The organism is Komagataeibacter medellinensis NBRC 3288, assembly GCF_000182745.2.
Lineage (GTDB): Bacteria > Pseudomonadota > Alphaproteobacteria > Acetobacterales > Acetobacteraceae > Komagataeibacter > Komagataeibacter medellinensis.
This window is the reverse complement of the sequence record NC_016027.1, coordinates 2743358-2801028: the sequence shown is the minus strand read 5'-3', so window position 1 is coordinate 2801028 and position 57671 is coordinate 2743358. Positions and strand designations below refer to the sequence as shown.

The window sequence follows — 57671 nt, the reverse complement described above, 5'->3', positions numbered from 1 at the left end:
ACCGCGCGCCCGACAGGCGGGATGCGGTTTCAAAATCCATCATGCCCAGCGCTTCGCCCAGTTCGAAATGCTCACGCGCGGCAAAGGCGAATTCGCGCGGCGTGCCATGCTGGTGCACTTGCACGTTACCGCTTTCATCTGCCCCTGCGGGTACGCTTTCGTCCAGCCGGTTGGGCAGGCGTTCCAGCGTGCCACGGATCTGGCCATCCAGATCCCCCACTCGGGCCTGTAGTTCTTCCATCCGGGCCTTGGCGCTGGTCACTTCGGCTTCCAGGGCCGCACTGTCCGCGCCGGATTTGCGCATGACCCCGATTTCCTTGGAAATCTGCTTCCGGCGTGCCTGCAGTTCCTGCAATGCGGTTTCAGCAGCACGACGGTCATGGTCCAGCAGCACCACGGCCTGCGCCACGGCAGGTTCGCCCCGCCGCTTCAGGTCAGCATCAAAACCGTCGGGATCGGCGCGAAGGGCGCGCAGGTCGTGCATCAGGGAGTCTCCTCGGTGTCTTCAGGCGGGGTGCGCGGCTCAACAAGGCGGGCACAGATGATGGAAATCTCGTACAGCCCGATCAGCGGCACGGCCAGACCGGTCTGGGTAATCACGTCGGGCGGGGTCAGGATGGCGGCAGCCACGAACGCGCCGACATAGGCGTAGCGCCGCACGCGCGCCAGTCCCTTCGATGTGACCAGCCCCACGCGCGCCATGAGTGTCAGCACGACCGGCAGTTCGAACGCCATGCCGAATGCCAGGATCAGCTTCATCACCAGCGAAAGGTATTCCGATACCTTGGCCTGCAGTTCGATCTGTAGCCCGTCCTGCCCGTCCGCTGTCTGGAAGGACAGGAAGAACTTCCACGCGGCGGGGAAGATGAAATAGTACGCCAGCGCAGCCCCAATGGCGAACATGATGGGGGTGGCCACCAGAAACGGCGCGAAGGCCCGCTTCTCGCTACGGTACAGCCCCGGTGCGATGAAGATCCACGCCTGCACCGCCACCATGGGGAACGACAGGCAGGCCGCGCCAAAGAAGGCAACCTTCATATAGGTAAAGAAGGCTTCGTACAGCGCGGTATAGATCAGGTGCGGCTGTTCCCCCTTCTGGCGCATGATGTCGCCCAGCGGCTTGGCCAGGAAGAAGTAGATCTGTTCCGAATAATAGTAACAGACGGCAAAGCACACCACGAACGATGCCATGGACCACAGTAGCCTGCGCCGCAGTTCGACCAGATGCTCGAGCAGCGGCATAGGCTGGTCATTGATCATGTCATCGCGCTTCAGGGTCTCGTCTCCTGCATCCATCGTGCTTTTATCCCTGCGCGCCATCGGTCACGCTGACGCGCTGCCCGCGATGGATAACACGCACCGGCGGCAGGAAGGCGGGCGGGATCAGGCTAGGCAGTTCAGCAGCAATGCGGCGTGCCGCGCGTGGCGGCAGGAAGGGCGGGGCGTCAACTGGTGCCGCTCCCCCATCCAGCGGGACCGGATCAACCAGCGGCGGGATGTAATGCCGTGAGGGCACACGCTGTTCGGGGAGTGCCTCAACTGGCGGGGGTCGTGTTACAGGGGGCGAGAGCGCGGTGCTGGCGACATGCTGCGTATCATCAAGCGAGCGCCGCAATGCGCCATCACCATCAATCGCGTCCATGATCTTGTCGCGCACGTTCATGCGTTTGAGCTTGCCCAACTGATCACGGGCTTCGCCCAGATCGGCCTCGCGCACCATTTCATCCACATGGGACTGGAATTCGGTCGCCAGTCCGCGTGCCTTCTTGATCAGCCCCGTTACCGTGCGGATGGCGACAGGCATGTCCTTGGGGCCGATCAGGAGCAGGCCCACCACCCCGATCAGGGCAAATTCAGACCACGCAAAATCGAACATGACCAGTTTCCTTCCCCACCGCGCGGGCGGCCACCATGCCCGCAGAACCGCATATCACCATATCGCCCCGCACACCTATCACGACGCGGGCGGGTCAGGAACCTCGCCGTGTGCATCCTCGTCCGGCATATCGAAGTCCAGCATACCAGGGCCGTCCGGTGCCTCGGCGGCCCGCGTGTCCGCCTCCGGCATGCCGACGGGTGCCGGACTGTCGGGCACATCCACCAGCAGTTCCTCGCGCCGGGGCAGGTCACCCAGGTCTTTCAGCCCGAAATGCCGCAAAAAGCCCGCTGACGTGCCCCACAGGATCGGTCGCCCCGGCACTTCCTTGCGCCCCAGCGGCAGGATCAGTTCTGCTTCCAGCAGGGTGTCCAGCACCTGCTGGCTCAGGCTCACACCACGGATTTCCTCGATCTCGGCGCGGGTACAGGGCTGGTGATAGGCAATGATGGCCAGCGTTTCCATGGTCGAGCGCGCAAGCCTGCGCGGGCGCGGCATGACGCGGGTCAGGCGCGGCGCAAGGTCGGGCGCGGTGCGGAACTGCCAGCCGCCCGCCACCTCCACCAGCACCACGCCGCCCCCTTCATACTGCGCGCCCAGGGCGGCAAGGGTCGCGGCAACATATGCATCGCGGTCCATGACATCATGCGGTATGCCCCCCTGCGCGGTCAGTACCTCGGCTATGGCGCGCGTGCTCAGCGGGTCGGCGCGGGCAAAGACCAGGGCTTCGACCAGCCGCAGGGAAAAGGCGCGCACCGTTATGGGGGCGGGCATATCATCGGGTAGCAGGTCGGGCTGCCGCTCATCTGTCATCAGGCCATATCCTCTTCGGGTTGTGCTTCGTCACCGACGTCCCGGTCCGTCCGTTCACGCAGCAGGATACGGCCGAACTGCTCGGCCTGCCGCAGTTCGATCGCGCCGTTGCGCGCCATCTCCAGACTGGCCAGCAGCGTGCCTGCCACGGCGGCGCGACGTCCGGTTTCGGCCATGGTATCCGTCATATCGGCCCGGGGGGGCAGTTCAGGCAGGAAATGCTCCAGCCCGCACCACTGTACCCGCGTATCATGCCCCCCCAGCATCCGCCGCAGGCGGCCCAGGGCGTCCTGCACCGTCCAGAAATGCAGCACGCGCGGCTGGTAGACGGATTTGCGCACCCGCCTGCGCATGGCCGCCATATAGCCGCGCATGAGTTGCGGCACTTCAACCGCCAGACCCGAACGGTCTACTTCCACCAGACTTTCCGCCTGACCACGCTCGAACACCTCAAGACCCAACTGGTCGCGTGCGCCCAGCCAGCGGCCAAGCTGGACCATGCGCTCAAGTTCCAGCAACCGCTCATGCAGCAGGGCGGCGGCTTCCTCCGCATCAGTGGCTTCTTCATCATCCTCGGGCAGGAGCAGGCGGGATTTGAGCCAGGCCAGCCATGCCGCCATGACCAGCCAGTCCGCTGCCTGTTCCAGCCGGACCATGCCCTGTGCCGCCCGTACCACGGCCAAATACTGCTCCACCAGTTGCAGGATGGAAATACGCCACAGGTCAACCTTCTGCGCGCGTGCGAGTTCCAGCAGCAGGTCCATCGGCCCATCGAACCCCTCAAGGTGCACGATGGGTGCCGAGGACGGCGCAACCATGGTGGTACCGGGTCCATCCCCCCCGCCCACCGGCCCCTGCCGTGGCGGGTGAACCTCCGTCATGGGGTCATCAGGAATGGACCAGATCGCATGGCAGGCTCTTTGCCTTCGCTTTCTCGCACAATGCCGTGGCCTGGGCCTTGCCCAGGCCCTTTACCCGCAGGCGATAGAGCGTTTTGCCCCCCTTCTGTACCTCTATCACGCTTGGCTGATAGCTCCCGAACAGGTCAGGGTACCGGCTGGCAAGATGGCTCCAGCTTTTCTGGGCCGCCTCATGCGTATCAAGCGCGGCAAGCTGCACTCCATAGCTGCCTGTCCCCTGGCTGGCACCACTGGTCGCACGCGGCGTAGGAGCAGGCAGGTGACGGGGAGCAGGAGGGGGCGCCGCGGGCGATTCGTCCTGCACGTCGTCCTGCGTACCTTCCTCCTGCGCGGCAGGCTGGGCCGGAGAAGGCTGGGGCGGAGCTGGCTGGGCCGGAGCAGCAGCCATGTCCGCCGGGGGCTGGGCGGGAACTGGCTGCTGGCCGGATGGCGCACTGCCCACCGGGGCGGTCGCCCCCGTATCATCACCCGTGGCCGTCTGGCCATACTGGCGGGCCATGGCATCGGGCTGGGGCTGCTCGGGCGGGGGGGAAAGGCGCATCACACCGCCATCGGCCGGCATGCCATCAGCGGCCCCCAGTATCTGCATGCCACCCGGATCGGCGGGCTTGACCCGCACTGGCCCCGGCGGCGGCCCCAGGACGGGAATGCCACCCTGGTGGTGGCCGAACAGCGACCAGCCACCAATGGCCACCACCAGCACGCCACCCAGCCCTGCCGCGCCATAAACCAGCCTGCGCGTAAGCGGGTCATCGCCAAGCAGGCTGCTGCCCGCCATGCGCGCCATCAGGGCCTTGATATCAAACCCACCCTTGCCGCGTGGGGGCCTGCTGGCGGGCCTTTCATCCGCTGGCTCCATGGGCGTGCGCGTTTCGTGGTCGGGGTCCGAATCCGCCCCCATGCGCTCACGGGCCGCCATGGTGCGTTCAGTATAGGGATCGGGGGCGACCGGGTTGTCCGGCCTGCCGTTACGGGTGCCGCCGGGGGGCGGCGTTTCGTCAGGACTCATCGCATCTCCTCGACCGGCTGCACGCCGAGCACGCTCAGACCCGAACGCAGCACGGTTGCCGTCGCTTCGACAAGGGCGAGCTTTGTGCGGGTGGTGGCGACATCATCTTCCTGCAGGAAGCGCAGGGTCGTGTCATCACGCCCCCGGTTCCACAGCGCGTGGAAATCCGATGCCAGTTCATTCAGATAAAAGGCAATGCGATGCGGCTCATGCGCGCTGGCGGCTGCCTCCACCATGCGGGGCCACTGCGCCATGCGCCGCAGCAGGGCAAGCTCCGCATCCGATGTCAGGCCCGACAGGTCGGCCTCACACAGGCTGGCCGGGGTGAAAGGAGCCGGGAATACACCCTTTTCCACCATCTCGGCAGCGCCACGCAGCACCGAGCGGCAGCGCGCATGGGCGTACTGCACGTAAAAGACCGGGTTGTCGCGGCTCTGCGCCACCACCTGATCCAGATCGAACTCCATCTGGGCATCGGCCTTGCGGGTCAGCATGGTAAAGCGCACGGCATCAAGCCCCACCTCGTCAATCAGGTCGCGCAGGGTAACGAACGTGCCCGCGCGCTTGGACATGCGCACCGGCTGCCCGTCACGCACAATGCGCACGATCTGGCACAAAAGCACGTCCAGCACCGGCTTGCCATCCGTTGCAAGGGCCGCCACCGCCGCCTTCATGCGCGTGACATAGCCACCATGGTCGGCACCCCACACATCCACCAGCACATCAGCACCCCGGCGGATCTTGTCGGCGTGGTAGCCGATATCATTGGCGAAATAGGTGTTCGACCCGTCGGACTTGCGCAGCGGGCGATCCACGTCATCACCAAATTCGGTGGAGCGGAACAGGGTCTGGGGCCGGGCTTCCCAGTCATCGGGCAGCTTGCCCTTGGGGGGCTCGAGCACGCCTTCGTAAATCAGGCCCCTGGCATTGAGTGCTGCGATGGCGCGGTCGGTCTCGCCATCGGCCAGGATTTTCGCCTCGCTGGTGAAAACATCATGGTGCACGCCAAGAGCTGCAAGATCCGCGCGGATCATGCCCATCATGGTATCAACCGCTTCCTTCTTCACGGTTTCGAGCCACAAGGCAGGACTGGCGGGGCGCAGGTCGGGGGCTGCCAGCGTGTCACCATGTTTTTCAGCCAGCGCCCGGCCTACAGGCACAAGGTAGTCGCCGCCATACTGCACCTTGCCACCGGGCACGGACTGCGCGAATTCGTCCTCGCTCAGGGCGGTGCCCAGCGCCTGCAGATAGCGCCAGTAGGTAGCCCATGCCAGCGCGATCACCTGCGCGCCAGCATCGTTGATGTAGTATTCCTTGGTGACCGCGTAGCCAGCCTTGGCCAGCAGGTTGGCCAGCACATCACCCACCACGGCACCCCGGCAGTGACCCACATGCATCGGTCCCGTGGGGTTGGCGGACACATATTCCACGTTCACCTTCACCCCGTTACCGGCAGTGGAGGTGCCATAGCCCTCGCCCGCCGCCAGCACGGCATGGGCCACGCCCTGCCACACGGTAGGCGTCAGCCGCATGTTGACAAAGCCGGGACCCGCCACCTCCGCCTGCGCAATGCCGGGCACGGTGGCAAGGGCCGTGACCAGTTCGCCCGCAATATCCGCCGGACGGCGGCGGGCAGCTTTGGAAATGACAAGGGCCGCATTGGTCGCCAGGTCACCATGAGCGGGATCACGGGTCGGCGTGACCTCAACCCGCGCCAGCGCATCATCAGGCAGATCGGGCATGATCGTGCGCAACGCATCGCGCACATGCGTAAGGTAACGGGCGAACAGACAGTCTGACATGCGGTTTGGTTTCCCGACAAAATACAGTAACGGACCCTGTGGCCCGGCGTGGATTGCCCGCAGCGTCCCACCCGCAAGGGGGGCCGCCGCACAGGCGTGCTGCGGGTGTTTCACCCCGGCGAGGACAGGTCCGTCAACCGTCGATATTCCTCCATCGCGCAGCGATCGGTCATACCGGCCACATAATCCGCCACCTCGCGGCACGCACGCGCCATATCGCCAGCCTCCTGCGCTGCAAGGGCGGCCTCGCGCCAGCCATCGGGCAGCAGGGTCATGTTACCGGACAGGATGGAAAAGATCGATTCGACCGTAAGCCTTGCCTTCCGCGCCATGCGGTTGACGCGCCAGTGACGGTAAAGCCGCGCATACAGGAACTTGCGAATTTCCAGATTCGCCGCCCCGATTTCCGGGCTGTAAGCCACAACCGGGCGGGCGGCGTGACGGATGTCATCCGCACTGCGGGGAGCAAGCTGTTCAAGATTGCGCTGGGTCTGGCGGATCAGGTCCATGGCCAGCGTGTTGATGACACGGCGGATTGTCTCGTGGCGCAGGCGAGGGTCATTATTGCCGCCTGCATGGGTCGCCTCATGCTGGGCGTGGCGGGCCTCGGCCAGCGCCTCGCGCACGACGGGCAGGGCCTCGAGTTCCTCGATATGTAAAAGCCCCGCGCGCAGACCGTCATCAAGGTCATGGGCATGGTATGCGATATCATCGGACAGGGCGGCAACCTGCGCCTCGGCGGAGGCATAGCTTTCCAGTTCCAGCCGGTGGCGGGCGGCGTAACGGGCCACATAGGGGGTGGGATGGTCTACGGGGCCATTATGCTTGGCCAGCCCCTCCAGCATCTCCCATGTCAGGTTCAGCCCGTCAAAGGCAAAATACCGCCGCTCCAGCAAGGTGACCAGCCGCAGGGACTGGGTGTTGTGGTCAAACCCGCCCCACGGCTTCATGGCGCTCGCCAGAGCTTCCTCGCCCGCATGGCCAAAGGGGGTATGACCAAGGTCGTGCGCCAGAGCCAGGCCCTCGGTCAGGTCTTCCTCCAGTTGCAGCCTGCGCGCGATGGAGCGGGCAACCTGGGCCACTTCCAGCGAATGGGTCAGGCGCGTGCGGAAAAAATCACCTTCGTGGTTGAGGAACACCTGCGTCTTGTACTGCAGCGTGCGAAAGCCTGCCGAATGCAGTATCCGGTCCCGGTCGCGCTGCCATGGGCTGCGGGTCGGGGCCTCGGCCTCGGGGTAAAGCCTGCCACGGGCAGTGGCGGGCTGGACAGCATAGGGTGCAGTACTCATATAAGATCAGTATCCAGCCATGGATGGGACGGCATATGATGCAGCCGCTTTCCATCCATAACCCGCGCGCGCGCCGTGGCCAACATGATCCAGCCCCACGCGCCGCATTGACCATGGTGAAGCCTGATGTCCCAGCCCCCCGCCCCCGCCACCGATGGCTTCCGTGTATCGGAATCGGCCGCGCGCCGCCTGCGCGAGATCCTGGATGAACAGCCCCAAACCCCCGAAGGTGAACCCGCGCTACGGGTCGCGGTTGAAGCAGGGGGGTGCAATGGCTTCCAGTACAAATTCGCGCTCGATAACACTGTTGCCGCCGATGACGTCATCATCCCCGCCGGCACCGCGCGCGTGCTGGTGGACCCGGCCAGCCTTGACCTGCTGGCGGGTGCAGAACTGGACTTCAATGACAGTCTGATGGGCGCGCATTTTACCGTGCGCAACCCCAATGCCGCGTCATCATGCGGGTGTGGCACCAGCTTCTCGGTTGCATGATGAAACTCGTTACCTGGAACGTCAATTCCATCCGCCAGCGCTGTGACCATGTGCTGGACTACCTGACCCGCGAACAGCCCGACGTGCTGGCGCTACAGGAAATCAAGTGCGCTACCGACATCTTTCCCGCCGATACGTTCACGCAGGCGGGGTATGACTGCACCGTGGTCGGGCAGAAAAGCTACAATGGCGTAGCCATCCTGTCGCGCCAGCCGTTTGAAGTCACGCATACCGGCCTGCCCGGCTGGGAAACCGACCCACCACAGGCCCGCTATGTGGAGATCCGCACGGGCCGCCTGGTAGTGGGTAACCTGTACCTGCCCAACGGCAATTCCGGCGGGAGTGCAGGATACGACTCCAAGCTCGCCTTCATGGAAGCGCTGGCCCTCCATGCCCGTAGCATGCTGGAGGCGGGGCAGGATTTCGTGCTGATGGGCGACTACAATGTCTGCCCCACCGATGAAGATTACGCTGCAGGTGCCCTGCCCCCCACCGATGCGCTGGTCCGCCCTGAAAGCCGGGCCGCCTTCCGCCGACTGCTCTGGCTGGGGCTGACCGATGCGCTGCGCGCACTCCACCCCACCGGGCGGTTCTATACGTTCTGGGATTATCAGGCCGCCGCGTGGCAGCGCAACAGCGGGCTGCGGATCGACCATGCCCTGCTTTCCCCCCGCGTTGCGGAGCGGCTGCTGACCGCCCTCCCCGCGCGTGATGAACGTGGCAAGGCACAGCCATCGGACCATGTGCCGCTGGCCATTACGCTGGCGGCGGGTGCTGCGGCCTGAGCGTGGGCGCGGCAGGTGCACTGACCGGAGCAGGACAGTGCACCGACATGGGCAGCAGCCGAAACTCGCGCAGCGTGCCCGCCATACGGAACTGGCCGAAATCCATGTCCACCCGGTCAGCCACGCCATTGGTGAAGTAGCGCATACCGGTCTCGAATAGCGGCGTCATGTCGCGTGTGGCGGGGTTGTAGTAGGCTACATGCACCCGCTGTGCTGACAGGTTGGCCAATGCGGGGAAGGTGGTGGCAACAGGCGGTGCCTCATGGCCCAGTAGCAACACATAGGTGCCCAGTGCGCCGGTCTCCACCGTACCATCAAACAGGGTGGGCGAAATTTCCCCCTGCCCCGCCTGCCCCGCCGCGATAATGGCGGCGGTATGCCCCACGGGGAACAGCGTGCCCGCAGGCAACACCACATCATGCGGCGCGGGGGCCGTGTAATGCACGGAACCGCCCCTGCGGCCCATATGGGCCTCCCCCGCTATACGGGGGGCGGGATGGCCGTTTTCCGTCTGGTCGGCGCGGAAGACAAGGGATGATCCGTCCTTGTCTTCCAGCACCGCATAATCCGAATCGCTGAGCGATTCGGCCCCCTCCCGGTTCACCGTGCGCAGGTGTAGCTGCTGCTGGGTGGACCATGCCGAACACATATCCGACAGCACGAAGGTCAACTGGCCTTCCGCCGTAACCACATCCCCGCCGCTTACGGCCGCCAGCGTCAGGTCATAGACCGCGCGGTGGGCCGCCATGGCGGGGGCTGCATCGGCAGGACCAGCCCACAGCCATGCAGCCGAAACCCCCACAGCCACCCAGCCATGGACCAGCCACCCGGCACGGGCGGCGGGCTGGAAGGGCGGCATGCCGGGCATGCAGGTCAGTTCTTGGCCTGTCCGGGCTTAGGGCGCGGCAGGTCAAGGGCAAGGGAGAGTTCCTTGAGCCGCTGCGGCTCGACCGGTGCAGGCGCGCCCATCATCAGGTCCTCGCCCTGCTGGTTAAGCGGGAACAGGATCACTTCGCGGATGTTCGGCTCATCGGCCAGCAGCATCACGATGCGGTCTACGCCCGGCGCCGAGCCACCATGCGGCGGCGCGCCGTAGCGGAAGGCGTTGAGCATGCCGCCAAAGCGGGCCTCGACCTCGCTGGCCGGATAGCCTGCGATCTCAAAGGCGCGGATCATCACATCAGGCTGGTGGTTACGGATCGCGCCAGAGGACAGTTCGATGCCGTTGCACACGATATCGTACTGGAATGCCTTGATGGTCAGCGGGTCCTGATTGAGCAGCGCGTCCATGCCACCCTGCGGCATGGAGAACGGGTTGTGAGAGAAATCGATCTCGCCCGTTTCCTCGTTGCGCTCATACATCGGGAAATCCGTGATCCAGCAGAAGCGGAAGGCATTCTGTTCGATCAGGTCCAGTTCGGTTGCAACGCGCGTGCGCACGGCACCGGAGAACTTGACCATCTCATCGCCCTTGCCCGCGACGAAGAACACGGCGTCGCCCGCCTTCAGGCCGGTCTTGGCACGAATGGCCTCAATCCGGTCGGTCTCAAGGTTCTTGGCGATCGGGCCCTTGCCGCCATCTTCGGCAAAAATGATGTAGCCAAGGCCGCCGGCACCGGATTCGCGCGCCCAGTTGTTCAGCTTGTCAAAGAACGCACGCGGGCGGTCACCCGCGCCGGGGGCCGGGATGGCGCGGATCTGGCCGCCATCGGCCGCGATGCGCGCAAACAGGCCAAAGCCGGACCCGGCGAAGGCTTCGGTCACGTCCGAGAGTTTGAGCGGGTTGCGCAGGTCAGGCTTGTCGCTGCCATAGACTGCCATGGCCGTGGCATAGGGAATACGCTCGAACGGGCCTTCACTTACGATGCGGCCGCCACCGAATTCGCGAAACACGCCTTCCATAACCGGCTCAAGGGTTGCGAACACATCTTCCTGTGTGGCGAACGCCATTTCAAAATCAAGCTGGTAGAACTCACCGGGCGAGCGGTCGGCGCGGGCGGCTTCGTCACGGAAGCAGGGCGCGATCTGGAAATAGCGGTCAAAGCCCGCCACCATCGCCAACTGCTTGAACTGCTGCGGGGCCTGCGGCAGGGCATAGAACTTGCCTGGATGCATGCGCGCGGGCACCAGGAAGTCGCGCGCGCCTTCGGGCGAAGACGCGGTCAGGATCGGGGTCTGGAATTCCACAAAGCCCAGATCCGTCATCCGCCTGCGCAGGCTGGCGATCACCTGCGCGCGCAGCATGATGTTGCGATGCACCTTGTCACGCCGCAGGTCGATGTAGCGGTAGGTCAGGCGCAGGTCCTCGGGGTAGTGCTCGTTGCCCGCCACCTGTAGCGGCAGCACGTCGGCGCTGGACTGGACCGCGATCTCACGCGCACGCAGTTCAATCTCGCCCGTGGGCAGGTTCGGGTTCTTGGTCGCACCATCACGCAGCACGACTTCTCCAGTAACCGTCAGCACGCTTTCCACGCGCACGCGCTCCGCCGTTTCCAGCACGGGGGAGCCTGCGGGGATCACGATCTGCGTCATGCCGAAATGGTCGCGCAGATCAATGAACAGCAGGCCGCCATGATCGCGCTTGGAATGTACCCATCCAGAAAGGCGGGCCGTCTGCCCGGCGTCGGCAGCCCGCAGGGCCGCACAGCTATGGGTACGATAGGGATGCATGATCTTGTCCTGATTCTACCAGATTTGGGGGAGTGCGCCCCATGGGGCCACACCCGGTTGCAGGCGCGACAAAGCCAATCCCACCCGCGCCTGTCAAGGTTATAGGTGGCAGCCCCGGCCTGCGGGGCCGTACCTTACACGTATTCGGGGAACAGGTCGCACAGCCCGTCCGCAGTAGCGGGGCAGCGGCCGCGTTCGGTAATCAGCCCGGTCACAAGGCGCGCGGGGGTCACGTCAAACGCCGGATTGGCGGCCGCACTGCCATCGGGCACAAGCTGTACGCTGGTCACATGACCTGCTTGATCCCGGCCCTGTATGTGGGTGACTTCCCGCCCGCTGCGTTCCTCGATCGGGATTTCCTTCACGCCATCACTGATGGTCCAGTCGATGGTGGTAGATGGCAGCGCCACCCAGAAGGGCACGCCATTGTCATGCGCCGCCAGCGCCTTGAGATAGGTGCCGATCTTGTTGGCCACATCTCCCGTGCGGGTCACGCGGTCGGTACCCACAATCACCATGTCCACCTGGCCATGCTGCATCAGGTGGCCGCCAGCGTTATCGGCAATGACCGTGTGCTTAACCCCGTGGCGCCCCAGTTCCCATGCCGTCAGCGAGGCCCCCTGGTTGCGCGGGCGGGTTTCATCCACCCACACATGCACGTCAATACCCCGGTCATGCGCCATGTAGATCGGGGCAAGGGCGGTGCCCCAATCCACGGTTGCAATCCAGCCAGCGTTACAGTGGGTCATAATATTGACCGGGCCGGGACGGCGGGCAGCGATTTCCACGATCAGTTCAAGGCCCTGCCGACCAATGGCCTCGTTCTGGATCACGTCTTCATCACAGATGCGCCCGGCTTCGTCATACGCTGCCGCAGCACGGTCCGCGACGGCCGTGGTGCGCAGGCGGGTCAGCATGCGTCGGATCGCCCAGCCAAGGTTGACCGCCGTGGGCCGCGTGGCCGCAAGCAGGGCCGCGTCACGTTCCATGGCTGCATCGCTGCTGTCATGTCGCAGCGCCAGCGCCAGCCCGTAGGCCGCAACAGCCCCGATCAGCGGTGCGCCACGCACCTGCATAGTGCGGATGGCGTGCGCCACCTGGTCACGCCCGGTCAGGCGCAGGATATCAAGCGACCACGGCAGACGGGTCTGGTCAAAGATATGGACCGACCAGCCATCATCCGTGTCCACCCATACGCTGCGATAAGAGACGTTATCAATTTTCATATAATACTTGCCGCCATTGAAAAGCCAGAACACACAAAAGGGAGCGTAGGGAAACATTCGGCAGGCTGTTATTCAAGCCCTGATCTACCATGCGCCTTTAATTCCGGCAGATCTGGTCCCTTGCAGCGTCCCTTTATCATACAACCGGATCATGGATGTCTCCACAGGCTTGCTGCCATTGCAGCACTCCCCTTATTGTGGGTGCCAGTGTTCTCAGGGCGGGGTGGAAGTCCCTACCGGCGGTAACAGGCGCACGGCCTGAAGCCCGCGAGCGCCCGGCATGCCCTGCGTGCCGGAGTCAGCAGATCTGGTGGGAAACCAGAGCCGACGGTTACAGTCCGGATAGAAGAGAACTGGCGGCTGCACGGCCCATGCGGGCGATCGGTGCGCGCCCGTGATCGCCCTGGATGACGACCGAGTCCACCAGGGGAGACATGACACATGACGACTTCACACGAAAACCATAACACGGCGCCCGCCCCATCACCGCAGAACATTTATGATGATCCGCGTTTTTTTGAAGGGTACCGCACCCTTCGTGAACAGGACACGGGGCTGAACGGCGCACTGGAGATCCCGGCCATGCGCGGCCTGCTGCCCGACCTGCGCGGCAGGGCCGTACTCGATCTGGGATGCGGGTTTGGCGACTTTGCCCGCCATGCCCGCGCACAGGGCGCAGACCGGGTTACCGCGCTGGATGTATCGGCAAACATGATCGAGGCCGCACGCGCGCTGACCCATGATCCGGCCATTACCTACCTGCACGCCTCCATCGAGGACTGCGTGACGGCACAGGCGGCCTTCGACCTTGTGGTTTCATCCCTTGCCCTGCACTACATCGCGGATTATCCGGCCGTGGTGCGCCGCGTTTTCGATAGCCTGAAACCCGGCGGCACCTTCATTTTTTCCGTCGAGCATCCGCTCCAGACCGCCCACCCCGTGGGGTGGGTGCGTGATGCGGAGGGCAACAAGCTGCACTGGCCACCCGACCACTAGTTGCAGCAGGGCTGCGCGCAGCACGTCATGGTTTGTTGATGGGGTAATCAAATACCACTGCACGATGGAAACCTACGTCAACACGCTTCTCGACTGTGGCTTCCGGCTCCGCCATCTAGCCAAGCCCTGCCCGCCTGCCGATATCCTGCAGGGCCGGCCTGATCTGGAAGATACACTGCGCCGGTCCCCCATGCTTATTCTTGTGGCCCCAAAAACCATTGAGAAGAAATAATAAAAATTTCCAGATTACCCCTTCTTTTCAGGACGGCAGCGTTCGTCGAAGCTTTTTGAAAAAAGCTTCACCAAAAATTTTTTCACGCTTCAAAACGGATCTGCCCCGCCATGCGGCATGCATGGCGGGGCAGATCACACTGGCAGTCAGGCAGATCAGCCCTGGGGACCGTCCGTCAGCGGCAGGCGCGTCAGGATTGCGGTCAGGCGCTGGGCAAATCCGGTCGGATCCTTCGGGCTTTCACCATCCTGGATGCGGGCCATATCCATCAGCACAAGGGCAATATCCTGCACCGGGTCGCCATTTTTCACCCGCGCCGCAAGGTCTGCGATCAGCGGGTGGCCCGGGTTGACCTGCAGCACGGGCGCCGTGTCAGGCACCTGCTGGCCGCTGCGCTTCATCAGGCGGATCATCTGCAGGTCCGGCCCGGATTCGGGAGCTGCCAGCACCACGGCGCTGTTAACCAGACGGTTGGTACCCTTCACATCCGATACCGCATCACCCAGCGCTTCCTTCAGCGCGGGAATGACCACTTCCAATGCTGCCTTTTCATCCGCCGTCTCCTCCGGGGCACCGAACTTTTCCAGGTCGGTGTGGAACTGGCTGATGTTACGCAGGGGCGTATCCTTGTACACACCCAGACGGTCAGGCCAGAAGGAATCCACCGGATCAGACAGCAGCAGCACCTCGATCCCGCGTGCGCGGAAACCTTCAAGCTGCGGCGAGGACGGCAGCATTTCCGTGCGGTCGCCAGTCAGGTAGTAAATAGCTTCCTGCTCGGGCTTCCTGCGCTCCAGATACGCATCCAACGTGGTCCAGCCTTCCTGCGTGCTGGAGCGGAAACGAGCGATTGTGGCCAGTTCCGTACGGTGCTCGGCATCATCCCAGATCCCTTCCTTGAAGGTGGGGCCGAAATTGTCCCAGAACTTGTCAAAATCCGCCTCGTCCTTTGCGCGGGTCTTGAGTTCGGAGATCACGCGGTTGGTCACCGCCTTGCGGATACGCGCCAGCACCGGTGTAGCCTGCAGCATCTCGCGCGAGACGTTGAGCGGCAGGTCCTCAGTATCCACCACGCCGGTCACGAAGCGCAGCCACGGCGGCAGCAGGCCCGCATCATCGGTAATGAACATGCGGCGAACATGCAGGCGGATCTGGCTTTCGCGCACCGGTTCGGCAAACTCGAAGGGCTTGCTGCCGGGAATGAACAGCAATGCCGAGAACTCCATCATGCCTTCGGCATGCCAGTGCAGTGTGGCCCACGGCGTATCGAAATTGTGGCTGACGTGGCGGTAGAACTCGTTAAGCTGCTCTTCCTCAATGCCACCACGCGGCTTGCGCCACAGCGCCGTGCCCTTGTTGGCCGAAGTTTCCTCGCCATCCTTAACGATGGTAATGGGCCATGAAATGTGGTCGGCCCATTTGCGCACGATGCTCTCAAGCTGCCATGAATCAAGGAAGTCGTTCGCATCGTCCTTGATGTGCAGGATGATGTCGGTACCCGGCTTTTCACGTGTGGCGGGGCTGATGGTATAGTTGCCCTTGCCGGTAGATGACCACTGCCAGGCTTCATCGCTGCCCGCGCGACGCGAAATCACATCCACCCTGTCCGCTACCATGAAGGCGGCATAGAAGCCGACACCGAACTGCCCGATCAGGCTCGGCTTGTCCTCGGGCTTGGCATTCGCAAGTTCCTCGCCAAAGGCGCGGGTGCCGGAGCGGGCGATAGTGCCCAGATTGCGGGCAAGCTCCTCCTTGCTCATGCCCGCGCCATCATCGGTAATGGTCAGCAGGCGGGCGTCCTTGTCGGGGTTGATGCGTATCTTCGCATCTTCGGGCAGGGCGCACGCGCCATCGGTCAGGGCCTCGAAGCGACGCTTGTCGGTAGCATCGGCCGCATTGGCGACCAGTTCGCGCAGGAAGATTTCACGCTCGGAATACAGTGCATGCACCACAAGGTCGAGCAGGCGACCGACCTCGGCACTGAATTCATGCTGCTCGCCCGTGGCTTCCGGCGTAGGGGATGTTGTCTGTTCCGTCATGGACTGTTCCTGTAACTGTTGAAATACGATGAATTACAATTTGTATTGAATATGGAAATCTTTACGGCCTTTTCAATGACCTGCACCGCGCCCGGATGCACAAACCGTTCCAGTATCCGGCCTTTGAAGCACCCCGTAAATGAACCGGACGTTCTGGTGAAGCTTTTTTCAAAAAGCCTTTAAGGAAACGCCGCCTTTTAAAAAAAAGCAGCACCCAAAAACTTTTATTCCTCATCAACCGGTTATTTTGGCGCGCGCACTCAGTCAAAATCCGTGGGTAGGCCAGCATGGCGACGGTGGGCGAACAAGCGGGCGATCTGGGCAGGCAGCACCCGGCCCAATGACAGGTCAGCGGGTATCTCACCCTCGGCAAACCAGCCGATCTCCGATGTCTCGACACTGGTCGTAGCCGTGCCACCCGTCAGTTCACACACGAAGCACAGCGTATAGCATGAGAACGGACCCGGCGGATGCCCCTGCCGGTCACGGTCCCACACGGCAGCAAGTCGGGTGACACGGACATCGAAGCCGCTTTCCTCCCGCACTTCTTTGATTGTGTTCTCAACGGGGGTAAGATTAACGTCCGCCCAACCGCCGGGCAGGGTCCAGCGGTGCTGGTCCAGCACTTCGCGCACCAGCAGGATACGCCCCTGCGCATCGAACACGGCCGCACGCACCACGGCCTTGGGCGTGGCATAACCCTCCTGCCCCGCAAACAGATCCAGCACACGGGCCATATCCGCATTGCTACCTGTAGCCATCATATCAGCTGCGATTTTCATTATGCTTTCATAGCGTTCCCGGTCGAACGGGCTCTCGGCATAGGCCAATCCACTCTGCGCCAGCGCCTGCAGGTCACGCGCCCAGACCAACCATTTCGGTACGAGGGGCGTCTTCATGCGCGTGCCCTTTCTGGCAACCAGTCAGGGGGAGCCAGTTCAAAGCTGCTGAACTGAAAGGCGGGCGCAACCTGGCACCCCATCAGGCTCCAGCCCCCCTGGCTGGCCGCTGCCTGCCATGCCCCCGCTGGCACGACCGCCTGCAGCACCTGCCCCTGCTCCGGTAGCGGGCCGAGTACGACCTGCGTAACCGGTGCCCCGGCTCCCATGGCAATTTCCAGCACAAGAGGGCTACCACCCTGCCAGCACCAGATTTCCGCTGCATCCACCCGATGCCAGTGCGAACGCTCGCCTGCTGCCAGCACGAAGGTAATGGTCGAGACCGCGCCCCGCGTACCATCGTCGGGCGTATCACGCCATATCTCGCGGTAACTGCCGCCTTCGGGGTGAGGTTGCAAACCCAGTACGCGCCGCACATCATCAGCGGGCGTGGTGGGATCTCGCAGGTCTGTCATGGGCTGTCCTTGCTCGGGTAACGGGCCATATACTGGCGTAACGCCACTGTCCTCACGCCGCAAGACAGGCCGCCAGAGCAGCTCCACCGGAAACCGGTTTGGCAACAATGTTCTAGTTTATTGTTTTTAAAGTATCTCCACCTGTTTGGAGACATGCATTCAAACAGGATATACTCTAGAAAAGCTGTCGGATTGGAAACTAAAATGGATATTATTCATAACTTATGAAAACATATTCCTGTTCGTTACGTCGAAAATTCTATGATTTTCATAATTCAAGCAATGTTGTTGCGTAAAAAATCCCAATCCGACAGCCTGCTAGCCAGCGGACAGGAAATCAAGCGTCTGATCGGTATAGGTTTCCACAACTTCGCTAAAGGGCTGGCCGTGTTCATCATGCAGCACCGCGCGCTGGCGCACGATTATCGCGGGCACGGCAAGGCTGGCCGCAGGCATCAGGCCCGGCCATGGAGACCACAGGCGGTCGAACTCCAGACGGGTGCGTGAAAAATGCAGCGGTGCCACCACATGACCGAATGATGTATCGGTCTGTTCCAATATGACATTCATCTGTGCCGGGAGCCGATCGGGCACATACCAGTTATCGGCCACCGAAAGCACATGCGCGCCACAGACAAGCTGCACCTGTCGGTGTCGTACCCGTTGCGTGGCGCTAACACCCAGGTTGGCGCGCACGGCAGGGGGCGCATCGTCAGGCTCGGCCACCGTCATCTTACGTGCTGTCACGACCGGGCTATCGGCCAGGTGGTGGGTGGTGCACCACGCCTCCAGCGCAAGGGTGGCGCTGGGGTGGGTCAGCAGCATAATTTCCAGTTCCTGCACGGCCATCTGTGCGCGTGCGCGGTTGAGCGGGGTATCGGGCAGGGACACGGCATGGACCGGAGTGGAGACAGCCAGCACAGCCGCCCCCAGCACAAGACAGGTCGCGCGCCACATGATCCGCCTCAGGGCGCCAGGGTGTGACCGGGCAGGTGCATGCTCACCTGCTGGCGCTCATCGGCTGCCGAATCCGCAAGCCACAGCCGGAACTTACCCGAAGGAATACTCCAGCGGTCCTTCCTGCCATCAAAATGCGCCAGCAGACGCGGATCGAGCTGGACCGTGACCTCACGGCTCTCACCTGGCGCCAGACTCACCCGCTGCCAGCCAGCAAGCCTGCGTGCGCCGCCATCAGGCAGACCCACATAAACCTGCGGCACATCCACACCGGCACGGTTACCGGTATTATGCACGTTAAAGGTTACGCTGACCGTATCATGATGCTTGTGCACCGCCAGCCCATCGGTGCTGAAGGTGGTGTAGGTCAGGCCATACCCGAACGGGTAGAGCGGCTTGAGGTGATTGCGGTCGAACCAGCGGTAACCCACATCACTGCCTTCGTCATAGACCAGTTCCTGATCGGTATGGAATTGCATCTCGAACACGTTGTCCGCCGTGACACCGGCAATATCGGGGTGGGCCAACTGGCTTTCAGCCTGCGGGAAGGTCATGGTCAGGTGCCCCGAAGGCGCGACCTTGCCAAACAGCAGGCGCGCAATGGCAGGGCCACCACCGGAACCGGGAAACCATGCCTCCAGCACGCCAGCCACGCTGCTGTTCCACGGCATGAGCACCGGGTCGCCGGTTTCCATCACCACCACGGTACGCGGGTTGGCTGCGGCCACGGCCGTAATCAGGGCATCGGCATTGGCGTCCAGATGCATACTGGGCGCGTCCATCCCCTCAAAGGTGAACTGTGTTGCATACACGACCGCCACGTCGGCCGCCCGCGCGGCGCGCACGGCAGCGGCAATATTGGTGCCTGACTCATACGTGATATGGGCATCAGGTGCCTCGGCCCGCATGGCCTTGAGCGGTGATGAGGGGAAATAGACCGGATCACCCGGCCATTCCTTCTTGCCCGGCCCCTTTACCGCTTCCCCCCCGATGGGATCGACCTGGCTGGACCCGCCACCCGAAATCACGCCCGCATCGGCATGCCCGCCAATGACCGCGATCCGCGCCGTGGGCGAAAGCGGCAGGATACCCCCTTCATTACGCAGCAGGACCGCGCCTTCCTCCTCATCATGCTGGGCTACCAGGGTATCGGTTACGACATCCAGTGGCCCGCGCTGGGGCGGATGGCTGACCAGCCCTGCCGCAAACAGGGAACGGACAATGCGCTGGGCCATGTCATCAATACGGGAAGCAGGCACGCGCCCGGCCTTGACGTCTGCTGCAAGCAGGGCCGTGAAATAGGGGCGCGCATCGGCATGGTCCCCTGCTGACTCCTGATCCAGCCCCGCCAGCGCCGCGCGGGCAGAAGAATGCGTGGCCCCCCAGTCGGACATGACAAAGCCGGGATAGTGCCAGTCCTGCTTCAGCGTCGTATTCAGCAGATAGGGGTTTTCACACGCATACAGGTCATTCACCCGGTTGTACGAGCACATGACGGAACCGGGGTGTCCGGTTTCAATCGCAATCTCGAAGCCCAGCAGGTCGCTCTCGCGCATCGCCACAGGGTCGATGTCGGCGCTCATGGTCATGCGCGATGTTTCAAGATCATTCATCGCGTAATGCTTGAGCGTGGAAATGACGTGCTGCGACTGCACGCCAGCAATGGTGCTGCCCACCATGCGCCCGGTCTGGAGCGGGTCTTCACCCGCATATTCAAAGTTACGGCCGCCACGCGGGTCACGCGTAAGGTCCGCCCCCCCGCCCAGCAGGATGTTAAAACCGCTGCGCCATGCCTCCCGCCCGATCATCTCGCCCGCCTGCCGGGCCATGTCCATATCCCAACTACTGGCTGTGGCCAGACCGGATGGCAGGGAGACCGCCGCGCCATTGGGGCGGATATGCGCAGGATTGCGCACGCCAACCCCAGCATCCGATATCTGCAAGTCCGGCAGGCCCGAACCGGGAGGCGCGCGCAGGTAAGCCGCCGAACCCAGGCCACCAGGAGGGGCAACACTGCCATTGAAACCGCCGCCATCCACGCTGAACAGCAGGGCCATCTTGTCCTGCAGGCTCATATGCGCGAGTACCTGCCGCGCCTGCTCATCGGCCAGATCACTGGCTGTGGCGGCATGACGGGCCTGAGCGGGCACGCCAGCGCCCAGCCCCCACGCCACGGCGGAAAGCAGGCATATCTTGCGGGACAGTCTCATGCGGCTTGCTCCTCCTTGGTTGTGACAAAAGTCACATCACGGCATGTGGCAGGCTAATGGCGCGCCACCATGATAACAATGTGAAACATTCCTCCCCCGGCCCGCATGATCTAGCGCAATCCTGTATGCAGAAATCAGCGTCCCATACGAAAAACCCTGCCAGCAAGGCATGGATATGCCTGCGGGCAGGGTCTGTGCACCAGATCAGGACACGGGGCGCGGTCCGGTCAGCTGGCGCTGCTGCGGGTGCGCATGTACAGAATGATCGTCTGGCTGGGAACGGAGTTGAGATCTTCCGCATCCACATCGCGCGTAACGACATAATCACCAAACGCACCGGGCTGCGACGTGATCCAGCGGCCATACAGCCCTTCGAGCACCGGCGCCAGCCACGTGCCTGCCGGCTCACCTGCGCTGCCCACCTGCGGCAGTTCTTCATGGACGATACGCATGGCCTGGTCTTCGGGCAGCAGTTCAAGCTGCACATAGCCCCAGTTGATCATGGCCAGCAGAGCGTTCAGTTCGATCTGCAACTGGTGAATGGTGTTACACAGCGGCGGCTGCAGCCGACCCGCCATGCCACGACCGACCTCGCGCAGCAGGTCGTTCCTCACCTCAATGCCGGCCTGATCATCAATCTCCCAGGACAGGGCCTGCAGGAACAGCGAAAAGTCCGGTTTTGCGTTGAAAGTTGTCATTACTGGTCCATAATAAGATAGTGTGCGGAAATCATGGCGCCGCTTTCAGTCCAGTTGCCGGCCTTCTGCCAGCGCCCCGACAGATCAAGACGAAGATTGTGGGTAAATCGATACCCGACCCTAGCATTAAATCCGCCAGTAAGACTAGCAATACTATCCCCCGGATAGTAGGCGCTGTTGACTGTCTCCTGGGAGAGATAATCCGATGGCGTTGCATTGGCCAGATAACTGGCGGCCACTGTTTCGGCACCGGCCTGCATGAGCGATGATGTGGGGAAGAACGGGGCCGAGTGTTCATGGAACACCTGGTAACCCACGCTTCCTGTCACATCCCAGTCCAGCCGCTTGTGCTGCCCGGCGTAACGGATGGGCACGGTTGCCGCGTAATAGGACTGGGGCGAGAAGTAACCACCCTGTCCATATGTATAGAAATCCTGATTTTTGGCATAACCGAAATAGGTCAGGCTGACACCGATGCGCACCAGCATGTTGGCATTATGCCAGACCAGCGTGTTGACACCAATCCCTGCCTCACGCTCATTATTCTGCTTGACGTTCTTGCCGGTCTGGATGGCATAGCCACCGCCACCGTACAGGATGGTATTGCCCAGTGTCGCCTCGACCTGACCATGGAAATGGTTGGTGACGACGCCGCCCCACTCCCCTCTCCATTCCGAAGCAAGATGAGTGCCAAAAGTCCTATCGGCCAGACGGGAAATTTCCCGATAATACCGCCCGATATTGTTTTCCCAGTTCGGATCACGCAGACCGCCGTAGGACAGGACGCTGTTCGTAATCGAACGGCGTTCCGCACTGACACGGAATGTCACCGGCCCGACGCGCGGCGAAAACTCGACCCCACCCAGCACATTGGTGATAGGGAATCCGATCGGGGAAGCCCCAACATCGGCACGCACCCAGCTATTGCCGAACTGGACATCAGGCGCGAAGCCTGCTTCACCCTCTCCGCCCTGTATACGCTCACCATGATAACCACCGGTTGCGTTCGGGTTGTTATGGTTCAGGTAACGGACATACTGGTTAAGCGCCTGTGTCGCCATGTTGGTACCATATCGGGGCACGTCATAGACAGAACCGGTATCAAGTTGGCCCGACCAGATCATGGTTGGCGTGATCGAGAAGGTCAGGCTGGATTCACCCGCCTGCAGCGGCAGGCGTCCTACGATGGGAATATTCGCTTCCGTCAGGCGGCCCATGCCGTGCTCGCCCGAACGCGAGCGGAACCCCAGCCCGCCATCAATGGAAGGCGCCAGGTTTTCACGCAGCGTGGTGATCTGCCCGGCAATGGAGGAGAGCATCTGGTCAGACGCTTCGGGGGATGTCGCTTCCATGCTGTAGGAACCGCCTGTGACCGGCGCGCCAAGCTCCGTCTGCCGTCCATAGCCATGATGGCGGAACGGGTTGCTTGACGGGGGCTGGAGCGATTCCTGTTCACCCGCTCCCGCCCCGACATTCGCCCGCGTGCCCTCCACCTGCTGCAGACGCAGGTCATAGGCCCGGCGCAGGTCACTGATGGTCCGGTGGCCATGGCCATCGGCCTGGTCGGCCACGGCCATCGCAAGCCAGGCGCGGGCATCCATCGGGCTTTCCTGCACGCCATCCATTGCAAGGCGGGTGGCAAGGCTTTTGCGATCGCTGTTGACGGCAGCCTGCACGGCGGCCTGCCGCGCATCCAGATCCTGCGGGTTATGCCGTAGCACGGCCAGGTCGATGTCCAGTGCCTTGCCGGATTTACCCTGACCATTATAGAGCCGCGCCAGCGCCAGCTTGGGCGATGTCGCTTCAGGATCGGCATGCAGGGCCGGGGCCAACTGATCATAAGCCTGAGCCTGATCGCCACGCTGGTTGAGCAGGTCGGACTGAGCCACGGCAATGCCCATGCGCAGTTGCTGCAGGGTCTGCACCTGTTCGGGCGGAAGGGCATTGCCCGCTCCCGTGCCGCTGCCATCACCCAGCGGAGCCAGCAGGCGGGCCGCGGCAACCGGGTTGCTGATCTTCATATATTCCGTGGCGTAAGCCAGCCGCTGGTCAGGCGAAAGATCCAATGTGCGGGACGAAGCGATACGCAAGGCCATCCGGGCATGGATCATATCACCACGCTGACGGAACAGGTCGGCCACCGCCACACCACGCGCGCCCGTCGGATCGGGCGGGGACAGGGCTTCACGGATCAGCGGAACAGGATTGGCAACCATGGCCAGGCGGCTGGCCAGATCCTGCTTGATTTCCATTTCCGTTGCGATGGCACGGATCGCGGGGGAATAGTCATCGGGTGAAAGGCCGGAAAGCAGGCGGCGTGTCATCGCATCATTACCGCTGCCATAGGTGAACAGGATACCGGCCTGCCGGTCCTGCGCGGTAACGGGGTTTGACAGGATCGGCTGCATGACACGGCTGGCTTCCGCCATGTCTCCCTGCTGCTGCAGGGCATTGGCCAGGTTAATCCGCACCCATGGGTCGCGCGGGGCCTGGGCCATGGCCTCACGCAAGATGGATACCTTGCGCGCGGAATCCGAGGTCTGTGATGCGGCAGTCATCAGGCCCGTTACCTGAATTTCCCCCACCTGGGTCGCGTATTGCGGTCCGACACGCGACAGGAGCTGTCGGGCTTCAGCCGTTTTCCCCTGCTCCATATACACGCGCGCCAGGCCCATCAGGGCAAGCTGGCTGTTAGGATCACGCGACAGCACGGCCTGGTAGTCCTGCTCGGCGCTGCCGGTCTGACCTGTCGTACGCTGCAGGTCGGCCAGCATGAGCGTGGCCCCGGTAAACTGGCCCGGTCGGCGTGCCAGAGAGGATAGGCGCTGCTTGGCCGCATCATACTGATGGGCGGCAATAAGCTGGCGGACCGCGGCATAGTCACCGCTGATTTCCATGCCTGCCAGCGCCGGACGCCAGCGGTCCGCCGTCTTGGGGTCGGCCGCCATCGCTTCCTGAAAATAACGGCGCGCTTCTGCGGCATCACCCTGCCGCATGCTGACCAGACCCATGCCGCCAAGGGCATCAGCATCATGGGAATTGATCTGCAATGCGGACTGGAATGACTGCTCGGCAGCAGAGATTCGGCCGGAATTGAGCTGCTGGTAGCCTGCCTGGCGCGCAAGGCCAGCCTTGTCCGGAGCCCCGCCGGACGAATGGGCCATGTGCTCGCGCAATTCGGTATCGTTGGGATGCGCATCAATCCACTGCTGCATGAGCGGCTGGGTGGTCGGCGTTACGGGCAGCCAGCCAAGCGTCTGCCGGTAGGACTGGGTCGCAGCAGCGGCCTCGACCGGGGCCTGGCTACGGAAACCCTGCAGGTCCTTGAGCCGCGACAGTCCTTCCATACGGGTGGTCGTATTGTATGTCAGCGCCTGCGCAAAGGCGAGTTGGGCATGATAATCCTGCGGATTGGCCGCCACGATACCGGCAAGCCCGGCCCGCGCCTGACTCCATTCAACCGGCAGGCCCGCCATGGTCTGGTAGTATTCCACCGCCAGCGAGCGTGGTGGCTTACCACCACTGAACAGCTTCTGGTACCCCTGCACTGCCTGCGCATTATGCCCGGATGCGGCAAGTGAACGCACCTGCGACAGGTCAGACGCAGAGATGGAGCGTTCGTGCAGCAGATCACTCAGGCTGTTTGCGGCCGTGCTGCCGGGTGCCACCTCCTGAAGATGGCGCAGCGTATCGGCAGCGGCTTCCCGGTTGCCCATTGCCGTCTGGTACTCGCCCTGCACCTCAAGCACATCGGGGGAGTTCGGGGCTATACGCTGGGCATTCTGCAAGGCCTGACGCGCATTGTCATACTGCTGCTGCTGGAGCCAGAAACGCGCCTGCTGCAACAGGATCTGCCGCGGTGCCGCCGACCCGCCCGAAGCCTGGGCTCCGGTCATGGCAGTGGAAGCCTGCTGGGCACGCACCGCCACCGGCACCGCGACCAGCACGGTCATGCAACTGCTGGCAAGCAGGCCGGCAGAAAGGGAAAAGACGTATCGTCTGTTCATACTCACGATTTCTGCCTTTCTTCCTGCAACTGCCGCCGACGGAACAGTGCATGCCGCAGCAGGGCACGAACCAGAACAGCCACAATTAACAGGCACCCAAACAGCCCCACCACAATCACACGGACGGGATGGTTATGCATATACCAGTCCGGCATGAGCCACATCGGCAGCGTGCCAACAGTGTAAACAGGTGAACTACGGTATGATGTCAGGTCATCCCCATGCGCAAGCACGAGATCACCCTGAATCTTGGCCTGGTTCTTACGCTGCCCCAGGATCTGGACCAGGTTGTCCAGCCCCTGCCCGTCAGCCGAAAGCAGGGCGAGAACGGTTTTCCCCGATGAAAGCGGAGATTCCGCTTCCACCATAGCCCCCACGCCACCGCTCAACGTCGTTTCGACCTCGGTCGGGTGGGTATTGTTGATGGCAGCCATCGGGTCCTGGAAAATGTTCCACACACCCCTGAGAGTGGAGCGTATCCCCATGTGCAGGCGCCCGTCCGAAATCTGGTACGATGAATTCGACAGCAGGGAAGAAACCTCCCCGCTATCGCTCAGGGTAGACAGGACGATCAGGTTCCTGTCCGCCACATCGTTTACATGGTCGGCCGAAACGATATCGAGCCCCGATACCGGGTACCACGTCGTCGCCCCCATGAAGCCCATGAGATCGAGATAGGCGCTGATAATCGTACCATTCGGGTGGTCAGGCAGCACCATGGCCGAGCGCGACAGATCGGCATAGGTGGTGAACGGGTACCCAGCGCTGGCCATGTAAGCCAGGTTAGGCATGCGCGTGATGTGGTAGGCGTTGGACAGGTCGATCGTGGAATCCGGATCAACCGACATGTGAATCAAGCTCGGGCCGGGTCAGGGGAGCTGCATCAAAATAGAACTGCAGCTGATCCTGGCCGAATACCATCCATGGCGGAATGGTAAGCGTATGCTGCTGCACGCTGGATGTCTGGTTTCCCCCGCTGATCCGCTGGAACAACTGGTCCACCATGCTGCTTTTTTCATGCAGGGAGTAGGATTGCAGGTAGGTATTGTTGATACCCACATCCAGATGCGAACGCTCAAGGTCAATGATCGGCCCATCGGGCGCACGGAAGCGCACGTTCAGCTTGTACGGCCGGTCACGCCATGTATACAGGTCAGGTGATGTGCGGAACGGCACGGACAGCACGCCTGGGGTATAGCCCTCGCCCTGCAAGGCACTGACCGGCACCAGTTCCCCAAACCGGACAGGCCGGTTGGTCGGAATGAAGGACGGCGCATCATTCGGTACGCGGGACGCGACATCAATCGGTGCCACATCCATGCGCGCCGCGACCGGCAGCGCGCTAGAACCGAAACCTATACCCTTGCTCGCAGCAATGACTTCATCGCGGTCCCGGCCTGTTACCAGCAGGATCGTGCCGTTGGGATCGGAAGGATTGGCAACTTCCATCAGGGTCGGGCCATTGATGGCGGGACGGCCAAGAGCGGACGGCAGTTCATCCGCCACACCAACCACAACGGCGTTGCCCGTCTGCGGAATGGTGGAGAATACCGGGAAGTTCACGCCACGAAAATCGGTCTGCTGGCCGAACCAGGATGCCAGGATGCCGGATGCCTTCAGCACTTCGGGATCAAATGTTTGTGCAAGCACGAACGGAATGACCGTTTTCTGTCTTACGTTCTTATCAAAGAACGGCTGCGGCAGCCGGGACAACTCACGATGGGGAGGCAGCGGGATGGTTGTGATCTGAAGTTCGGAGTGCTCGGACACACTGGCCCACTGCAACCCGTTACTGGGATCGGCGCAGCCTTTTGAACCGGCCGCAAAATTGAAGTTCAGGCGGTTGCCGCTGACAAAGAAGATCGGGTTGATATCAAAGGACAGCGGACCGAAGGCCGGATGTGACGGATTTGGACGCAGCGTGCCGATATACTGCTCGTTCAGCGTGATCGTGACCGCGCTGCTATCAGGCTGGAGATTGGGCGACATCGCACCCGACACGACAAGCCGGGCCGAGGTTACGAGTTGATCGGCCGGGATACCGAACTGCAGCCCCTGCAAGGGGGCAGCGCCGCGCATGGTCAGCGCGCTCTGCGCACCAAGCTCACGCAGGGAGTAGGTATGCACCGTCGCCACGTCGGAACCAATTCCGGCGGCGTTTTCCGCATTGTCCACAATGGTATTAACCGCGCTGGCAGCAGCCGGATCGACGGCAGGAGCCGCGGCGGAAGTCGGCCGGGCAGCGGGCGTGGGTGCTGCAACAGGCAGCGGTGGCAGGTTATCGCCCGTTGGCTGGGGGGCTGGCGCTTTGGATGCAACCGGCGCGGCCTGCGCTCCCGTTGCAAAGACCAGCAGCGCGATCAGGGACACCATTTTCATATCACGAGGCCGCACGACTGATCTTTCCTTCCTGTTTCTGACCACCCTGACTGCTTGTTGGCTCCCTGCGCTCAACCGGCAATGCAACGGGTTTATTTTGCGGACGACTATGGGCCATTATCTGCCCCCTCTTGCGGAACAGCGCCTTGATGCTGAAGATCAGGCTCCACAGGCTTCGCAACGGCTGGTCATTTTCGTAATCATTCCACTGCAGCCAGGCATCGGCACGACCGAACACAAACCGGACGACAGCGGCTTCAATCGAGAGCGAAGTGATGTTCCAGGTAAAAACCGCCTTGCCGTTTACAGAGCGGATCATGGTGGCGGGAAGATTGACGACCTCACCATCCAGCACGGCATGAACCACGGCCTGCACCGGCTGGTCCGGTGTTACATTACGCCACGGCATGTGAATGGCCACGCCACCCATGGAGACATCCTGCGTGACCCCGTGACTTGAATTCCCTTCGTAATCGTAAACGGTTACGGGAATACATGCGGCAACACGATGACTGTGCCGGATCTGCTTGGTCTCACGCCCCACCGCAATGGCCGCAAGCAGGATGATGAGACTGATCACGGACCAGATGCAGTTCAGCGCGTAAGCGCGCTCTCCGATTATGTCCAAATGCTGGAAGATCAGGGCATATAGCCCGCGCAGCAGGCCAACCGCCATGATCACAGCGAAGATGATGTTCGGATATGTCGCACCGAGGTCGAATTCCTCGTTCTCCAGAACACCACCTTTTTCCGTCACGTTGAACTTGCCCTTGGAAGGGAACAGCATCGTCACGATGGTCACGCGCACAAGGAACAGTGCCATGACGGTCTCGTACACTTCGCTCCAGAATGAATAGCGCCACCCCTTGTTCACCTTTGACGCAGTCGCGATGGAGTGGAACATGTGAGGAATGGCGTAAGCCAGAACCGCTACGGGCGAAGCTGCAATGATATTCTGGTTGAAGAACAGGAACGCCAGCGGGGAAGCAAGGAAGATGACACGGGGGACGGCGAAGAAGAACGATGTCATCGCCGAGAGATAGCAAAGCCGCTGGCCCAGCGTCAGGCCGGGCCCGAGCAGGGGATTATCAACGCGGAAGATCTGGATCATGCCACGCGCCCAGCGCATGCGCTGACCAATATGCGTCATGAGGCGTTCCGTTGCCAGACCACTGGCAAGCGGGATGCGCAAATAGGCGGTTGACCATCCCCGACGCTGCATGCGCAGGGCGGTATGGGCATCTTCCGTTACGGTCTCGGTTGCGAAGCCGTCAATCTCCTCAATCGCCTTACGGCGCAGGATGGCGCACGAACCGCAGAAGAAGGTGGCATCCCAGAAATCGTTACCGTCCTGAATAACGCCATAAAACAGATTGCCTTCAGGCGGCGTACGGTAACCAACCGCCAGGTTCCGCTGGAACGGATCGGGGGAATAGAAGTGATGCGGCGTCTGCATCAGGGCAATCTTCGGATCCTCGACCATCCACCCCATCGCGATCTGCAGGAACGCGCGGGTCGGGATGTGATCGCAGTCCAGGATCAGGATGTGTTCACCAGACGTATGCTTGATGGCGTAGTTAAGGTTGCCGGCCTTGGCATGTGCATTATCGGGGCGGGCGATGTAGCGGGCGCCACATTCCTCGGCAAAACGGGCGAACTCCTCACGTTTGCCATCATCAAGGATATAGACGTTTACCTTCTCCGGTGGCCAGTCGATACCCAGCGCCCCCAGCACCGTCAGGCGCACGATGCTCAGGCTCTCATCGTAGGTCGGAATAAAGATGTCGACCGTCGGCCAGTCATCCGGGTTGGGCGAGAGGGGGATCGGCGCGCGATGAAGGGGAGAAATGGTCTGGAAATAGCTGAGGAACAGCATGTAGAGCGCGTACAGTTCCGCCAGAAGCAGCGTGACACCCAGCATGCCCTGGAGCCATGTCTCGAAATCCAGCGTTTCAGTCAGACGCCATGTCAGGTAGCGCAGCGATACCAGTGCCGACAGGACTTCCAGGAAGATCTGGGTACGACGGCTCTTGCGGCGACCAACGATAAAAAAGACCGCAATGCACACTAATGCCACAATCAGCTGCTCATTTAGCGACAGCGTAACCGTGGTCGCAGCAAGCAGGGCAAGCAGGCCCACGGCCCCAACGATATAACTGGCACCACGCAGTGACAGTATCCTGTTGGAAAAGCGATCAAACCAACTTTCTGCGGGCGCTGACGACTGAACCTCTGGCATCAATAATTCGTCCGATAATAAATACTGATAAAACAGATAGTTACACTAAAAAGAAAACCTTCAGACGCTTCCGGTCCTTCATGTCGCCTTTCGGCCCGCATGGCATGCGGTTCATAGGGGCGGGGCCTGCATCCCTTATCCATAACAGACAGGCTGCCATCAGGCCCTACGCGCCCCGGGCAAGCTCAGGATTGCCCGTTTTCTTCCTCGCGCTTGCGTAACAGGGCATCACGCAGGCTGGGCTTGGGGACCAGGCGGTCCGTGGCGCGACCGCCCAGTGTCATGAAAACTTCCGTCAGGGTCGGCGAATTGTCAGATGGTGCAGGACGACGCCCCACCGGGTTATTCTGTGCGTTCTTGTCGAATTTGGTCATCGTGGTCACCTTGGTGGCAGGTTTGGGAGCAGGACGTGTCACTGCTACCGGCTGAAACAGACGGGCGGTCACGACCCGGTCATTCCCTTTGGCAAAAAAGAATCCCGGTCCGGTCGGGCGCTGACCGCGGCGCTGCTGGGCCTTTGGCACCGGTGCCCAGTCATCGGCCTGGACCGTCGGCGCATCGGAGAAAGCCGCACGCGGCGGCGTAGCGGCGGCAGGGGTGGAGGGCGAAGCAGCAAAAGGCTGTAGTCCACGCCGTTCACGTCCGGCCGTTGCCGCTGTATCGGCAGAAGGTGCAGGGGCAACCTGCGCCGTCGGCGCGAACTGGGGTTTTTCCGGTGCGACGGAAACCTGCGCCTTGGCAACTTCAACCACAGGTTCGGGCACAGGCACGTCCACCACCACTTCGGGCTGATGCGGCGCAGGCGCCACGACCGGCGTATGGGGCGGCGGCGGCGGTGGTGCAGGCGGCGGCGGAGGAGGCGTGGGCGCAATTTCGGCAATAACTGGAGGCGCTACGGGCGTATGCACCGGTTCGGCCACGGGTTCCGGCTCCGCAGTCGGAACGGAGGAGCATTCGGTGACGTTATCGTCCAAATGGTGCCGTGTGTCATCCTCGTAACCAGAGGGTAGATCCGGTGTCACATCCAGCATGACCGGGCGCGTAAAGGAATGATAATGAAACCCCTCCCCGCTCAGTCCATAGCCACCGGTCAGCATACGGGCCACGTCCTGCGGATTATTCATATCCACAGTCGGACGCGGAGTCGCTACCACATTTTCCTTATTGGACGTAGTCACATTCCCCCTCCCTCGCCACGGGCAATATAAACCAGCAATGTCAGGGCAGCAGAATAATAATCCGGCGCATTGTTCAGCGTCGGTAACCCACCGGCAGACGCCAGGCCGGAACACGTTGCTACAGCAAGATACCCTGGCGGCGCGTTGTAAGGCGAACGAGTCCCGTTGGTCAGATCGACCCAGCCCGGCAGGGCGGACGCGCCGAAATGGTTCCAGAAGTTTGCATAGCCAGCCAGCAGTTCCGGGGAAAGCATATGGGCCCAGTAAAGGTACAGCGGCACACGAATCGCATCATAGGAGAAACGTGGCGGCCACCCCTTGGCGATGGAGACATGCACGCTCTGTCGATTGATCGAAATCCAATCCGGTGGAAGCTTCCATTCCCCGAATCGGGCCTGACCGATGATTAGGAGCCCGTCCGCTATCACCTTCTGCCAGCCTGCATCACCAGACAGCGCAACCGCCTGCATGAGGGAGGGCATGACGTAGTAGGACAGGTTAAGCGTAACCGAATCCTTATTCACGAAACCCACACCGCCAGGGAGCAGGACCTTATAGGGCCCGACCTGCATGGTCATGAGCTTCAGCACATCACCATAGATGGCAATAGCGTCCTGAATATAGTCGGCCCTGTCCCAACGCTTCCCGGCGCGTACCAGACCCAGCGCAATCAGCAGATCACCATCGGTCGCATTATTCTTGTCGGCTACCGGCGGATTGTGCCCATCAAGGTAGCGCCAGGAAAACAGCTTGTCGGTCTTGTGTTGCAGGTTGGTACGTGTCCAGGCCCACAGGGCTTCGAACGTAGTCTGGTCGCCTGCGGTTGCGGCGAAGAGCATGCCGTAGCCCTGCCCTTCACTATGGGACTCACCACTATTGCCGGTATCGATAATCCGGCCATCGGCATGAAAATATTTTGTGCGGAAAATGGCCCACTGGGCGTTTATGACAGGGTCATCTGCTGCAACTGCGGAAGAAATGAACGACATACTGCCAACTGCCGCCATGACAGACAGAAAAGAACGACGTTCCATTCCGGATACCTGTTTTTGCAGCTTCATAAAATCCAACAGCATCGATCACCATACCACTCAGAAATCAGAACCCATGCAATCACCAGCAGGGTTCGATGTTCAGTTTCCCGTCCGCCGTGCCATCACGGCTTAATCGCAAACTCCTTCATCCTGCAAGATAAAGGGTACCGATGTCAGATTAAGGACTTCATTCCGGGGGAACCATAACGTCTTACGCCCCCGCGGTGAAACAGCCCCCACACACCAACAAACCGGAACGCAAGAAAAGTTGCATTTATGTCACGTCGGCTCCGACTCACGTCCTCCCGGTTACCGGGGATAATTCTTGCAGAAATTCAAAGGATAAATACGGAAAATGACAGGATTCCACTATGCTGCCATCTGCCTGAAAATTAAAAGACGGAAAATATTTTTAAATTTCAATGCACGTTGATCTAAATCAATGTTTTTAGACGGACGGCAAAAATAGAGGCATAAGATGCCTTTATTATATATTAATATAAAAAAGATTGCCATGAACAGGAAAAGATTGCTGTTCGATAAAAATAGATAACCCTGATTACATACGAAAAACCCGCCTTGAGGCGGGTTTCATGAAGCGACCATATTATTGAGAAAAAATGGCGTCCCGTACGAGATTCGAACTCGTGTTGCCGCCGTGAGAGGGCGGCGTCCTAGGCCTCTAGACGAACGGGACACTGGCCGATGGCCGCCTTCTATGCGATCTGCGGACCTGATGCAAGGGGATAATCACTCCCCCTTCCCGGTTTTCTGCCAGGTTCCACAATTCAGGGATGGCCGATCACCAACCGCGCCACGATACGCTGCCCCGCCGGGTCCCATATCACGATACGGTCCGCCCCCTCCCCGCCAGACAACCCGATGGCCAGCAGCCCGTCGGACCGGGCCGTCACGGATGCGACATGCGTGCCCGGCGCCTCATCCAGCAGCAGCGGCGCCTGTATGCCGCCATCCATTGGCCGTGCCGGCAATGCAGCCACTTGTGCATCCGACTGCACGGCGGGACGGGGGTGCATCATACGATGCACCAGCACCCCGACCAGCACCAGCGAACCGATGAACAGCAGCACCCCCATCCCGATAACCGCAGCAAGCAGCGCGCGTGAGCCCTGTTTTTCCATTATGTGCTTTCCGTTCCCGAATGCCGTTTTTTCCGATAGACACATGCCATGACCGACACAGCCCCCCCTGCCCCCGTCATCGCCAGTGCGGATGACGCGGGGCAGCGTACCGACCGCTTCATCGCCACCATGGTGGACACACTGTCGCGCTCGCGCGTGAAGTCACTCATGGAAAGCGGTCACCTGCTACGCAATGGCAGCCCCCTGCGCGACCCTGCCGAACCGGTGCGGGCAGGCATGTGTTATGAAATTCACATCCCCCCCGCAATCCCCACCACCCCACAGGGACAGGACATTGCGCTGGATATATTATATGAGGACCGCGACCTGATCGTGCTCGACAAGCCTGCGGGCATGGTGGTCCACCCCGCACCGGGCAACGAGGACGGCACCCTGGTCAACGCCCTGCTGGCCCATTGCGGCGACAGCCTGACCGGCATAGGTGGCGAGCGGCGGCCGGGCATCGTACACAGGCTGGATAAGGACACATCGGGCATCATGGTCGCAGCCAAGACGGAAATGGCACATCAGGCGCTTTCCCTCGCCTTTGCCGAACGTCGGATGGACCGCGCCTATCAGGCCATCTGCTGGGGCATTCCCACCCCGGCACAGGGATCGTTCGATGGTGCGATTGGCCGGGACCGGCGCGACCGCAAACGCATGGCGGTTATTGCCAATGGTGGCGGCAAGCATGCACTGACCCATTACCGTATCCTCGAAACCTTCCATGGCGGTCTGGCACATGTGGAATGCAAGCTGGCCACCGGGCGCACTCATCAGATCCGGGTGCATTTCGCCCATGCCGGGCACGCACTGGTGGGTGACCCGGTTTACCTGCGCCGCATACCGGCAGCGGCGCGCGCCCTGTCACCGGCTGCAAAAGATGCGGCACTCGACTTTCCCCGCCAAGCGCTGCACGCGCGCAGGCTGGGCTTTGTCCATCCGCGCAGCGGTGAGCCGATGCTGTTTGAAACCGCGCCACCAGATGATTTTACCAGCCTGCTGGGCAGTATTGCCTGAAGCGGAACCTTCATTTCTTGACTCAGCGGGGTCATATCCGTATGTTCGGTGATTGTTCGCCGGGGCCGACGCCCCCAGGCTAACTGGACGTCCTGTATCAGGCTGCTCAATCGGGGGCTGGATACGGGGACGTGAGAAGTCCAGTCGTGCGTCTAGCAGAGTGATGATGCAACCCCGCCGGTTACGGTCACGTTAGACCGGATTAACACATGCCCCATCCCTCTGGAACAGGAGTCCGTTGCAATGGCCTCTTCTGCTCTCATTTCCGGTCCCGAAAACAACCTGTCCAAATATCTTCGGGATATCCGTAAATTCCCCATGCTCTCCCCCGAGGAGGAACTCCGCCTGTCTCGCTCCTGGAAAGACAAGGGCGATACCGAAGCCGCGCATAAACTTGTTACCTCCCACCTGCGGCTGGTTGCCAAGATTGCCATGGGCTACCGTGGTTATGGCCTGCCGGTTGGTGAATTGATCAGCGAAGGCAATATCGGGATGATGCAGGCGGTCCGCCGCTTCGACCCTGATCGTGGCTTCAGGCTGGCGACATACGCCATGTGGTGGATCCGGGCCGCTATACAGGAATACATCTTGCATAGCTGGTCGCTTGTGAAAATCGGTACGACCGCTGCCCAGAAAAAGCTGTTCTTCAACCTGCGCCGCCTGAAGGGGCAGATGCAGGCCATTGATGATGGTGACCTCAAGCCCGAGCAGGTCAACAAGATTGCCCAGTCCCTTGGTGTGCCCGAGCAGGACGTGGTCAACATGAATCGCAGGCTTGCCGCCCCCGACCACAGCCTGAACGCGCCGCTGCGTATGGACGGCGAAGGGGAATGGCAGGACTGGCTGGTTGATGACAACGACAACCAGGAAGAAACCCTTGCCCAGAGCGAGGAATATTCCGGTCGGCAGGCGCTTCTGGCCAATGCGCTGAAAACGCTGAATGACCGTGAACGCCATATCCTGACTGAACGGCGGCTCAAAGATGAACCGGCCACGCTGGAAGACCTGTCCCATGTCTACAGCATTTCGCGTGAGCGCGTGCGCCAGATCGAGGTTCGCGCCTTTGAAAAGCTACAGGCTGCCATGAAGGCGGAAGTCGCCACCCGCCGCGCGCAGCACGGGGAACAGGTTCCGGCCTGACCCCACACTTTCCCCGCCCTATTATTAAAAAAGCCCCGCAGGCCAATGGCCTGTGGGGCTTTTTTTAAAGACATTCAGGAAATGCCGCATTTCAAAAAAAGCGGCACACAGAAACATCTGTCCCGTTTTGATCAGTCCTCGAACGGGTCGCGCATCAGGATGGTATCGTCACGTTCGGGGCTGGTGGACAGCAGGGTAACTGGCGCTTCCACCAGTTCCTCGATTCGACGGACATACTTGATGGCCTGCGCAGGCAGTTCAGCCCAGGAGCGTGCGCCTTTTGTGCTGTCCTTCCAACCTTCCATCGTCTCGAACACCGGGCGGATACGCTGCTGCGCGCCGGGAGCGGAAGGGAAAGACGTAATCTTCTTGCCGTCCAGTTCATAACCGACGCAGATGCTGATTTCGTCCAGCCCGTCCAGCACATCCAGCTTGGTCAGCGCCAGGCCGTTTACGCCCCCCACGCGCACCGCACGGCGCACCAGCACGGCATCAAACCAGCCACAGCGGCGGGGGCGCCCCGTCACGGTGCCGAATTCATGCCCGCGCTCACCCAGCGTGCGGCCCATCTGGTCATGCAGTTCGCTGGGGAATGGCCCCTCACCCACGCGGGTGGTGTAGGCCTTGGCAATACCCAGGACAAAACCGATGCTGGTGGGGCCAACACCTGCGCCCGTGCCCGCATTGGCGGCAACCGTGTTGGAACTGGTTACGAACGGGTAGGTACCATGATCCACGTCCAGCATCACGGCCTGCGCGCCCTCGAACAGGATGCGCGAACCGCTACGGCGGCTGTCATCCAGCAGGTCCCATACCGGAGCCATGAAGGGCAGCACGCGCGGCGCCACGCCGTTCAGGAAGTCCAGCAGTTCCTGCTTGGTAAACGTATCGGCCCCCAGCCCCTTGAGCAGGGTGTTGTGGTGCAGCAGCAGCTCGTCCAGCTTCCAGTCAAGCGTTTCCGGCTCGGCCAGATCGCACAGGCGGATGGCGCGACGGGCCACCTTGTCCTCATACGCGGGGCCGATGCCACGGCCGGTCGTGCCGATCTTGCGCTCACCGCGGGCCGCTTCACGCGCACGGTCCAGCGCACCATGCACAGGCAGGATCAGGGGCGCGTTCTCGGCAATCTTCAGCGTATCGGGCGTGACCTTCAGGCCCTGCGCCGTCACGCGGTCAATTTCCTTTAGCAGGGCTTCGGGATCAACCACCACACCATTGCCAATCACACCCATCTTGCCGCGCACCAGGCCCGAGGGCAGCAGGGAGAGCTTGTAGGTCTGCTCACCCACAACCAGGGTATGGCCTGCATTGTGCCCACCCTGGAAACGGACCACTACATCCGCCCGGCTGGCCAGCCAGTCAACGATCTTGCCCTTGCCCTCGTCACCCCACTGGGTGCCGATCACGGTGACGTTGGACATTTCATGCTCCTTGATATGCTGCCCGGCCCGCACAGCATGGCCAGCCGGAAAAAACTGCAGGTTTTAAGAAAAATTCAGACGAGACGGCTCACGCTTCATCCACCGGCACGGGCTTGCCACCAACCACCACCAGCGGGCAGGACAACAGCGCTGCCTGTGCCCGCGCATCCCCATCGTGCCCCAGGGCGCTGACCGTGGCATAGCCTGCGGCACGCAGGGCTGCCCCCACCTCGGTCGCAGTACCCCACGGCACGAACACGCGGGTGCGGCTGGGCAATGGCGGGGCCGCGCGCAGGATGATATCAGGCCGCAGGGTCAGGCCACAGGCCGGTTCATCATCATTGGACAGGTAGCGACCGCCCCGGCCCAACTCCTCGCGCTGGCCTGCGGCATACACGCTCACGCATACGCCGGTATGGTATTGCCAGCCACGGAATTCCACCGGGTCCACCGTCAGTCGGATACCGGGCACACGAGCCTCGATCGCAGCCACGGTAGCCGCCAGCCGCACACTGAGCGCGCGCGCCTGGGGTGGCAGGTCAACGGCCGCCAGTTCCGCAAGCGCGCCGTGCGCCGGACCAGCCGCGTGCAGCAGACGGATCAGCACATCGGCCAACGCACCACCATGCCGCGCAACGGCGGCGGCATCCTTGCGGTCCAGCGCGCGCATCAACGTGCCACGCACATGTCCATCAAACCCGCCGGCATCAAGCAGGGCCGTGGTCAGCGCGGGCATGGTCAGGTCAAACGACACACCCTGAACCCGCAGCGTAGCCAGACATTCCGCCGCGATGGCAATGATTTCCGCATCCGCTTCCGGCCGGTCGGGTCCGATCAGTTCCACACCCGCCTGCGAGATCTGGCGGTCCCCATCGCCCCGGTTGGCGGCCATCAGCACGCATGGCCCGGCATAGGCCAGGCGTAGCGGGCGCGGTACATCGGGCAGACGGGTTGCCGCAATGCGGGCGATCTGCGGCGTCATGTCGGGCCGCAGCGCCATCATGCGCCGCGTATCGGGGTCCATCAGGCGAAAGGTCTGGTCCGCAACCGCAGCGCCCGAACCGGACAGGAGCGTTTCCTCGAATTCCAGCAGCGGCGGCGTTACGCGGTCATAACCATGGGCTGCGAACACGCGCATGAGCGTCTCGACACCAGCGGCCTCGGCCTCGGCCTCGGGCGGGAGCCTGTCCACGAAACCAGCCGGCAGCAAGGCTGGGTTGAACGGCGGATCATCAGTCATATGCGGGGAGCCTATCATGCTGCATCCCACCCTCGGCCGGAGCCAGAGCGGGATGGGGCGGACATGGGAGCGGGAAGGGTTCAGGCGTGCTGGTCGCGCACCTGCGCGTAAGCCCAGTCCAGCCAGGGCAGGACGGCCTGCAGGTCGGAAGCCTCGACCGTGGCACCACCCCATAACCGCAGGCCTGGCGGGGCATCGCGGTAGCTACCTGCATCCAGCGCCACCCCTTCCGTGCCCAGCAGGGAGACGATCTTTTTTGCCGCCCTTGTCTGGGCTTCATGATCAAGTGCCACAAACCACGGTGCTACAATGCGCAGGCAGATGGCCGTACTGGAGCGATGTCGCGGATTGGCAGCAAGGAACTGCGCCCAGTCGGACTTTGCTTCCCATGTGGCGATGACCGCCAGGTTGGCTTCGCTCCGCGCGATCAGCCCCATCAGGCCGCCAGCCTCTTCCGCCCATTTCAGTCCATCCAGCGCATCTTCCACGCACAGCATGGACGGCGTGTTGATGGTGTCGCCACGGAAAATACCCTCGATCAGGCCCTTGCTGCCGGTCAGCCGGAAAATCTTGGGCAACGGACGGGGGGCTGGCGTGGAAACCAGTCGCTCCACCGCACGTGGCGACAGGGCCAGCATGCCGTGAGCGGCTTCACCACCCAGTACCTTCTGCCACGACCATGTGACCACATCCAGCCTGTCCCATGGCAGGTCCATGGCGAAGGCGGCCGATGTGGCATCACAGATCACCAGCCCGTCACGCTGCGCGGGGATGGCGGCATCATATGGCAGGCGCGCGCCCGATGTCGTGCCGTTCCATGTCAGCACCACGTCACGTGCCCAGTCCACCTGCCCCAGATCCGGGATCTCGCCGTAATCGGCCTTGAACACGCGGGCATCGGGCAGTTTCAGCTGGGCAATGATGTCATTGGCCCATGTGGCGGAGAAGCTCTCGAACGCCAGCACATCCACCGGCCGCGTGCCCAGGATGGACCACAGCACCATTTCCACCGCACCCGTATCGGATGCGGGCACGATGCCCAGCACCCAGCCTTCGGGCATGCCAAGGATGGCTTTTGAACGGGTAATGACCTCGTTCAGGCGTGCACGCCCCTCGGTCGAGCGGTGCGAACGCCCCACCAGCGCCCCCGACAGGGCATTGAGCGACCAGCCCGGCCGCTTTGCGCACGGACCGGAAGAAAAGCACGGATTTGCAGGCCGTGCGGACGGCTTTTCCATAAGGGCATCAGGCAAGGGAGACATTGTCCTGTTCGCGACACGGGCAGGGAAACAGCAACACCGGGAAATGGCCGGTGCGCCAGACTGGTACGAGAGGGGGGATTCGAACCCCCATGCCTTGCGGCGGTCGATTTTGAGTCGACTACGTCTACCGTTCCGTCACTCTCGCATACGCTCATCCCACCCCGGAACGGGCGGGGCGACTACGGCAATCAGTCCTAGGACGTCTTGCGGACCCGCTATATCACACGGACGGCGGCGGTTCCAGCCCAAGCATAAGCGCCAGATTCTGCAATGCCGCCCCCGATGCGCCCTTGCCCAGATTGTCCAGCCGCGCGGTCAGCACGGCCTGGCGTGCATCGTCACTGCCATGCACGCGCAATTCCATCCGGTCGGTGCCCGCCAGCGCATCGGCCACCAGCTTGGCACAGGGATCGGCCACGGCAATACGGTCCGAACCCGCATAATGGGCGGCAAGGGCTGCATGCAGGTCGGCAATGCCCACACGGCCTGGAAGCCTGTCCAGATGCAGGGGCACCGATACGATCATCCCCTGCGGAAAATGCCCGACCGAGGGCACAAATATGGGCGCCTGCGCCAAGCCCGCATACAGCGTCATTTCCGGTATGTGCTTGTGGCCAAGCCCGAGCCCGTACAGCTCGAAGGCGGGGCCACCTTCACGCTCATGCGCCTCGATCATGCTGCGGCCGCCACCGCTGTAGCCACTGACCGCGTTGATGCAGACCGGATAGTCCGCCGGCACAAGCCCGGCACTGACAAGCGGACGCAGCAGCGCGATCAGCCCGGTGGGGTAACAGCCCGGATTCGATACCCGTGCCGCCTTGCGGATGGCATCAGGCTGGGACGCATCCATTTCGGGAAAACCGTAAACCCATGCGGGGTCGGTACGGAACGCGGTGCTGGCATCAAGAATACGGGGTGCATCCGTTCCCATGGCATCGGCCATATCCACGGCTTCACGCGCCGCGGCATCAGGCAGGCACAGGATCACCACATCCACCGCCATCATCATCTCCCGGCGCGCCTGCGAGTCCTTGCGCAGGGCGGGATCAATGGAGCGCAGCGTGACCGGCAGATGACGCAGGCGGTCGCGAATGCCCAGTCCTGTCGTGCCAGCCTCACCATCAATAAAGACCGTTGCCTGTCCGTCGCTGCTCATGTCCTGCCCGTCCCGATAAAAACTTCCCGCCTTGGGGTGCGCGATCTATACAAAAGCTGTGCCCGACCGCAACATGAACATGGCAGGAAAACCGCCCCATGCAAGATGCCGCCCCCGCCGTGCAACGCCTGCTGGACATCATGGCCCGCCTACGCGACCCGCAGACCGGCTGCCCATGGGACCGGGAGCAGGACTTCGCCTCCATCGCACCCTACAGCATTGAAGAAGCCTATGAGGTGGCCGACACCATAGCGCGCAGCGACTGGGACAGCCTGCCCGATGAACTGGGCGACCTTCTGCTACAGGTGGTCTATCACGCCCAGATGGCTGATGAGAAAGGGATGTTCGATTTCGCAACCGTAGCCACCCTGATCGGTGACAAGATGGTCCGCCGCCACCCGCATGTGTTTAGCGAGACAGAGGCCACACCCGGTCAGTGGGAAAGCGGCAAGGCGCAGGAACGCATGGCCCGCAACCGCACCGGCACGCTCGATGACGTGCCCATTGGCCTGCCTGCCCTGCTGCGCGCGCGCAAGCTCTCCGCGCGCGCGGCTCGTACCGGCTTTGACTGGGATAGCGTAACCGACGTTACGGCCAAGGTGGACGAGGAACTGGATGAACTGAAGGTCGAACTGGAAAGCGGCGACCGCGAGAAGATATTCGACGAACTGGGCGACGTACTGTTCACGCTGGCTACCCTGGCCCGCAAGCTGGACATGGACCCCGAAGCCTGCCTGCGCCAGGCCAACGCCAAGTTCACGCGCCGCTTCACCGCCGTTGAGCAAGACCTGGCCGACCGTGGGCTGGCGCTTGTGGATGTAGACGTCAAGACGATGGAAGAAGGCTGGCAGGCGGTCAAACGCCGCGAGCGCGCGGCACAGGACTGATTCCTGCAGTAACCTTGTAATTTATTGAATAGAAGTTTTTGGGTGCTGCCTTTTTTCAAAAAGGCAGAATTCTTCGAAGCTTTTAAAAAAAAGCTTCGCCAAAAACTGCTTTCTGTTTTCAGCCCGGCGTCAGCAGCAGGTCACGCAGCGCCTGCCAGCTTTCGCGGTCGGGCGCATACAGCAGGCCACCGCTGCGGTCCGTTACCCGGTAAGGGCTGCCATCAAAACGCGCGCTGTAGCCACCTGCCTCCGCATGGATCAGCCAGCCTGCCAGATGGTCCCACGGCAGGGTGCGATTGAACAGCAGGAAGTGGCAGCGCCCATCCACCAGCATCAGGTATTCGTGCGCCGCACAGCGGAAATCCCATGATCCCGCAACCTTGGGCAGGTTGTGCGTCACTACATCACGCAGATCAGGCGGCAGGTAGCGCCATGAGGCATTGCCCGCCATCTCGCACGCCGGGACAGGCGGGGCGACATGCAGGGCGCGCGTGGCGCCGGTGCCATCTTCCAGCCATGCCCCCTGCCCACGTGCGGCAAGGGCCACAACATCACAGACCGGGTCAAGGATCGCCCCGCCCACAACTTCACCACCCATCACGGCCGAGACCATAACGCCAAACAGCGGCACGCCTGCCGCGTAATTGGCGGTACCGTCAATGGGGTCGATCACGAAGGCAAGGTCTGCCGTAACCAGCCCGTCCACAATGGCGGGGTCGGCCGCCACCGCTTCCTCTCCTACCACCAGGGCATCGGGCCACGCCGCCTGCAGGGCGGCTGTGAGGTCACGCTCGGAGGCTTCATCCGCCACGGTCACAATATCCAGTGGACCACTCTTGGCACGGATGTCGGTACGAGCAAGGCAGCGGAAGAACGGCATGACGTGGCGCTTTGCCGCCCCGCGCATCATTCCCACCACCGTGTGCATGTCCGCCAGTGTGATCCGTTCCGTCATTGCAGCCTCCGCGCCTTGCATGTCAGTCCTTTATCCGTATGCAATCCTGCGCCTGCGGGCATCGGTTTTCCACCCCTGCCCCGGTCACGCCACGGTCAACACCCCATGTCACACTGCATGACTGCGCCATCATATTTCCAGGCAGGTCACGATAGCGCCAAACTGCATCTCGAAGCGCGCGCGGTTGGCGGGAGAGAGGCGTACGGTCATGTCCGCCCCATCCTCCCCATCTTCACGCCCCGTCACTTCACCATGCTCATACAGCCATGCCATGACCGCCCCTTCCGTCAGGGGCACATGATAGAGCGCGACTTCCATCGCGCGCGTCATGCGCTCGTCAATCGCGGCCAGCAAGTCGGGCAGCCCGTCGCCGGTAATGGCGGAAATAACCACATTGCCCGGCCGCGCGCCCACAGCCTCGCGTCCGCCCACCAGATCGGCCTTGTTCAGCACCTCGATGATACGGCCCTGCCAGTCTTCCTCGATCGTGCCATTGCGGGCCATGCCTTCGAGCACCTCGATCACGTCATTGCGCTGTGATGCGCTGTCGGGGTGCGAGACGTCGCGCACGTGCAGGATGATGTCGGCCTCTGCCACTTCTTCCAGTGTTGCGCGGAAGGCTGCGATCAGTTCGGTCGGCAGGTCACTGATGAAACCCACCGTATCGGATAGGATCACCCGCCGCCCCGATGGTAGCTGGATGCCGCGCATGGTGGGGTCCAGCGTGGCGAACAACTGGTCCTGCGCGTACACGCTGGCACCGGTCAGCGCATTGAACAGGGTGGACTTGCCTGCATTGGTGTAGCCCACAAGCGCTACGATGGGGAACGGTACGCGCCTGCGGGCCTGCCGGTGCAGGCCACGGGTGCGGCGCACCTGTTCGAGTTCACGCTTGAGACGCACGATCCGGTCGCCGATCATGCGGCGGTCGGCCTCGATCTGGGTTTCGCCAGGGCCACCAAGGAAGCCAAAGCCACCACGCTGGCGTTCAAGATGGGTCCATGTGCGCACAAGCCGGCTGCGCTGGTATTCCAGATGGGCAAGTTCAACCTGCAGCGTGCCTTCACGCGTGGCCGCGCGCTCGCCAAAGATATCAAGGATCAGGGCCGTCCGGTCGATCACCTTGCAGCCCAGCGCGCGTTCAAGGTTACGCTGCTGCACCGGGGTCAGGCGGGAGTCGATGATGACAACGGTTATGTTGTCCGCCTTTACCGTTTCCTTGAGCGACTCGACCTGCCCACCGCCCAGCAGGGTGGCCGGTCTGCGCGCACGCAGCAGCAGCACTGCCTGACACACCACCACCAGCCCGATAGAGGCGGCAAGTCCGACCGCTTCCTCCAGCCGGGCTTCGGCAGCGCGGGCATCATCGTGCCGGTCAGGGCGTTCCCACGGCAGGATGACCGCAGCCCGCGTGGCAGAAGAAGGCTGCCCAGCCGTCACGACAGGGTGCCATCCGTGGGTGCACGCTCCTCCACCGCACCACCCTCGGCGGGTGGCTCGAACAGGCTGACCGGGGAGGCTGGCATGACCGTGCTGATCGCATGCTTGTAGACCAGTTGCGTATGTCCGTCGCGCCGCAGCAGGACGGAGAAATTGTCAAACCAGGTGATGATACCCTGGAGCTTGACCCCATTGACGAGAAAAATGGTAACCGGCGTCTTGGACCGGCGGACGTGGTTGAGGAACACGTCCTGTACATTCTGTGAAGGTTCTTTTGCCACGGCAGGGCCTTACTTGTTACTTGTTGGGCGGGGTACACGGCACACTCGCGTGTCATGCTACGGCGTTGCCACCGTCCGTATCACAGTTCGTTGTCTAGCAGGCATGCGCCTGACGGGCAAAAGCTCATCCCGCGTTGCGGTCCTCGGAGGTAACGCCCAGTTGCTTGAGCTTGCGATGCAGCGCGCTGCGCTCCATGCCCACAAACCCTGCCGTACGGCTGATGTTCCCGCCAAAGCGCAACAGTTGCGCCTGCAGGTACTGGGTCTCGAACAGGTCGCGGGCCTCACGCAGGGGCAGGCCCATCACATCCTCGTCAGAATCAAACTTGAGAAGTGCCGGTGCCCCTTCCCCCACGGTGGAGGGCAGCATGTCGGCCCGGATGGGGTCTGCACTGTTACCCGGCATCATGATCAGCAGGCGTTCCATCAGGTTGCGCAGTTCGCGCACGTTACCCGGCCATTCATAGCTCTGCAGGGCGGCAATCGCGTCGCCTGACAGTTCACGCAGGGGCAGGCCCGCCGTCTCGGCCGCCCGGTCCAGGAACATGCGGGCTAGTTCGGGTATGTCCTCGCGCCGCTCGCGCAGGCTGGGAATGCGCAGCGGCACCACCGCAAGGCGATAATACAGATCCTCGCGGAAGCGGCCCATCGCGATCTCGGATTGCAGGTCGCGGTTGGTGGTGGCCAGCACACGCACATCCACCTTGACCCGCCGCGCGCCCCCCAGCCGCTCGAATGTCTGGTCCTGCAGCGCGCGCACGATTTTGCCCTGTGTTTCAAGCGGCATGTCGGACACTTCATCAAGCACCAGCGTGCCGCCATGGGCACGTTCCAGCACGCCGGTGCGCCGGCCCGTGCCGTCATCGCCACCTTCCATGCCGAACAGTTCCTCCTCGAACCGGCCGGGTGCCAAAGTGGCGCAGTTCAGGGCTATGAACGGACCTTCCGCCCGGCGGGAACTGGCATGGATCATCCGTGCCGCCACTTCCTTGCCGGTGCCCGCCGCCCCCGAGATCAGCACGCGCGAGCCCGTGGGCGCCACGCGGTCGATCTGGTTGCGCACGGCAACGATAGCCGCACTTTTCCCCTCCAGCACCGTGCCCGAACCCGCCAGCAGGCGCAGTTCCGCGTTCTCTCGCGCAAGGCGGGAGGCTTCCAGCGCCCGACGGACCACCACCAACAGGCGGTCCGCCTGAAAGGGTTTTTCAATAAAATCGTAGGCACCGTGCTGCAGGGCAGCGACGGCGGTCTCGATCGTGCCGTGGCCCGATATCATGATGACCGGAACGGACGGCTCTTCCCTGTGCAGAATGTTGAGAATGCCAAGCCCGTCCAGCCGCGAGCCCTGCAGCCATACATCCAGCACCACAAGCGACGGCCTGCGCTCCCTGAACGCGGCGATGGCGGAATCCGAATCCGCGGCCAGCCGCGTCTCGTATCCTTCATCGGCGAGAATACCCTCGATAAGGAGCCGTATATCCGGCTCGTCATCGACGATCAGGATTTCATGCCCCATGGTCATCCTTTATCGGCAAGATCAACGTCGATACAGCTCCCCTGGCCCCGGCACGATCCTCCAGTCCGATAGTGCCGCCATGATCTTCAAGAATCTTCTTGACGATCGCAAGGCCAAGGCCGGTTCCCTTGGGCTTGTGGGTCACATACGGTTCGGTCAGCCGGGCACGATCCTCAACTGGCAGCCCGACTCCGTCATCCTCCACAATCAGGAGCACGTTCGGATCGGCCTGCTGCAATGTAATACGGATCGTGCCAATCACGCCATCCCCGTCCACAGGCTGGGACACGCGATGCATGGCGATGGCGTCCGCCGCATTCTGCAAAAGGTTGGTCAGCGCCTGACCGATCAGCCTGCGGTCACAGCGCACCTGTGGCCCCCGGTCGGGCAGGGTGACTTCATACAGGATTTCAGGGTGGGCATTGCGTTGCAGGATCAGCGCCTCGCGCACGATGCGCGACAGGTCCTCCATCCGCATGACAGGCTGGGGCATGCGCGCGAAGGCCGAGAATTCATCCACCATGCGCCCGATATCTCCCACATGGCGGATGATGGTGTCCACGCACTGCACAAAGGTATCGGGATCGGACGTGATCTCCCGCAGGAAGCGGCGCTTGAGGCGTTCCGCACCCAGCTGGATGGGGGTGAGCGGGTTCTTGATCTCATGCGCGATACGGCGCGCCACGTCTGCCCACGCCGCCTTGCGCTGCGCGACCTGCAGGGCTGTTATGTCATCAAATGTAACCACATAGCCGCCCGCAACGTCACCATTAAGACTGGCCTGTATCTCCGCCCCGATTCGGACCAGTAGGGTGCAGGCGCGGCCGCCGGCCAGTACCTGCACCTCACCCGTCAGTTCACGCGCGCCATCATGGGCCACGCGCGTCAGCATGTCGGCCAGTTCCGGCACCACCTGGAACAGGGGCTGGCCAATGCAGCTTTCCATGTCACGGTGCAGCAGCACGCTGGCGGCACGGTTGGGCAGTTCGATCACGCGCTGCGCGTCCAGCCCGATCACACCAGCCGACACACCCGACAGCACGGCTTCGGTAAACCTGCGGCGCTCATTGATCTGGTTGGTGGCGTTGACCAGTTCCGCGCGCTGGCTGGCCAGTTGGGAGGTCATGCGGTTGAAGGCGCGCGACAGGCTGGAGACCTCGTCATCGCGGTCGCCCTCGGGCACGTTGCTGTCCAGGTTACCCTTGCTTACCCGTTCAGATGCCAGGATAAGCAGCCCCAGCGGACGCACGATCTGGTTGGCCAGCATGAGCCCGATCAGGATAGCCGCCCCCAGCACCAGCACCGCCACCAGCGCAAAGATCAGCACGAAGGTGAACTGGATCTTGCCACGGTTGCCGTTCAGGCGCTGGTAGTCGGCCACCACCTGTTCGGTGCGGTGCATGTGCTCAAGGATATCGGGGTCCACGGGGCGTGCGATCATGAGCATGAGCGGCGGCGTATCGCCCAGCGTCACCACCGCGCGGACCGTCTTTTCATCGGGCGAATCAAGGATTGCGATCTCGTTCGTGCGCGCCATCAGGGTGGCGGCGGGCGGCGGCAGGTCCTTGAGGTTGGCTGCCCGCCCCATCAACCCGCCCGATGCCACGACAGTATTGGTGAACGGATCATACACCACCGCCACATCCAGCCCACGCAGCGTTGCCTGTGAATCCAGCACCTGTGCCAGCGCATCGGGGTCATGCAGCAGGTCGTTGCCCGAACCGGCCAGCGCGCTCTGGGCGCTGACCAGATAGTTGGCAAGCGAGAAGGCTTCCGTGCGGATATTGGCGTTATGTTCCTGCAGGTAGCCGCGTGATGTCTCCAGCGCCTCGTTCATCGCCGTGTTCACCCGATCACTGAACCAGATCTGGATACCGTAGTGAAAGAATACGGCAGCAAACGTCCCCACCACGATGGTCGGTGCCACGGCCACGATGCCAAACAGCGTGACCAGCCGCACATGCAGCCGCGCCCCTGCCAGCCCGCTACGGCGCTCGGCCAGTACGCGGCCCACTTTTTCGGTCAGCGACGTGGCCAGCAGGAGCAACACGAGAAAGTTGAGGATGAAGACCAGCGCCTGGATCTGCGGGTGGTGTGCCAGCGACTTGCCGCCCGACAGCACCACGAAGGTCGCAACCCCCAGCACCAGTGCAAGCAGCACCAGCACCAGCGCCACATTGCGCCGCACCAGCATGTCCAGCATGTGCCGTGCCAGCCGGTAGGCGGTTCCCGACCGTGGCGTAGGGGGCGAACTCATGCTCCGCCGCGCACGACGGGGATGTCAAGGTCACGGATCTTCTTGCGCAGGGTATTGCGGTTCAGGCCCAGCATGGCAGCCGCGCGGATCTGGTTGCCGCGTGTTGCGGCCAGCGTCATGGAAATGAGCGGGCGCTCGACCTCGGCAATCACCTTGTCATAGATATCGCTCATCGGCATACCCTCCTGCCCCGATGCCAGGAAGCGGCGCAGGTGCCGCTCCACCGCCTCGGCCAGTGTTTCGCTCTGCCCGCCGCCCATGCCCTCCCCCTGCGGGGCAAGGCTGGTGGCCTCCGCCAGTTCGCTGGCCACGATATCCGCCCCGATACTTTCCTGCGGGTGCAGCGCGGTAATGCGGCACATCAGGTTTTCCAGTTCGCGCACATTGCCCGGCCAGCGATAGGTCTGCAACCGGGCCATCGCCTCGTCATCCAGTACGCGCACGGGGCCCGCGCCATCGGCCGTGGCATTCAGGAAATGCCGCGCCAGCAGGGGAATGTCCTCCACCCGCTCACGCAGGGGGGGCAGGCGCATGGGTACCACGTTCAGGCGGTAGTACAAGTCCTCGCGGAACGTACCGGCCCGGATCGCCTGGCGCAGGTCACGGTGAGTGGCGGCAATGATGCGGACATTGGCGCGGATGGGTATCGTGCCGCCCACGGTCGTGAACGCACCATCTTGCAGCACACGCAGGAGCCGGGTCTGGGCTTCGGGTGGCATGTCCCCGATCTCGTCAAGAAAGAGCGTGCCACCCGCTGCCTGTTCGAAACGCCCCGCCACCCGCGAAGTGGCTCCCGTAAAAGCCCCGCGCTCATGACCGAACAGTTCGCTCTCGATCAGGTTGCGCGGGATGGCGGCCATGTTGACGGCCACGAACGGCCCCGCGCGCCTGCGCCCGTAATCATGCAGCGCGCGTGCCACCAGTTCCTTGCCGGTTCCACTCTCACCATTGATCATGACGGTCAGGTCGGATGTCGTAAGCCTGGCGATAATGCGATAGATATCCTGCATTACCACAGAGCGGCCGATGAGCGACATCTGCTCCTCGGTCTGGGGGGCAAGGGCGGACTGCACCGGTACTGCTGGTGTTGCCAGCGCGCGCGCCACCACGGCCAGCACTTCCTTGAGGTCAAAGGGCTTGGGCAGGTATTCAAACGCGCCGCGCTGGGTTGCCTTGACTGCCGTCATAAGCGTGGACTGGGCGCTCATCACCACAACGCGCAGATCGGGGCGCAGGCGCCGGATGCGCGGGATCAGGTCCAGCCCGTTCTCGTCGGGCATGATCACATCGGTAATGACGAGGTCGCCCTCACCCTCCTCCACCCACTGCCACAGGGTAGAAGCCTGCCCCGTGGCGCGGACCTGATAGCCCCCGCGCCCCAACGCCTGGCTGAGCACGGTGCGGATCGAACGGTCATCATCGGCAACTAGAATGGTGGGTAGCGACATTCGCTATAGGTCTCTCAGATCCGGTCGGGGGCCTTACGGCACGCCCCGCTCTTCAGTAACAACAGGCAGGTGCAGCAGGACATCGGTCCGGCCGGGCTGGCTTTCCACCTCGATCACGCCGCCGTGGTCTCCCACGATCTTGCCCGCCAGCGCCAGCCCCAGCCCGCTGCCGGTAGCCTTGGTGGTCAGGAACGGCTCGAACAGATGCGGGCGGATGTTCTCGGGAATTCCCGGCCCGTTGTCACGCACCGAGACCAGCAGCGGCAGTTGCACGCGCTGGCCCGCCCCGCCGGTGGAAACCCATATGCCGGGGCGGTAGCTGGTGGTGAGCGTTATCTGCGCGGGTTCGCCCCCTTCGGGGTGGCTGTCCAGCGCCTCGGCGGCGTTCTTGACCAGGTTGAGCAGCACCTGCACCAACTGGTCACGGTTGCCCCATACTGGCGGCAGGGAAGGGTCGTAGACTTCCTCGAAGCGGATGTCGGCTGCAAAACCCTGCTGGGCCAGCCTGCGCACATGCTCAAGCACACGGTGGATGTTCACCGGCCTGCGCTCGATCGGGCGGTCGCTGAACATGTCCATGCGATCCACCAGATCGCGGATGCGGTTCACCTCATCCTGGATCAGAACCGCAAGCTCACGATCAGATTCGCCAACCGATGTTTCCAGCAATTGTGCCGCCCCCCGTATGCCGGAAAGCGGATTCTTGACCTCATGCGCCAGAATGGCGGCCATCCCCGCAACACTGCGGGCGGCGGAGCGGAAGGTCAGTTGGCGGTCCAACACGCGCACGGCCGAAAAATCATGGAAGGTCAGTACGACCGCACCGGGCTCCTCCATGACCGGGGCGCCCTGCACCGTAACCCCTTCGTGGCGCAGGCGCGGGCTTTCCAGCATCACTTCATGCTCGACCACCGTATGGTCCTGCGCGCGCACCTGCTCCATGAGCAGGAAGAGCGGGCTGTCGGCGGGCAGGATATCGGTCAGGCGCATCATTACCAGATGCCCGCGCGACATGCCGAAAAACGGTTCCGCGGCACTGTTGACGTAACCGATAGCGTTATCCGCGCGCACCACCATGACCGGCAGCGCCATCGAATCGAGTACGACCCGGCCATTGCCCGTTATGTTGTCCGGCGCACAGGGCTTGTGGCCGGACGGCGGGAACCGGCCTTCGCTCATGCGGCCTGTGCTGTGGCTATCTGTGTCGTGACTGTCTGTGCGGCAGCCCGTTCCGCCTCCACTGTGGAAGGGCGTGGCCCGCGCACGTTACCCGCCGCGATCTGGCGATCATAGAATTCATGGATCATGCCAATGGCGGCATCGACCGTATCGACCCGGTTCACGGCAGCGCGGAAACCCGCCGAATCCGGCAAGCCGGCCGAGTACCACGAGACATGCTTACGCGCCAGCCGCAGACCGGGATGGGCACCAAAATGGTCGATCATCATGCCGTAATGCTCCAGCACGATGGCCTTTTCCGCAGCCAGGTCGGGTTCGGCCACATGCACGCCATCCACCAGCGCGCGCGCCACCTGCGCCAGAAACCATGGCCGGCCATAGCAGCCGCGCCCGATCATCACACCACGCGCGCCTGAACGCTCCAGAGCCACACGGGCATCCTCCACCGTCAGGATATCGCCATTGACGATGACCGGCAGGTCCACCGCATCGACCACCTTGCGCACAAAATACCAGTCCGCCGTGCCGTTGTAGAACTGCTGGCGGGTGCGGCCATGCACCGTTACCATGCGTATGCCCGATTCCTGTGCAATACGGGCCAGGCGGGGGGCGTTGAGATGGTCGTGGTCCCAGCCCATGCGCATCTTCAGCGTGACCGGCACATCAACGGCGCGCACAACGCCTTCGAGTAGGCGGGCGGCCTGCACCTCGTCACGCATCAGGGCCGAGCCGGCAAGCTGTCCCACCGCCACCTTCTTGACCGGGCAACCGAAATTGATGTCGATGATGTCTGCCCCGCGATCAACCGCAATGCGCGCGGCCTGCCCCATCGCATCGGGGTCGCAGCCTGCAAGCTGGACGGAATTGGGACCGTCATCGGCCACTTCGGCCATGCGCAGCGTGTTCTCGTTCTCCCGCACCATCGCCCAGGATGCGATCATTTCCGAAACCACCAGCCCCGCCCCCAACCTGCGCGCCAGCTTGCGGAATGGCAGGTCCGTCACCCCGGCCATGGGGGCCAGGATCACGGGTGCCTGAAGGACGACACCGCTCCCCAGGTCGATCGGTGACAGCAGTTGAGACGACATGAACCCCGTTTCCCGCCGGCCTGCCAGCCGCGCGCGCGGCGCACGGGACCATGCCGGCTCCTGTAATATAAGACAATAATGCTTATGATTTAGGCAGAATACCCGCTCCTGCCGCCCCGTGCAATCAGGTTCAGTGCATTGGAGCAACATTTTACCACACAGGTGTATGCCATCTGCCACACGCAGAATGCTTGACGTGGGGGCCACATGGCCGCATTGCTCCGCATCATGCGTGTTGCAGCCATTCTTCTCGCCGCGGGCCAGGGCAGCCGGTACAGCGCCCAGACCGCGACCTCCGTCGCCAAGCAGTATGTCACGCTGGGCGGACGGCCCGTCATCCGCCATGCGGCGGATGCCCTTGCCCCCCATGTGGGCATCATCCAGCCGGTGGGCGACCCCGTCCTGCTGGGCAGTGCGCTGGAAGGCTTCACGCCATCTGGCTGCACGGTCCTGCCGGTCGTGCCCGGTGGCGATACGCGCCAGGCCAGCGTGCGCGCCGGGCTGGACGCCCTTGACCGCCTGCCCGAAAGCGCGCGGCCCGAACTGGTACTGATCCATGACGGCGCGCGCCCCTACGTGCCCGGCAGCGTGACACAGGGCGTGATCGCGGCACTGGAACAGCACGCGGGCGTGATCCCCGCCGTGCCGGTGGCCGATACCATCAAGCGTGCCAAAGATGGCATCATTACCAATACCGTGCCCCGCACCGACCTGTTCCGCGCCCAGACGCCGCAAGGCTTCCGCTTTGCTCTGCTGCGCGACCTGCACCGCGGGGCCACCGCCGCCGACGCCACCGATGACGCCGCCCTGCTGGAGCAGGCCGGCCACCACGTTGCCATCGTTCCCGGTTCGGAAGACAACATCAAACTGACCTACAAGGAGGATCTGGTGCGCCTCGAACGCCTGATCGGCCCGACCCTGCTGCCGCGCACCGGCACGGGCTATGACGTGCATGCCTTTGCCGAGAACCGGCCCCTGATCATGTGCGGCATCAATGTGCCCCACACGCGCGGCCTTGCCGGCCACTCGGATGCGGATGTGGGCATCCATGCGCTATGCGACGCCATTTACGGTGCACTGGCGGAAGGCGACATTGGCCGTCACTTCCCACCCAGCCAGAACGAGTGGAAGGATGCTGACAGCGCGCGCTTCCTGGTCCATGCGGGCGAGCGCATTCGTCAGCGCGGCGGCATGCTGGTCAATGCCGATGTGACGCTGATCTGTGAACGCCCCAAGATCGGCCCGCATTCGGAAGCCATGCGCGTGCGCCTAGCCGAACTGCTGAAGGTTGATGTGGACCGCATCTCGGTCAAGGCCACCACGTCAGAACGCCTTGGCTTTACCGGGCGCGAGGAAGGCATAGCCTGTCTGGCAAGTGCTACGGTTCTGGTGCCCTGATTGGCGCATCGCCACAAAAAACGGCCCGGTGTGATACCGGGCCGTTTTTGTATTCAGAAGACTGAAAGAAGTTTTTGGTGAAGCTTTTTCCCAAAAAGCTTTAAGGAACGCCGCCTTTTTGAAAAAAGGCGGCACCCAAAAACTTCTGTTCAGTTCATCATTTTGCCTCATGGCACAGCTGCACGAAACGATCGGCATCCGCCACTTCCGCCGCTAGCGCCGCCAGCAGTTCAACCTGCTTGGCATCATGGCCCCATATATCCATCTGGGTGCGTTCATCCACCGTGGCAATATCGGCAGCCTTTGCAGCCGATAGCGCGCCGGTCACCACCGCAAGCCCCAACACGATGCTTTTCATCGCGGGCACCATAACACCCAGTGCCGCGAGGGTTGCGTTATCCTGCGCGGCGACAAGGGTACGCCATGCCGCATGCACCCCTTCCGCTTGCACAAGCGGCATGATGCCCGTCGTGACCGTCATGTCGATACCATGGCGCGCGCGCAGCCATGCTAATTGCGGGTCCCACAGTTCATGCTGGCGCGCACAGAGTTGAGCGGGATAGTCGGCGCGGTAGCACAGCAGTTCCCCATCCACATACTGCAAAAGGGCCGCCACCTGTGCCATCGGGTCCGGGGCCACGCGCTCGATCATGGTACCGGCAATACGGGTCATGGGCAGGTCATCGGGGGTGAAATGCCCGCCCTTTTCTCCACCCGCCGCTGCCCATTCCCCTGCAATCGCACTGGCCAGCGCTTCAGATTGCACCACAAGTGCCGCACCGCCAGGCAGACGAATGCCACGGCCATCGAGCTCCACGGTAAAACCGCCTTCCGCCACGGCGGCGATACATGCCTGCGCCCAGAAGCGTCTGCGCCGCGCGGGCACCTGGGGGCTGGGGGGGCGTACGCCGTCCTTCATCATTTCAGGATCCCCAGCCCCTTGAGCAGGTTGCCAACCTTCTTCACGTCAGGGGAGGCCCTGGCCTTTTCCACCAGCTTGTTGACATCCGCATTCCTGCCACCCTCCGCCGGCGGGGCGGCGGCAGCGGGCGGCGGGCCAGCCTGCCCCTCACGCGCTGCCTTCAACGCCGCCGGGCATGGATCGGCCACGGTGTTGCTGGATGCCCCCCCCAGCAGCAGCCCGATGGCATAGCGCCCGTCAGACCCCGCATCCATCTTGGGCCGGGGTGCCGTCAGCGTGCCGCCTACGCGCAGCGGTACGCTGGCCCCGGTACCGCTGATCATGACCTGCGGCACAAGGCGCAGATCCAGCGCCTGCGAGACCATACCCACGGTGCCGTGGCCGGTTACCGTCAGCGCACTGGTCTGCATGCCGATGGTATCCACATTGGCCTGCCCGTTCGCCATGCTCATGTGAATGCCAAAGCAACGCAGCGGGATGGGGCCGGAACCCAGCGTGCCACGCGCCGCATCACCCAGCATTTCACCCAGCGCACCACCACTGATGGTGCCATTGACCATAGACACACCCATATGCCCGGTCATGCCGTTACGCAGTTCGGTGCGGGTACTGCCCTGCGTATGGACCGTACCAACAACCTGCAGGGCACCCTGCACCAGACTGGACAGCCCGGCGCGGCTTTCCACCCACGCGGCCGGCAGCACCAGCGTGCCGATCGTGCCCGAAACGGTGGGCACGCTGCCCGATGCATCCACCACGAACTGGCCAGACACGCTACGCCCCGTGCCCTGCGCCTGCAGCGGGTCCACCACAAGCCGACCGCCACGCAGGCTGACATGGGTCAGGGCGTTGTGGTATTCATCACCCTCGAATTCCATCTGATCGGCGCTCAGACGCAGGTCGGCATCCATCTTGCGCAAGCGGTCGAAGGGCAGGCTGTCATCACTGGTAGCAGGCTGTGGGGGGGCGCTCACGCTTTTCGCATCGGCCTTGGTTCCGGTCGCGCTGCCCATCAGGGCATCAACATTCAGCCAGCTTGCCGCAAGCGCGCCACTGGCCAGCGGTACGCCGCCAGTGCCGCCATGCATGGACAGATCCAGCGACCCCGTAAGCGAGACCTGCGTGCTCTTGACCATAATGTCCGACAGTTGGAAATGCGCGCCATTATCCTCGCTGACCAGATGGGTCGAGGCGGCAAGATGGTCGATGACCCCGCCACCGGGAAGCGCCAGCGTGCTGGCGGCGGCATCGATATTCACTACCGCGTGACCACCACCCAGCGTGCCCGCCACCCGCAGCGAACCCGGATCACCCGACAGGTCAAGCGAGAGCGGCAGCGGGTCAGCCAGATGGGACATCACGGCCGCATCCATCTGCTGGAGCGAACCCAGTGTGCCAGACAGTTTAAGCGCCTGCCCCTGCCACTGGCCCTGACTGCGGATGCTCACCGCATCCTTCGGCCCCGGCGCGTCGATCGAAAGTCCCTGCAATGTCAGGCCTGACAGGTATGCCCCCGCATCCACCGCACCGGTATCAAGGTGTACGCTGTTCAGCAGCGGGGTGCTGCCCGCACTGCCTGCGGCGCTGCCATCCACCACGTTTGCCCTGAACGACAGGCGACGCACATCGGGCAGGCTGCGGCCCGGCAGCAGCGACTCCACGGCTTTCAGGCTGGCCACGTTGCCATCCAGCTTGATATTGTAGCCTTTCATGTGGTCCAGGTCGGCCACGGTGCCATCCACCGCAAGCTGTCCGACCGGCTGCCCGCCAGACACGAACGCGGCCTTGAGCGCCACCGGCCAGCCGCTGCGCGCGGTGGATGCGAGATTGATCGCCCCGGTATGGCCCGTAAGTGTAAAGCTGCCGCCATCATTATGGCCCGCCACGTCAAGCTGCGGCTGTGCTCCATCCACCCCCGCGAGGTTGACATGGTCCAGCACCACCTTGCCCCTGCTGCCCGAGAGGCGATCATCCCAGTCCAGGTCGGCATTGCTTACGCGCACGCTGCCCACCTGCACCTTCCAGTCGGATGCCGCCTGCCTGGTCGTCGCATCCGGCTTTGCCGTGGCCTGCGCGCCGGCGGGGGCAAGGCGCCAGTTGGCCTCGCCCGCCTCCGTGCGCTCAAGGTGCAGCACGGGATGGGTCAGGCGCACACCATCAAGCCGCAGTTCGTGGTGCAGCAGCCCCATCACGCCAATGCTGGCCTGCAACTGGTCCGCCGTCAGCATGTCGGCATAGGCGCCACCGGCCATGTCCGACAGCCCCACATCGCGCACGGATAGCGACGGGCTGGGCAGGATATGGACCTCCAGCGCACCTAGCCGCGCCTGGCGACCGGTCTGCTTTTCTATTGCGGCAATGACCCTGGTGCGCAGGCTGTCAGGGTCAAGCATGGAGCGGACCGCAAGCCCGCCTGCACCTGCCACCACCACAAGTGCGGCAACGGACCCGAGCAGTATCCGCCGTGCATTTCCGTTCTGTGCCATATCAGTTCCTGTCCTGTAGCATTGGCTGCCGTTCCCTAGCTGCGGCGGGGGGCTTGGGCTGCGGGTGTGTCAAAGCCGATCTGGCGGAAGGTCTCACGCATGTGGGGCGAAAGATCGGCTTCCACCACCAACGTGCCACCTGCGGGGTGCGGCAGTTCCAGCCTGCGGGCATGCAAGTGCAGCCGGTCGGCAAAGCCTGCCACGTGGGCGGCGTCGCCACCGTATTTGGGGTCCCCCAGAATGGGGTTGCCCAGTGCCTCGCAATGCACGCGCAACTGATGGGTGCGCCCGGTCAGGGGCGAAAGCGCCAGCCATGACATCTTGCGTGCCGCCGCGTCCAGCACCTCGTATTCCGACAGGGCATGCACCGCATCGGGGTCGCCCCGTTCGGCAACTACGCTGATGGCGCCGGCCCCGGCACCCAGCTTGGTCAGTGGCTGGTCGATGATGCCCGTGGCCGGGCTGGGTCGGCCCACAACAACCGCCCAGTACACCTTGTGCACGTCACGCCCACGGAAGGCTGCCGCAAGCTTCGCCGCGACGCCGGGCGTGCGGGCCACCAGCAACAGGCCGGACGTATCGCGGTCAATGCGGTGGACCAGACGCGGCCGCGGGTCATCGGGGTTTTCGCGCAGGCCATCAAGCAACGCGTCGATATGGTGCGTGATGCCCGGCCCACCCTGCACCGCGATGCCCGCAGGCTTGTTGAGCACGATCACATGGTCATCGCGATAGATGACCATTTTATTGATCTCGCGCACCTGCCGCTCATCCAGCGGCCTGACTGCCAGTGGCGGGGGGCGGTTCGCATTGGGTATGGGCGGCACGCGCACCGCCTGCCCCGGCTCAAGGCGGGTGGCGGCGGTGGCGCGCCTGCCATCCACGCGCACCTGCCCCGTGCGGCACAGCTTTTGCAGCGCGCCCTGCGTAAGGTGGGGATAATGCCTGCGGAACCAGCGGTCGAGGCGGATATCGGCTTCGTCATCGCTGACGGTAAGGGTAACGACACTCATGACCCACGGCTTTCGCGCACTCTGTTCCAACTGTCCAGTCGTCGCGCCACTTCACGTTCATATCCGCGATCGGTGGGCTGGTACAATTTGGGACGGCGCATGCCATCGGGGAAGTAGTTCTGACCCGATATGCCGCCCTGCGCATCATGGTCGTATTCATAACCCTTGCCGTAGCCAATATCCTTCATGAGCGTGGTGGGCGCATTGAGGATATG

47 protein-coding genes, 2 tRNA genes and 1 riboswitch (2 of these 50 running past the window's edge) are annotated in these 57671 nt (G+C 62.7%); of the genes, 7 read left to right on the top strand and 42 right to left on the bottom strand.

Features of this window, described 5'->3' with window-relative positions:
• The 8 genes from serS to GLX_RS13045 form a co-directional block, all read right to left on the bottom strand.
• On the bottom strand, positions 1 to 484 hold the start of the coding sequence (gene serS, locus GLX_RS13080; RefSeq protein WP_014106437.1) for a serine--tRNA ligase. The gene continues 788 nt to the left of window position 1, outside the view; the window shows 484 of its 1272 coding nt (coding positions 1-484); it begins with the start codon at positions 482 to 484; its stop codon lies off the left edge, out of view.
• Entirely contained in the window at positions 484 to 1296 is an 813-nt protein-coding gene (gene tatC, locus GLX_RS13075; protein ID WP_014106436.1) for a twin-arginine translocase subunit TatC, read from the bottom strand. Before tatC ends, serS begins: the two co-directional genes overlap by 1 nt.
• 7 nt (positions 1297 to 1303) lie before the next feature.
• Complete coding sequence (gene tatB, locus GLX_RS13070) at positions 1304 to 1876, bottom strand: Sec-independent protein translocase protein TatB (RefSeq protein WP_014106435.1); 573 nt, start codon at positions 1874 to 1876, stop codon at positions 1304 to 1306.
• Positions 1877 to 1954: 78 nt separating this feature from the next.
• Entirely contained in the window at positions 1955 to 2689 is a 735-nt protein-coding gene (scpB, locus tag GLX_RS13065) for an SMC-Scp complex subunit ScpB (protein WP_014106434.1), read from the bottom strand.
• On the bottom strand, positions 2689 to 3507 hold the full coding sequence (locus GLX_RS13060; protein ID WP_041247878.1) for a segregation and condensation protein A: 819 nt from the start codon (positions 3505 to 3507) through the stop codon (positions 2689 to 2691). The genes scpB and GLX_RS13060 overlap by 1 nt, the downstream gene beginning before the upstream one ends.
• A gap of 70 nt (positions 3508 to 3577) precedes the next feature.
• Positions 3578 to 4618 carry an SPOR domain-containing protein gene (locus tag GLX_RS13055; protein WP_014106432.1) on the bottom strand — a complete coding sequence of 347 codons (1041 nt, stop codon included), beginning with the start codon at positions 4616 to 4618 and terminating at the stop codon, positions 3578 to 3580.
• Positions 4615 to 6420 (bottom strand): arginine--tRNA ligase, encoded by a 1806-nt coding sequence (argS, locus tag GLX_RS13050; RefSeq protein ID WP_014106431.1) that lies wholly within the window; start codon positions 6418 to 6420, stop codon positions 4615 to 4617. Before argS ends, GLX_RS13055 begins: the two co-directional genes overlap by 4 nt.
• Positions 6421 to 6530: 110 nt before the next feature.
• The gene (locus GLX_RS13045) at positions 6531 to 7709 is read right to left on the bottom strand and encodes a deoxyguanosinetriphosphate triphosphohydrolase (protein ID WP_014106430.1); all 1179 of its coding nucleotides are present in this window, start codon (positions 7707 to 7709) and stop codon (positions 6531 to 6533) included.
• Positions 7710 to 7835: 126 nt separating this feature from the next.
• On the opposite strand from GLX_RS13045, the gene GLX_RS13040 reads away from it, so the two are divergent.
• Together GLX_RS13040 and GLX_RS13035 are read left to right on the top strand one after the other, a co-directional pair.
• Positions 7836 to 8201, top strand: a complete 366-nt coding sequence (locus GLX_RS13040; RefSeq protein ID WP_014106429.1) for a HesB/IscA family protein — start codon at positions 7836 to 7838, stop codon at positions 8199 to 8201.
• Positions 8198 to 8986, top strand: coding sequence for an exodeoxyribonuclease III (locus GLX_RS13035; RefSeq protein ID WP_041247426.1), 789 nt, complete (start codon positions 8198 to 8200; stop codon positions 8984 to 8986). Before GLX_RS13040 ends, GLX_RS13035 begins: the two co-directional genes overlap by 4 nt.
• Here GLX_RS13035 and GLX_RS13030 read toward each other — a convergent pair.
• The 3 genes from GLX_RS13030 to mtnA form a co-directional block, all read right to left on the bottom strand.
• Entirely contained in the window at positions 8958 to 9854 is an 897-nt protein-coding gene (locus GLX_RS13030) for an EipB family protein (protein ID WP_014106427.1), read from the bottom strand. The genes GLX_RS13035 and GLX_RS13030 overlap by 29 nt on opposite strands.
• A gap of 5 nt (positions 9855 to 9859) precedes the next feature.
• Positions 9860 to 11656 carry an aspartate--tRNA ligase gene (gene aspS / locus GLX_RS13025; protein WP_014106426.1) on the bottom strand — a complete coding sequence of 599 codons (1797 nt, stop codon included), beginning with the start codon at positions 11654 to 11656 and terminating at the stop codon, positions 9860 to 9862.
• A gap of 134 nt (positions 11657 to 11790) precedes the next feature.
• Positions 11791 to 12882: an S-methyl-5-thioribose-1-phosphate isomerase gene (gene mtnA, locus GLX_RS13020; RefSeq protein WP_014106425.1), complete on the bottom strand. Its 1092-nt coding sequence runs from the start codon at positions 12880 to 12882 to the stop codon at positions 11791 to 11793.
• 205 nt (positions 12883 to 13087) lie between these two features.
• A riboswitch (FMN riboswitch) is annotated at positions 13088 to 13240 on the top strand.
• An 83-nt stretch (positions 13241 to 13323) separates the two neighbouring features.
• Here mtnA and GLX_RS13015 point away from each other — a divergent pair.
• The gene (locus GLX_RS13015; protein WP_014106424.1) at positions 13324 to 13878 is read left to right on the top strand and encodes a class I SAM-dependent methyltransferase; all 555 of its coding nucleotides are present in this window, start codon (positions 13324 to 13326) and stop codon (positions 13876 to 13878) included.
• A 387-nt stretch (positions 13879 to 14265) separates the two neighbouring features.
• Here GLX_RS13015 and htpG read toward each other — a convergent pair whose 3' ends face one another.
• The 14 genes from htpG to GLX_RS12950 form a co-directional block, all read right to left on the bottom strand.
• Positions 14266 to 16149, bottom strand: coding sequence for a molecular chaperone HtpG (gene htpG, locus GLX_RS13010; protein WP_014106422.1), 1884 nt, complete (start codon positions 16147 to 16149; stop codon positions 14266 to 14268).
• 260 nt (positions 16150 to 16409) lie between these two features.
• On the bottom strand, positions 16410 to 17048 hold the full coding sequence (locus GLX_RS13005) for an NUDIX hydrolase (protein ID WP_014106421.1): 639 nt from the start codon (positions 17046 to 17048) through the stop codon (positions 16410 to 16412).
• Positions 17045 to 17503 (bottom strand): cupin domain-containing protein, encoded by a 459-nt coding sequence (locus tag GLX_RS13000; protein ID WP_014106420.1) that lies wholly within the window; start codon positions 17501 to 17503, stop codon positions 17045 to 17047. The genes GLX_RS13005 and GLX_RS13000 overlap by 4 nt, the downstream gene beginning before the upstream one ends.
• A gap of 318 nt (positions 17504 to 17821) precedes the next feature.
• On the bottom strand, positions 17822 to 18460 hold the full coding sequence (locus tag GLX_RS12995; RefSeq protein ID WP_014106419.1) for a hypothetical protein: 639 nt from the start codon (positions 18458 to 18460) through the stop codon (positions 17822 to 17824).
• A gap of 8 nt (positions 18461 to 18468) precedes the next feature.
• Positions 18469 to 20670 carry a beta-glucosidase gene (locus tag GLX_RS12990; RefSeq protein ID WP_014106418.1) on the bottom strand — a complete coding sequence of 734 codons (2202 nt, stop codon included), beginning with the start codon at positions 20668 to 20670 and terminating at the stop codon, positions 18469 to 18471.
• A gap of 227 nt (positions 20671 to 20897) precedes the next feature.
• The gene (gene bcsD / locus GLX_RS12985) at positions 20898 to 21368 is read right to left on the bottom strand and encodes a cellulose biosynthesis protein BcsD (RefSeq protein ID WP_014106417.1); all 471 of its coding nucleotides are present in this window, start codon (positions 21366 to 21368) and stop codon (positions 20898 to 20900) included.
• On the bottom strand, positions 21368 to 25375 hold the full coding sequence (locus tag GLX_RS12980; protein WP_014106416.1) for a cellulose synthase subunit BcsC-related outer membrane protein: 4008 nt from the start codon (positions 25373 to 25375) through the stop codon (positions 21368 to 21370). The genes bcsD and GLX_RS12980 overlap by 1 nt, the downstream gene beginning before the upstream one ends.
• 2 nt (positions 25376 to 25377) lie before the next feature.
• A complete protein-coding gene (locus GLX_RS19235) occupies positions 25378 to 26223 on the bottom strand; it encodes a cellulose biosynthesis cyclic di-GMP-binding regulatory protein BcsB (RefSeq protein ID WP_014106415.1) in 846 nt (281 codons plus the stop codon).
• Positions 26213 to 27769 (bottom strand): cellulose biosynthesis cyclic di-GMP-binding regulatory protein BcsB, encoded by a 1557-nt coding sequence (locus GLX_RS19230; RefSeq protein ID WP_269448782.1) that lies wholly within the window; start codon positions 27767 to 27769, stop codon positions 26213 to 26215. The genes GLX_RS19235 and GLX_RS19230 overlap by 11 nt, the downstream gene beginning before the upstream one ends.
• A complete protein-coding gene (bcsA, locus tag GLX_RS12970) occupies positions 27756 to 29993 on the bottom strand; it encodes a UDP-forming cellulose synthase catalytic subunit (RefSeq protein WP_014106413.1) in 2238 nt (745 codons plus the stop codon). The genes GLX_RS19230 and bcsA overlap by 14 nt, the downstream gene beginning before the upstream one ends.
• A 185-nt stretch (positions 29994 to 30178) precedes the next feature.
• Complete coding sequence (locus GLX_RS12965) at positions 30179 to 31171, bottom strand: endoglucanase/beta-glucosidase (protein ID WP_014106412.1); 993 nt, start codon at positions 31169 to 31171, stop codon at positions 30179 to 30181.
• Positions 31168 to 32205 carry a glycosyl hydrolase family 8 gene (locus GLX_RS12960; RefSeq protein WP_231850344.1) on the bottom strand — a complete coding sequence of 346 codons (1038 nt, stop codon included), beginning with the start codon at positions 32203 to 32205 and terminating at the stop codon, positions 31168 to 31170. Before GLX_RS12960 ends, GLX_RS12965 begins: the two co-directional genes overlap by 4 nt.
• A 621-nt stretch (positions 32206 to 32826) precedes the next feature.
• Positions 32827 to 32902: transfer RNA gene (locus tag GLX_RS12955), tRNA-Glu, on the bottom strand.
• A 91-nt stretch (positions 32903 to 32993) separates the two neighbouring features.
• A complete protein-coding gene (locus tag GLX_RS12950; RefSeq protein ID WP_041247424.1) occupies positions 32994 to 33347 on the bottom strand; it encodes a hypothetical protein in 354 nt (117 codons plus the stop codon).
• Positions 33348 to 33395: 48 nt separating this feature from the next.
• Between GLX_RS12950 and GLX_RS12945 the strand changes: the two genes are divergently transcribed.
• Positions 33396 to 34367 (top strand): RluA family pseudouridine synthase, encoded by a 972-nt coding sequence (locus tag GLX_RS12945; RefSeq protein ID WP_014106409.1) that lies wholly within the window; start codon positions 33396 to 33398, stop codon positions 34365 to 34367.
• A gap of 243 nt (positions 34368 to 34610) precedes the next feature.
• A complete protein-coding gene (gene rpoH, locus GLX_RS12940; RefSeq protein WP_014106408.1) occupies positions 34611 to 35507 on the top strand; it encodes an RNA polymerase sigma factor RpoH in 897 nt (298 codons plus the stop codon).
• A gap of 131 nt (positions 35508 to 35638) precedes the next feature.
• Here rpoH and GLX_RS12935 read toward each other — a convergent pair whose 3' ends face one another.
• From GLX_RS12935 to argC, 5 genes are all read right to left on the bottom strand, one after another.
• Positions 35639 to 36928, bottom strand: a complete 1290-nt coding sequence (locus GLX_RS12935) for an adenylosuccinate synthase (RefSeq protein WP_014106407.1) — start codon at positions 36926 to 36928, stop codon at positions 35639 to 35641.
• A gap of 88 nt (positions 36929 to 37016) precedes the next feature.
• Complete coding sequence (locus GLX_RS12930) at positions 37017 to 38168, bottom strand: ATP phosphoribosyltransferase regulatory subunit (RefSeq protein ID WP_041247423.1); 1152 nt, start codon at positions 38166 to 38168, stop codon at positions 37017 to 37019.
• Between the two features lie 80 nt (positions 38169 to 38248).
• Positions 38249 to 39430 (bottom strand): phosphoserine transaminase, encoded by a 1182-nt coding sequence (locus tag GLX_RS12925; protein ID WP_014106405.1) that lies wholly within the window; start codon positions 39428 to 39430, stop codon positions 38249 to 38251.
• A gap of 61 nt (positions 39431 to 39491) precedes the next feature.
• Positions 39492 to 39575, bottom strand: a tRNA-Leu gene (locus tag GLX_RS12920).
• A gap of 75 nt (positions 39576 to 39650) precedes the next feature.
• Entirely contained in the window at positions 39651 to 40586 is a 936-nt protein-coding gene (gene argC / locus GLX_RS12915) for an N-acetyl-gamma-glutamyl-phosphate reductase (RefSeq protein WP_014106404.1), read from the bottom strand.
• A 98-nt stretch (positions 40587 to 40684) separates the two neighbouring features.
• Here argC and mazG point away from each other — a divergent pair, with 98 nt between their 5' ends.
• Positions 40685 to 41473: a nucleoside triphosphate pyrophosphohydrolase gene (gene mazG, locus GLX_RS12910; RefSeq protein ID WP_014106403.1), complete on the top strand. Its 789-nt coding sequence runs from the start codon at positions 40685 to 40687 to the stop codon at positions 41471 to 41473.
• 118 nt (positions 41474 to 41591) lie between these two features.
• On the opposite strand, the gene GLX_RS12905 is transcribed toward mazG, so the two are convergent.
• The 8 genes from GLX_RS12905 to dusB form a co-directional block, all read right to left on the bottom strand.
• A complete protein-coding gene (locus GLX_RS12905) occupies positions 41592 to 42428 on the bottom strand; it encodes an inositol monophosphatase family protein (protein ID WP_041247422.1) in 837 nt (278 codons plus the stop codon).
• 129 nt (positions 42429 to 42557) lie between these two features.
• Positions 42558 to 43868 carry a GTPase HflX gene (gene hflX / locus GLX_RS12900; protein WP_014106401.1) on the bottom strand — a complete coding sequence of 437 codons (1311 nt, stop codon included), beginning with the start codon at positions 43866 to 43868 and terminating at the stop codon, positions 42558 to 42560.
• The gene (hfq, locus tag GLX_RS12895; RefSeq protein WP_014106400.1) at positions 43865 to 44149 is read right to left on the bottom strand and encodes an RNA chaperone Hfq; all 285 of its coding nucleotides are present in this window, start codon (positions 44147 to 44149) and stop codon (positions 43865 to 43867) included. The genes hflX and hfq overlap by 4 nt, the downstream gene beginning before the upstream one ends.
• Positions 44150 to 44273: 124 nt before the next feature.
• Entirely contained in the window at positions 44274 to 45665 is a 1392-nt protein-coding gene (gene ntrX / locus GLX_RS12890) for a nitrogen assimilation response regulator NtrX (protein ID WP_014106399.1), read from the bottom strand.
• On the bottom strand, positions 45655 to 47922 hold the full coding sequence (locus tag GLX_RS12885; protein WP_014106398.1) for a sensor histidine kinase NtrY-like: 2268 nt from the start codon (positions 47920 to 47922) through the stop codon (positions 45655 to 45657). Before GLX_RS12885 ends, ntrX begins: the two co-directional genes overlap by 11 nt.
• On the bottom strand, positions 47919 to 49370 hold the full coding sequence (gene ntrC, locus GLX_RS12880) for a nitrogen regulation protein NR(I) (RefSeq protein WP_014106397.1): 1452 nt from the start codon (positions 49368 to 49370) through the stop codon (positions 47919 to 47921). Before ntrC ends, GLX_RS12885 begins: the two co-directional genes overlap by 4 nt.
• A 33-nt stretch (positions 49371 to 49403) precedes the next feature.
• On the bottom strand, positions 49404 to 50549 hold the full coding sequence (locus GLX_RS12875) for a two-component system sensor histidine kinase NtrB (RefSeq protein WP_014106396.1): 1146 nt from the start codon (positions 50547 to 50549) through the stop codon (positions 49404 to 49406).
• A complete protein-coding gene (dusB, locus tag GLX_RS12870) occupies positions 50546 to 51637 on the bottom strand; it encodes a tRNA dihydrouridine synthase DusB (protein ID WP_050856133.1) in 1092 nt (363 codons plus the stop codon). The genes GLX_RS12875 and dusB overlap by 4 nt, the downstream gene beginning before the upstream one ends.
• Positions 51638 to 51865: 228 nt before the next feature.
• Between dusB and ispF the strand changes: the two genes are divergently transcribed.
• Positions 51866 to 53035 (top strand): 2-C-methyl-D-erythritol 2,4-cyclodiphosphate synthase, encoded by a 1170-nt coding sequence (ispF, locus tag GLX_RS12865; protein WP_014106394.1) that lies wholly within the window; start codon positions 51866 to 51868, stop codon positions 53033 to 53035.
• 157 nt (positions 53036 to 53192) lie between these two features.
• On the opposite strand, the gene GLX_RS12860 is transcribed toward ispF, so the two are convergent.
• The 4 genes in view from GLX_RS12860 to GLX_RS12845 are tightly spaced (at most 35 nt apart) and all read right to left on the bottom strand, a layout consistent with a single transcriptional unit that may run on beyond the window.
• Entirely contained in the window at positions 53193 to 53957 is a 765-nt protein-coding gene (locus GLX_RS12860; protein WP_014106393.1) for an ATP12 family chaperone protein, read from the bottom strand.
• Positions 53954 to 56443: an AsmA family protein gene (locus GLX_RS12855; RefSeq protein ID WP_014106392.1), complete on the bottom strand. Its 2490-nt coding sequence runs from the start codon at positions 56441 to 56443 to the stop codon at positions 53954 to 53956. Before GLX_RS12855 ends, GLX_RS12860 begins: the two co-directional genes overlap by 4 nt.
• Positions 56444 to 56478: 35 nt before the next feature.
• On the bottom strand, positions 56479 to 57456 hold the full coding sequence (locus GLX_RS12850) for an RluA family pseudouridine synthase (protein ID WP_014106391.1): 978 nt from the start codon (positions 57454 to 57456) through the stop codon (positions 56479 to 56481).
• A protein-coding gene (locus GLX_RS12845; protein WP_014106390.1) for a replication-associated recombination protein A crosses the window boundary here: on the bottom strand, positions 57453 to 57671 show its final stretch. Its footprint extends 1170 nt past the window's final position; the window shows 219 of its 1389 coding nt (coding positions 1171-1389); its start codon lies beyond the right edge, outside the window; its stop codon occupies positions 57453 to 57455. The genes GLX_RS12850 and GLX_RS12845 overlap by 4 nt, the downstream gene beginning before the upstream one ends.

Bases quoted from the DNA above. Each gene is read 5' to 3' on its own strand.
- tatC (WP_014106436.1), bottom strand. From the start codon at position 1,296: ATGGATGCAGGAGACGAGACCCTGAAGCGCGATGACATGATCAATGAC.
- tatB (WP_014106435.1), bottom strand. From the start codon at position 1,876: ATGTTCGATTTTGCGTGGTCTGAATTTGCCCTGATCGGGGTGGTGGGC.
- scpB (WP_014106434.1), bottom strand. From the start codon at position 2,689: ATGACAGATGAGCGGCAGCCCGACCTGCTACCCGATGATATGCCCGCC.
- GLX_RS13060 (WP_041247878.1), bottom strand. From the start codon at position 3,507: ATGGTTGCGCCGTCCTCGGCACCCATCGTGCACCTTGAGGGGTTCGAT.
- GLX_RS13055 (WP_014106432.1), bottom strand. From the start codon at position 4,618: ATGAGTCCTGACGAAACGCCGCCCCCCGGCGGCACCCGTAACGGCAGG.
- argS (WP_014106431.1), bottom strand. From the start codon at position 6,420: ATGTCAGACTGTCTGTTCGCCCGTTACCTTACGCATGTGCGCGATGCG.
- GLX_RS13045 (WP_014106430.1), bottom strand. From the start codon at position 7,709: ATGAGTACTGCACCCTATGCTGTCCAGCCCGCCACTGCCCGTGGCAGG.
- GLX_RS13040 (WP_014106429.1), top strand. From the start codon at position 7,836: ATGTCCCAGCCCCCCGCCCCCGCCACCGATGGCTTCCGTGTATCGGAA.
- GLX_RS13035 (WP_041247426.1), top strand. From the start codon at position 8,198: ATGATGAAACTCGTTACCTGGAACGTCAATTCCATCCGCCAGCGCTGT.
- GLX_RS13030 (WP_014106427.1), bottom strand. From the start codon at position 9,854: ATGCCCGGCATGCCGCCCTTCCAGCCCGCCGCCCGTGCCGGGTGGCTG.
- aspS (WP_014106426.1), bottom strand. From the start codon at position 11,656: ATGCATCCCTATCGTACCCATAGCTGTGCGGCCCTGCGGGCTGCCGAC.
- mtnA (WP_014106425.1), bottom strand. From the start codon at position 12,882: ATGAAAATTGATAACGTCTCTTATCGCAGCGTATGGGTGGACACGGAT.
- GLX_RS13015 (WP_014106424.1), top strand. From the start codon at position 13,324: ATGACGACTTCACACGAAAACCATAACACGGCGCCCGCCCCATCACCG.
- htpG (WP_014106422.1), bottom strand. From the start codon at position 16,149: ATGACGGAACAGACAACATCCCCTACGCCGGAAGCCACGGGCGAGCAG.
- GLX_RS13005 (WP_014106421.1), bottom strand. From the start codon at position 17,048: ATGAAGACGCCCCTCGTACCGAAATGGTTGGTCTGGGCGCGTGACCTG.
- GLX_RS13000 (WP_014106420.1), bottom strand. From the start codon at position 17,503: ATGACAGACCTGCGAGATCCCACCACGCCCGCTGATGATGTGCGGCGC.
- GLX_RS12995 (WP_014106419.1), bottom strand. From the start codon at position 18,460: ATGTGGCGCGCGACCTGTCTTGTGCTGGGGGCGGCTGTGCTGGCTGTC.
- GLX_RS12990 (WP_014106418.1), bottom strand. From the start codon at position 20,670: ATGAGACTGTCCCGCAAGATATGCCTGCTTTCCGCCGTGGCGTGGGGG.
- bcsD (WP_014106417.1), bottom strand. From the start codon at position 21,368: ATGACAACTTTCAACGCAAAACCGGACTTTTCGCTGTTCCTGCAGGCC.
- GLX_RS12980 (WP_014106416.1), bottom strand. From the start codon at position 25,375: ATGAACAGACGATACGTCTTTTCCCTTTCTGCCGGCCTGCTTGCCAGC.
- GLX_RS19235 (WP_014106415.1), bottom strand. From the start codon at position 26,223: ATGTCGGTTGATCCGGATTCCACGATCGACCTGTCCAACGCCTACCAC.
- bcsA (WP_014106413.1), bottom strand. From the start codon at position 29,993: ATGCCAGAGGTTCAGTCGTCAGCGCCCGCAGAAAGTTGGTTTGATCGC.
- GLX_RS12960 (WP_231850344.1), bottom strand. From the start codon at position 32,205: ATGGAACGTCGTTCTTTTCTGTCTGTCATGGCGGCAGTTGGCAGTATG.
- GLX_RS12950 (WP_041247424.1), bottom strand. From the start codon at position 33,347: ATGGAAAAACAGGGCTCACGCGCGCTGCTTGCTGCGGTTATCGGGATG.
- GLX_RS12945 (WP_014106409.1), top strand. From the start codon at position 33,396: ATGACCGACACAGCCCCCCCTGCCCCCGTCATCGCCAGTGCGGATGAC.
- rpoH (WP_014106408.1), top strand. From the start codon at position 34,611: ATGGCCTCTTCTGCTCTCATTTCCGGTCCCGAAAACAACCTGTCCAAA.
- GLX_RS12935 (WP_014106407.1), bottom strand. From the start codon at position 36,928: ATGTCCAACGTCACCGTGATCGGCACCCAGTGGGGTGACGAGGGCAAG.
- GLX_RS12930 (WP_041247423.1), bottom strand. From the start codon at position 38,168: ATGACTGATGATCCGCCGTTCAACCCAGCCTTGCTGCCGGCTGGTTTC.
- GLX_RS12925 (WP_014106405.1), bottom strand. From the start codon at position 39,430: ATGTCTCCCTTGCCTGATGCCCTTATGGAAAAGCCGTCCGCACGGCCT.
- argC (WP_014106404.1), bottom strand. From the start codon at position 40,586: ATGAGCAGCGACGGACAGGCAACGGTCTTTATTGATGGTGAGGCTGGC.
- mazG (WP_014106403.1), top strand. From the start codon at position 40,685: ATGCAAGATGCCGCCCCCGCCGTGCAACGCCTGCTGGACATCATGGCC.
- GLX_RS12905 (WP_041247422.1), bottom strand. From the start codon at position 42,428: ATGACGGAACGGATCACACTGGCGGACATGCACACGGTGGTGGGAATG.
- ntrX (WP_014106399.1), bottom strand. From the start codon at position 45,665: ATGGGGCATGAAATCCTGATCGTCGATGACGAGCCGGATATACGGCTC.
- GLX_RS12885 (WP_014106398.1), bottom strand. From the start codon at position 47,922: ATGAGTTCGCCCCCTACGCCACGGTCGGGAACCGCCTACCGGCTGGCA.
- ntrC (WP_014106397.1), bottom strand. From the start codon at position 49,370: ATGTCGCTACCCACCATTCTAGTTGCCGATGATGACCGTTCGATCCGC.
- GLX_RS12875 (WP_014106396.1), bottom strand. From the start codon at position 50,549: ATGAGCGAAGGCCGGTTCCCGCCGTCCGGCCACAAGCCCTGTGCGCCG.
- dusB (WP_050856133.1), bottom strand. From the start codon at position 51,637: ATGTCGTCTCAACTGCTGTCACCGATCGACCTGGGGAGCGGTGTCGTC.
- ispF (WP_014106394.1), top strand. From the start codon at position 51,866: ATGCGTGTTGCAGCCATTCTTCTCGCCGCGGGCCAGGGCAGCCGGTAC.
- GLX_RS12860 (WP_014106393.1), bottom strand. From the start codon at position 53,957: ATGATGAAGGACGGCGTACGCCCCCCCAGCCCCCAGGTGCCCGCGCGG.
- GLX_RS12855 (WP_014106392.1), bottom strand. From the start codon at position 56,443: ATGGCACAGAACGGAAATGCACGGCGGATACTGCTCGGGTCCGTTGCC.
- GLX_RS12850 (WP_014106391.1), bottom strand. From the start codon at position 57,456: ATGAGTGTCGTTACCCTTACCGTCAGCGATGACGAAGCCGATATCCGC.